We start from the raw sequence: 55638 nt of genomic DNA on the forward strand, positions 1-55638 counted from the left end.
TCGGCGACACCGCCGAACTCGGCCAACTCACCGACGACCAGATCGAAGAACTCACCCGCGCCCGCACCGCCGCCGCCATCACCGACTGGCTCACCGCCCAGCTCGGCAGCCCCACGCCCGCACCGGAACCGGTCGCCGGCACGGTGCCTGACGATGCGTCAGCCGTGGTGGGACACGAGCCGCTGCGCCTGGAGTTCGCGCTCACACCGCTGGCCGAGGTCACCGCGACCCCGGCGGCCCTGGCCGGCAAGCGCTTCGCGCTGCTCGGCGACGACGGCCACGGCCTGGCCGAGGCGCTGACCGCACGGCTGGCCGCGCACGACGCGCGGGTGCTGGCCGTGGACGCCGCGCACCGGCTGTCGGCGGCGGACGGGCCGGTGGACGGCGTCCTGCTGCTCGACCCGCTCGCCACGGACGGCGCGCCCGTGCTGCCGGGCTGCGTGCCCGCACTGCAGGCCGCGCTGGCCGGCGCGCCCCGCTGGCTACTCGCCGCACGCTCGGCGGCGCACCCGGACAGCGGCCGAACAGACAGTGGCGGAACGGACAGTGGCCGGGCGGACGGGCTGCGCGGGCTGTTCCGCACCCTGGCCCGCGAGTACCCCGACACCACGGTCCGGCTGGTCGAGCTGGATCCGGCGGACCCGGCGCGGGCGGCCGACGCGCTGCTCGGCGAGCTGCTGGCCGCCGACCACGAGCCGGTGGTGCTGCACGGTGCGGCCGGGCGCCAGGGCCTGACCCTGGCGGAGTCCGGCCTCGGGCTGCTGGGCAGCACGGGCGCCGGTCCGGCCGGCGACGGCGTGGCGGAGGCCGCGGCGCTGGGGCTGGACCAGGACGCCGTGGTCCTGCTGGTCGGCGGGGCTCGCGGGATCACCGCGCGGTTCGCGGCCGGCCTGGCCGCGGCCGGCCGGTGCCGCCTGGAACTGCTGGGCCGCACCGCGCCGCCCGAGGGCCCCGAGGACCCGCTGACGGCCGCGGCACGCGACCGTGGCGCACTGCGGGCCGTGCTCGCCCGCCAGGGCGTGCCGCTGCCCGAGGTCGACGCCGCCGCTTCCCGGCTGCTGGCCGCGCGCGAGGTCGCGGCGACGCTGGAGGAACTCTCGGCGCTCGGCTCACCGGCCCGCTACCGGGCGGTGGACGCCGCCGATCCGGCGGCGCTGCGCCAGGCGGTCAAGGAGGTGTACGCCGAGTACGGCCGGCTGGACGGGGTCGTCTACGCGGCGGGCGTGATCGAGGACAAGGTGCTGGCCGAGAAGGACCCGGAGTCCTTCCGCCGGGTCTTCGCCACCAAGGCCGACGGCGCCCGGGCCCTGCTGGACGCGCTGGCCGCACTGCCGGAGGGGCCGCGGTTCACGGTGCTGTTCGGCAGCATCGCCGCGGCGCTGGGCAACCGCGGCCAGGCCGACTACGCGGCGGCCAACGACGCGTTGGAGGAGCTGGGCGACCGCTGGGCGCGACGCACCGGGTGCCGGGCGCTCACCGTGCACTGGGGTCCGTGGGCACCCTCGGGCGCGCACGGCGGCATGGTCTCACCGGAGTTGGCGCACGACTACGTCCGCCGGGGCGTGCGGCTGATCGACCCGGGGGCGGGCACCCTGGCGCTGCTGCGCGAGCTCGCCTGGGGCGCGGAGCAGACCCGGTCCGTGGTCTACACCGCGTCGGGCTGGTGACGGCGCCGGTGACCGATCTGACGAACCGTCCGCCGGTGGCCGTGGTCGGCATGGCGGTGCTGCTGCCCGGCGCGCCGGACCTGGCGAGCTACTGGCGCAACCTGCTCGGCGGTGTCGACGCGATCACCGAGGTGCCCGAGGGGCGTTGGGACCCGGAGTACTACGACCCGGCGGCGGCCGCCGGGCCCGGGGACCCCGACCGGCTCTACTGCCGGCGCGGCGGCTTCCTGGACGGCTCGGTGGCGGTGCAGCCGACCCGGTTCGGCATCATGCCCAGCTCGGTGTCCGGCGCCGAGCCGGACCAGCTGATCGCGCTGCAGGTCGCCGCCGCCGCGATCGAGGACGCGGGCGGCCCGGACCGGCTCGCGGACCGCGAGCGGGTCGGGGTGATCCTGGGCCGGGGCGGGTACCTGACGCCGGGCCTGGTCCGGCTCGACCAGCGGGTCCGCAGCGCGCACCAGCTGGTGCGCACCCTCGGCGAGCTGCTGCCTGAACTGACGGACAATCAACTCATCCGGGTGCGACGGGCGGTCACCGATCAGCTGGGCCCGGACCGGCCGGAGGCGGCGATCGGCCTGGTGCCCAACCTGGCCGCCTCCCGGCTGGCCAACCGCCTCGACCTGCGCGGCCCCGCCTACACGGTGGACGCCGCCTGCGCCTCCTCACTGGTCGCCGTGGACCAGGCGGTGGGCGAACTGGCCACCGGGCGCTGCGATGTGGTGCTGGCCGGCGGGGTGCACCACTGCCACGACGTCACGCTGTGGAGCGTCTTCGCCCAGCTGCGGGCGCTCTCGCCCAGCCAGCGGATCCGCCCGTTCCACCGGGGCGCCGACGGCCTGCTGATCGGCGAGGGCACCGGCGTGGTGGTGCTCAAACGGCTCGCCGACGCCGAGCGCGACGGCGACCGGGTGTACGCGGTGATCCGCGGCACCGGGGTGGCCAGCGACGGGCGCACGGCGGGGCTGGCCAATCCGGACCCGGGTGGCCAGAGCCGGGCCGTGCGGGCGGCCTGGCGAGCCGCCGGACTGGACCCGGCCGCACCCGGGGCGCTGGGCCTGCTGGAGGCCCACGGCACCGCGACCCCCGCCGGGGACGCCGCCGAACTCGCCACCCTGGCCGAGGTGTTCGGCCCGGCCGGCGAGGGCGAGCGGGCGGTGCTCGGCTCGGTGAAGTCCATGATCGGCCACACCATGCCGGCCGCCGGCGTGGCCGGTCTGGTCAAGGCGGCACTCGCCGTGCACCACGGCGTGCTGCTCCCCACGCTGCACTGCGACGACCCGCACCCGGCGCTGGCCGGCACCCGCTTTCGCACCATCGACGCCGCCCGGCCCTGGGAGAGCGTCCCGGGCGGGCCACCGCGCCGGGCGGGGGTGAACGCGTTCGGCTTCGGCGGCATCAACGCCCATGTGGTACTGGAACAGGCGCCGGGCTCGCCGGTCGCCCTGCCGACCTCTCGGGCCACGGTGACCGAGCCCGAGCGAGTGCTGTACCTGGCCGCCGACGGGCCCGAGCAGCTGGCCGAACTGCTGGCGGCCGACGACGCGGCGCTGCTGGGCGCGGGCCACCCGGAGCCGGCCCGGGACGCGCCGCGCCGGCGGGTGGCGATCGCCGACCCGACGGCCAAGCGGCTGGCGCTGGCCCGCCGCGCGGTGGCCCGGGGCCGGTCCTGGCGCGGGCGCGGCGATGTCTGGTTCACGCCGCAGCCGCAGCTCGGACCCGGGGCCGCGGGCCGGATCGCGTTCCTCTTCCCAGGGCTGGAGGGCGAGTTCCAGCCCCGGGTCGACGACGTCGCCGACCACTTCGGCCTGGCCCGCCCGCCGGCCGCACAGCAGGCCGCGGTGGACGACATCGGGCGGCACGGTGTCGGTGTGGTCGCCGTCGGGCGGCTGCTCGACGCGGCGCTGCGCCGGGTCGGCGTCCGGCCGCACGGCGTGGCCGGGCACAGCGTGGGCGAGTGGACCGCCATGATCACCGGCGGGCTGTACTCGGGCGCGTCCGTGGACACGTTCCTGGCGGCCTTCGACCCGGACTCGCTGCGCGTGCCGGGGCTGGCCTTCGCCGCGCTCGGCGCCCCCGCCGAGCGGGTGCTGGACGCGCTGGCCAGCGTCGAGGGCATGTCCGAGGTGGTCCTGTCGCACGACAACGCCCCGCAGCAGTCGATCGTCTGCGGCCCCGAGCAGCCGGTCACCCGCCTGGTGCACTGGTTCCGCGACCGCGGCGTGCTGGGCCAGGTGCTGCCGTTCCAGTCCGGGTTCCACACCCCGATGCTGGCCCCCTATCTCGACCCGATCCGGCAGGCCGCCGACCGTTTCGAGCTGCACCGGGCGACCGTGCCCGTCTGGTCCGGCACCACCGCCTCGCCGTTCCCGGCGACCGAGGCCGAGGTGCGCGCGCTGTTCGTCCGGCACCTGCTGGAGCCGGTGCGGTTCCGGCCGCTGGTCGAGGCGATGTACGCGGCCGGTTTCCGGGCCTTCGTCCAGGTCGGCACCGGGCAGCTGGCCTCGCTGGTGGGCGACACGCTGGGCGAGCGCGAGCACCTGGCGATCGCGGCCAACTCCCCGCACCGCGACGGGCTGGCGCAGCTGCGCCGGGTGGCCGCGGCGCTCTGGGTGGAGGGCGCCGAGCCGGACACGGCGGCGCTGCTGCCCGGGCGCGACCGGGCGTCGGCGGCCGAACGCGCGCATCCGGCGGTGCCGCTGGACCTGGGCGGGGCGCTCATCTCGCTGGACCCGGCCGTCCGGACCGCACTGCGAGCCGAACTGACGCGGAGTCAGATACCACGGGCCACCGCCGCGCCCGCCCGCGATCCGGGGCTGGCCGCACTGGCCGACCGCTTCCCGTTGGCGGCCGAACTCGACGCGCTGCTGCGGGAGACCGAGCAGGCAGCCGCCGAACTGATCGGTGCGGGACGGCCGTCGGCCGAGCGCGCCACGCCGCCCGGCAGCGAGCCGGCAGCCCTCGCGGGGACGCCCGGCACCGTTCCGGTCGCCCCCGCGCCACCGCCGGCCGGCAGCACCCTACGCGTCTGTCTGGACACCATGCCCTACCTGCTCGACCACTGCTTCTTCCGCCAGCGCCCCGGCTGGCCCGACTTGGCGGACCGCTGGCCCGTGGTCCCCGCCACCACGATCGTGCAGCACCTGATGGACGCGGCCGAACGGGCCAGGCCAGGACAGCTGGCCGGTGCCGTCCATGACTTGCGGTTCGGCCAGTGGGTGCCGGCCGCCACCCCGATCGACATCGAGATCACCCTCCAGGACGCGGGCCCCGGCCGCCTCGCCGCCGCCTTCGGCAACTTTGCCGGCGGCACCGTCGAATTGACGGACCGTCATGCCGAGCCGCCGGCGCCCTGGCCGGTGGAACGGGACCCCGAGCGGGTGCCGGAGCTGACGGCGGCCGGCCTCTACGCCGAGCGCTGGATGTTCCACGGGCCGGCATTCCAGGGCCTGACCGAGCTGACCGCGCTCGGCGAGGCACACGTGCGCGGCGTGATCACGGCACCGGCCGCCCCCGGCGCGCTGCTGGACAACGTCGGCCAACTGCTCGGCTACTGGATCATGGCGACCCGCACCGAGCGGACCGTCGTCTTCCCGGTCGGGATGCGGGAGCTGCGCTTCTACGGGCCGGCGCCGCGACCGGGCACCGAGCTGCACTGCCACATCCGCGTCACCCGCCTGACCGACAGCGTCCTCGAGGCCGATGTGCAGCTGCGGGCGGGCGACACCCTCTGGGCGGAGGTGCGCGGCTGGCAGGACCGCCGGTTCGACAGTCACCCCGAGACCCGCCCGGTCGAGCGGTTCGTCGACCGCAACACGCTTTCCGCGCCGCAGCCCGGCGATTGGATGCTGCTGCACGAGCGCTGGCCGGACCTCGCCTCCCGCGACCTGATCATGCGCAACCACCTGGGCTCGGCCGAACGGACCCGCTACGAGCAACAGCCGCCGCGCGGGCGCCGGGCCTGGCTGCTGGGCCGGATCGCGGTCAAGGACGCGGTGCGCCGGTGGCTCTGGGCCCAGGGCGAGGGACCGGTCTTCCCCGCCGAGATCGAGGTGCTCAACGACCCCGCGGGGCGGCCCCGGGTGTCCGGGCTGCACGGCCACACCCTCCCGGAGCTGGACGTGTCGCTCGCGCACCGGGCCGAGGCGGCTGTGGCCCTGGTCCGCCCGGCCCGGCCAGGCGGCGGACCGGGCGCCGGCATCGACCTGGAGGAGGTCACCGAGCGCCCCGCCGGGACCCTGGAGGTTGCCCTCGGCCCGGCCGAGCTGGCTCTTCTGACGGACTGTCAGAAGACCTACGGCGGCACCGACTCGCTCTGGTTCGCCCGGTTCTGGGCGGCCAAGGAGGCCGCGGCCAAGGCGCAGGGCACCGGCCTGCGGGGCCGACCGCGCGACTTCGCCGTGATCGAGGCGGCGCCCACCACCCTGCTGGTGGCGGTCGACGGCCCGGACGGACCGTACCTGCACCGGCTGCGCTGCACCGACCTGAGCAGCCCACCCGACCTGCCGAAGCGCGGCTACGTCGTGGCCTGGACGACGGCCGACGACCTCGACACGGACGACCTTGACGAGAGGACAGCACCACAATGACCAGCAGCGAGCAGCGCGTGGACCTGCGCCCACCCACCGAGCCGGAGGTCCTCGCCGAGATCACCGCCATGCTGGCCGTCGTGCTGGCGGACTACGGCCTGAACGAGGCCGAGGTCACCATGGAGTCCCGGTTCACCGACGACCTCGAACTGGAGAGCATCGACCTGGTGACGCTGGCCGGGCAGCTCCAGGAGCGCTGGGGCGAGCGGATCAACTTCGCCGAGTTCATCGCCGGCATGGATCTGGAGGAGATCATCGGCCTCACCGTCGGCCGGCTGGTGAGCCACGTGGTGGACCGGCTGCAGACCGCCGAGCGGAGCTGACGTGGCCTTCGTCGACCTCAACGGGCTGCGCTGCCACGTGCAGCGACTCGCCCCGCCGGACGGCCGGCCGGTCACCGCGACCGCCGTCCTGGTGCACGGGCTGCTCACCGACAGCCTGGCGAGCTACTACTTCACGCTGGCCCCCGCGCTGTCGGCCGCCGGGGTGGAGGTGCTGATGTACGACCACCGGGGCCACGGCCGGTCCGGACGGCCGCCGGCCGGCTACCGGCTGGAGCAGTTCGTCGGCGATATGGAGGCGCTGCTGGACCGGCTGGCGCCGACCGGCCCCGTCCACCTGATCGGCAACTCCTTCGGCGGCACGGTCGCGTTCGGCCTCGCGGCCCGGCGCCCGGCACAGGTGGCGAGCATCCTGGCGATCGAGTCCGAGCCGGCCTCCGAGGCCTGGGCGGCCAAGCTGGACGGCATCCTGCGCAAGGCCGAGCAACACCTGGCCGAGGAGCGGACGCTGGCCTGGGTCGCCGAGCAACGCGGCGCGCACACCGCCAGGTTGGCCCGCGCGGCCGGCGCGCTGCTGGCCGGCACCTCGCTGGCCCGGGACATCCCGGCCAGCCGGCTGCCCACCGCCGCCGAACTGCGCGCGATCCGCTGCCCGGTGCTCGCCGTCTACGGTACGGAGTCCGACCTGGCCGACCAAGCCAGCTGGCTGGACGGGCTGTTGGCCGACTGCCGGAGCACCTTCGTGGCAGGTCAGGAGCACTCCGTGCTGGTCGAGGCCCCCGAGGTGATGCGCGAGCTCGCCTTCTCCTGGCTGCGGGAGCAGGGTGTGGCGCTGCACGGCGAGCCCGAACGGAGCCTGCGGTGACCAGGTTCCTCTTCGTCGTCCCGCCGCTGGTCGGCCACCTCAACCCGGCCGTCGGGGTGGCCGCCGAGCTGGCGGCCCGCGGGCACGCGATCGCCTGGGCGGGCGTGCCGGAGTTGGTCGGCCGGCTCGCGGGCCCCGACGCCGAGGTGTTCGCCTGCGCGGTGCCGCAGGTGGGCCCGGGCGGGGCGGCGCAGCGGCCGCCGGAGTTGCGCGGACCGGGGGCGCTGAAGTTCCTCTGGGAGGACTTCCTGGTCCCGCTCGCCGAGGCGATGGCCCCGGACGTGGCGGCGGCGGTGGACCGCTTCCGCCCGGACGTCCTGGTGGTGGACCAGCAGGCGGTCGCCGGCGCGCTGGTCGCCGAGCGGCTCGGGCTGCCGTGGGTCACCTCCGCGACGACCTCGGCGGAGTTCACCGGCGCGCTGGACGGGATGCCGCTGGTGGACGCCTGGATCCGCGGCCTGCTGGGCGCGTTGCGCGGGCGCCTCGGCGCACCGCTCAGCACCGTCGATCCGCGCTTCTCCCCGCACCTGATCCTCGCCTTCACCACCCCCGAGCTGGCCGGTCCGGTGGCCCCGGTGGGCCCGATCCGCTTCGTCGGCCCGGCGCTGGCGTCCCGCCCCGCCGAACCCGACTTCCCGTGGCAGTGGCTGGACCCGGGCCGGCGGACGGTGCTGGTCACCCTCGGCACGGCCAACACCGATGCGGGCACCGCGTTTCTGACGGTCTGCCAAGAGGCCTTGCGGGCCCGCTCCGAGCGGGTGCAGGGCGTCATCGTCGACCCCGGCAGGGTGCTCGGCGAGCCCGCGCCCGATCCCGACCTGCTGGTCCTGGCGTCCGTGCCGCAGCTGCGCCTGCTCGGGCGGACCGCCGCCGTGGTCTGCCACGCCGGGCACAACACGGTCTGCGAGGCGCTCTGGCACGGCGTGCCGCTGGTGGTCGCCCCGATCCGCGACGACCAGCCGGTGGTGGCCGGCCAGGTGGTGGCCGCCGGCGCGGGCCTGCGGGTGCGGTTCGGCCGGATCAGCGCGGTCCGGCTCGGCCAGGCGCTGGACGCCGTGCTCGACGATCCCGCGCACCGCACCGCCGCCCACCGCGTCGGCGCCTCCTTCCATGCCGCCGGCGGCGCGGCCGGCGCCGCCACCGAGCTGGAGTCGCTGGCCGCCACCGTGGCGAGAACCGCCGAGAGGAGCATCCGTTGACCACCACCGAGGCAGGCCCCACCCCCGGCAAGGCGGCGGTCCGCAGCCGCCAGGTCGCCGCCCTGCGGCCCGGCTACCAGGCCGAACTGGCCGACGGCACCGACCGGTTCTTCGCACCGCGGCGCACCGACTGCCCCTGGTGCGGCGCCACCCGGCTGCGCACCCGCCTGCGCACCCGCGACCTGCTGCAGCACAAGCCGGGGCGGTTCGTGCTGGACGAGTGCCAGGACTGCGCGCACGTCTTCCAGAATCCCCGACTGACCGATCAGGGGCTGGAGTTCTACTACCGCGACTTCTACGACGGCCTGGGCGAGCAGCGCCTGGGCGGCGTCTTCGGGACCCGCGCCGCGGTCTACCGCGGCCGCGCCAGGTCGGTGGCCCCGTACACGGCCGCGCCGAGCAGCTGGCTGGACGTCGGCACCGGGCACGGGCACTTCTGCGAGAGTGCCCGCGAGCTCTTCCCGGACACCGCCTTCGACGGCCTGGACCTCAGCGAGGGCGTCGAGTTGGCCGAGCGCCACGGCCGGCTGCGGCGCGGCCACCGCGGCTCGTTCCCCGCGCTGGCCCCCGAACTGGCCGGCCAGTACGACGTGCTGAGCATGTTCCACTACCTGGAGCACAGCACCGAACCGGCCCGGGAGCTGGCCGCCGCCCACGAGGTGCTGCGCCCCGGCGGCCTGCTGCTGATCGAGGTCCCGGACCCGCGCTCGCGCTTCGCCCGCCTGCTGGGGCGCTGGTGGCTGCCCTGGCTGCAGCCGCAGCACCTGCACCTGATGCCGGCGGCCAACCTGCGCCGGCGCCTTGGCGAGTTGGGCTTCAGCGTGCTGCTGGAGCAGCACCGCGAGCCGCACGACCCGGTGGACCTGCTGGCCGCCTGCTGGCTGCTGCTGGACGCCCTCGCGCCCCATGAGGACGCGCCCTGGCTACCGGGCCTGCCACCGGGGCGAGCGCGTCGCGCCCTGCGTGGCGCGCTCCTCCTCGCCGCCTCGCCCGTGCTGCTGCTCGCAGCCCTGCTCGACCGCCTGCTCGCCCCGCTGGCGGGCCGGACCGGCCTGTCCAACGCCTACCGGCTGCTGGCTCGCCGCGACTGAAGCCGCCCGCCCGCACCGCCGCCGACTGTCCACGAGCAGTCGGCGGCGCGGCGGCACCTTCGAGCGGCTTCAGTCCAGACCCGGGCTGGCACTATCCTCGGACACATGTCGAAACCCGATGGGCTGCTCGTCGACATCGCCGCGATGGTGGAGTCCGAGCACAGCAATCAGATGCCCCTCACCGTGGTCGTGCCGGGCGCGGTCATCACCGGCCGGCTGGCGCCGGAGAGCCTCTGGCGGGAACGCGTCGCCGAGGTACTCGAAGCGTCCGACCACCTGAAGCCGTTCTCCGCGCTGTTCGCGGCCGCCGAGGCCGGCGGGTACCCGGCGGAGCCCGCCGGCGCGCCCACCCACCTGCACCTGCACGTCGCGCGGATCCTGCAAGGCAGTTACGGCCTTCCGCACACCGGCGGGATGTACCGCGTCGCCATCGCCGACGTGAGCAGCTGGACCGTCGGAGATCTCAGCTACTCGGACCAGTGACCGCCTACCCGCACCGGTGACCGGGCCGCCCGGACTCCGCTGCTACGCGGCGAGCCCGACGCGTGCCCCTCCCGACCTGCGGCCACCGCCGGTGCCACCCGTGCCACCGGTGCCGCCGGTGCCGCGGCCGGAGTAGGGACGGCGGCTGCGGCCGCGCCCGGCGCCGGGGCTGCGACGGGGGCGCTCCACCACCGGGTCGGGCACCACGACCGCCACGCCGGTGGGCACCCGCGCGCCGGTGATGCGCGCGAGCTCCTCGTCCGTCGAGTGGACCTTCACGGAGTTGGGGGTCAACTGGGCGGTGGCCATCATCCGGGCCATCTCACGGCGCTGGTTGGGCAGCACCAGCGTGACGACCGTGCCGGACTCGCCGGCCCGGGCGGTGCGCCCACCGCGGTGCAGGTAGTCCTTGTGGTCGCTCGGCGGGTCCACGTTGACGACCAGGTCCAGGCCGTCGATGTGGATGCCGCGGGCGGCGACGTTGGTCGCGATCAGCGCGGTCACCTGCCCCTGCCGGAACTGCTCCAGGGTGCGGGTGCGCTGCGGCTGCGACTTGCCGCCGTGCAGCGCCGCCGCCTTGACGCCGTTCGCGAGCAGTTCGTCCACCAGGCGGTCGGCGCCGTGCCTGGTGTCGGTGAACATGATGACTCCACCGTCGCGCGAGGCGATGTGGGCGATCGTCGCGTGCTTGTCGTAGCTCTGCACGTGCAGCAGGTGGTGCTCCATCGTGCTGACCGTCGCGGCGGTCGGGTCCACCGAGTGCACCACCGGGTCGCTGAGGAAGCGGCGCACCAGCTTGTCGACGTTGCGGTCCAAGGTGGCGGAGAAGAGCATCGTCTGCCCGCCCTCGGCGACCTGCTCCAGCAGTTCGGTGACCTGCGGCATGAACCCCAGGTCCGCCATCTGGTCGGCCTCGTCCAGCACCGTCACATCGACCGCGTCCAGCCGGCAGTCACCCCGCTGGATCAGGTCCTTCAGCCGCCCGGGGGTCGCGACCACGACCTCCGCGCCGCGATTCAGCGCCGCCGTCTGACGGCCGATCGAAACCCCGCCCACCACGGTCGCCAGCCGCAGCCGCACCGCATGGGCGTAGGGGGTGAGCGCCTCGGTGACCTGCTGCGCCAACTCCCGGGTGGGAACCAGCACCAGGGCCAGCGGCCGGCGCGGCTCGGCGCGCTGGCCGGCGGTACGGGCCAGCAACGAGAGACCGAAGGCGAGGGTCTTGCCCGAGCCGGTGCGGCCTCGGCCGAGCACGTCACGGCCGGCCAGCGTGTTCGGCAGCGTCGCGGCCTGGATCGGGAACGGCGCGGTCACGCCCTGCCGGCTCAGCGTCGCCAGCAGGGCGCGCGGCAGGTCCAGCTCATCGAACGACTCGACGGCCGGCAGCGCCGGAGTCACGGTGACGGGAAGGGCGAACTCGCCCTGGACCGAAGAACGTTGACGACTCGTCGAGCCCGAGGAACGCTGCCCGCCGCCGGACCGCGCCCCGGAGCGGGACCCCGAGCCGGCGCCGTAGCCGGAGGCACCCGAGCCGCCCGAGCGGGAGCCGTAGCCGGAGGCACCCGAGCGGGAGCCCTTGCCGGAGCGGGAGTTGGCGCTCTGGGCGGACGAGCGAGTGGAACGGTTCATGCGGCGAAGCCTTCCTCGGGGCGGCACGTCACGAGGAGTCCTCCGCGGCGCGAGGCAGCGCGGAGATCGCATGAACGAGCCGGAAGTGTGTGCGGAGCCGGGCGGGCACGGCAGAACCGTGCGAGCCGATCCGGACGCGACGCGGTGCGTCTCGCGTGCGGGACTGGTCTCCGATGGCGGGACCCTGGGCCCCAGTGGGCCGGAGTCGATCCCGGCACAAATGCCGAGGGGCCCGCACCGAGCATGTACGCGGTGCGGGCCCCTGCTGCGTGGCAGCTGCCTGCGCAGGTGAAACTAGAGCGGACGAATGTTCTCGGCCTGCGGGCCCTTCTGGCCCTGCGTGACGTCGAACTCGACCTTCTGGCCCTCGAGCAGCTCGCGGAAGCCGTTGGCGTTGATGTTCGAGTAGTGGGCGAACACGTCAGGACCGCCACCCTCCTGCTCAATGAAGCCGAAGCCCTTTTCCGCGTTGAACCACTTCACAGTGCCATTAGCCATAAAAAAATCTCCTTCAGGAGGCTGACCGGTACCCGCCATGTGCGGGACCGCGTCGCCGCGATGATGACCCACCCGGGGAAGAGCCGGGAAACAAGAAAATGCGCCTGCGGTCAGAACCAGCAGGCGCACACAAAGTTCATGGGAACCACAACTGCAACTGCTCCGACTGTAGCAGGCCACCGGCCGAACCGGGGAACTTGTTCACAATCCTTTGCTGGAAGTGGAAGCGGTGACGGGTACCGAGGTGGCGGCGGGCACCGGGGTGGCGACGGGCACCGCGTTGAGTTCGGCGAGCATCGCCTTGGTGAACCCGAAGAAGTAGGTGGCCAGGAACCCCACCAGGTAGCCGACGAGCAGTCCCCCGACGTAGACCGCCACGGTCCGGCCCAGGCCGTGGTTGCCCTTGAGCAGCGGGAGCAGCGCCCAGCCCGAGGGGCCGATCGCCGTCGAGCCGACCTCGGTGCCCGCCATGTTGAACAGTCCGACGAACGCGCCACCGGCCGCCCCACCGGCGCACGCGGTGACGAACGGGCGGCCGAGCGGCAGCGAGACGCCGTAGATCAGTGGCTCCCCCACCCCGAGGAAGCCGGTCGGCAGGGCGGACCTGATGGTGGCCCGGATCGGCGCGTTGTTCGGCAGGCGCAGGTAGGCCGCGATCGCGCAACCGACCTGTCCGGCACCCGCCATGGCCAGGATCGGCAGCAGCACCGTGTAGCCCACGTGTTCGATGAGCGTGGTGTGGATCGGGATCAGCGCCTGATGCAGGCCCACCATCACCAGGGGCAGGAAGAGACCGCCCAGCAGCAGACCGGCGAAGGCGCCGCCCCGGGCCATCAGCCAGGTCGCCGAGGTGCCGATCGCGTCGGAGAGGTGCCCGGCGACGAACATCAGGCCGAACAGCGTCACCAGGCCGGTGATCAGCAGCGTCAGCGTCGGCGTGACCAGGGCGTCCAGTGCCTCGGGCACCCACCGGCGGCACCACCGCTCCACCCAGGTCGCGAGCGCCGCCGCGCCCAGGGCGCCCAGCACACCCCCCTGCCCGGCGGTGAGCCGCTGGCCGAAGACCGAGACGTGGGAGACCCCGGCGAAGACGATCACCCCGGCGGCGGCGCCGCCGAGGATCGGCGTGCCGCCGAACTCCTTGGCCGTCTGGTAGCCGACGAAGACCGCGATCAGCGAGAGGAAGCCGGAGGAGAGCGCCACCAGGGCGGGCACCAGCGCGGGCAACCAGTGCAGGCTGGTGAGCAGCCCGCCGATGCCCGCGATGACGCCCGACCCGATCAGCGCCGGGACCAGCGGCACGAAGACGTTGGCGACCCGACGCAGCAGCACCTTGGCGGGCGTGCCGTTCCGCTGCCGGGCCGCACGGCGGATGGCCTCCCCCCGCGCGGCCAGCCCCTCGACAGCCGACCCCTCGGCAGCCGACCCCTCCACGGCCGGCCCCTCGGCAGCCGGCTGCGCTGCGCCCGGAGCTCGCGGTGCTGAAGCGAGCTGCTGGTCCACCAGTTCCTCGAGTGCCTGCGCCACCAGGCCGACGCCGGGGCCGAGCACGATCTGGTACGTCTCGTCGTCGACCACGCCCAGCACCCCCGGCAGCGCGGCGAGCGCCGCCTCGTCGACCGTGGAGCGGTCGAGCAGGCCGAGCCGCAGGCGGGTCATGCAGTGGGCGACGCCGGTGATGTTGCCGGCCCCGCCGAGCAGGGGAAGCAAGGCGGCGGCGACGGTTGGACCCTTGTCGGCTGTTGAGGACACACCCCAATCAACGCACCCGCCACCGCCGGGACCCTGCGCAACACACCGGCCGACCCGCTCCTCGGGTGCCCGAACCTTGCCCGAACGGGTTCACCCCGCGCGAACGGTGGCCGGAGCGCCGTCCGCCCTTCCCGTCACTCCCCCATCACCCGGCCGAGGCGCATCAACCGGAGCGCGACCGGGTAGGGCTGAGCTCGGCGTGATGATCTCCCAGGAATTTCTCACCGATCTACCAGGTTTGACGGATCGTCAGGTCAGATGATGATGTCAGGTTACGGTCAACGCTCCGTCCGGCAGGAGGTTCCACCTTGTCCGCGACTGTCCTCGGTCATCCCCCGAACGCGGAGCTGACGCCCGGTCAGGGCTCCGGGAGCACCCGCAAACCCTGGCAGTTCTGGCGTTCCCCTGCCGACCAACCCGGCTGGGCCCGACCGGCGTTGCTGCTGACCGCAGCCGTCGCCGCCGCCCTCTACGCCTGGAACCTCAGCTCCGCCGACTACGCGCTCTTCTACTCCGACGCCGTGAAGAGCATGTCGGTGAGCTGGAAGGCGCTCTTCTTCGGCGCCCTCGACCCCGGGGCCACCGTCACGCCCGACAAGATCGCCGGCTCGTTCGTCCCGCAGGCCCTGTCCGCTCGCCTGTTCGGCTTCCACGCCTGGTCGGTGACGCTGCCCCAGTGCGTCGAGGGCGTGCTCTGCGTCCTGGTGACGTACCGCATGGTGCGCCGCTGGGCCGGCCCCAGGGCCGGGCTCGCCGCGGCCGGGGCGTTCACCTTCACCCCCGTGGTCGCCTCGATGTTCGGGCACTCGATGGAGGACGGCGGACTGGTCTTCTGCCTGGTGATGGCGGCCGACTGCTACCAGCGCGCGGTGCTCGACGCGCGGCTGCGGTCCCTGCTGTTCGCGGGGGCCTGGGTGGGTGTCGGGTTCCAGGCCAAGATGCTGCAGGCCTGGATGATCCTCCCGGCGCTGGCCCTCGGCTACCTGGTCGCGGCACCCGTCAGGCTGCGCCGGCGCGCGGGCCACCTGCTGCTGGCGGGCGTGGTCTGCCTGGCGGTGTCGCTCTCCTGGGTGCTGCTGATGACGGTGGTGCCGGCCGAGGACCGGCCCTACGTGGACGGCAGCACCGACAACAGCTCGATCGCGATGGTCTTCGGCTACAACGGCCTGGAGCGGTTCGGCATCCACGTGCCCGGCTCGGTGCCGACCATGAGCTTCGGCGGCGGAGCGCCCAGGCCCGGTGCCGGGGCCCCGACCGGCGGCCCGACCAGCGGCCCGACCGGTGGACCCGCCCACCCGACCGGCGCTCCGCCCGGCGGTGGCCTCCCGGGGCTGAACGGCGGCTGGCTGAAGCTGTTCCAGGGCAGGTTCGGCCCGCAGATCGGCTGGCTCTACCCCTTCGCCTTCCTCGGTCTGGCGTACGGCCTGTGGTCGCGCCGCGGCACGCCGCGCACCGACCGGCTGCGCGGCGGGTTCGTGATGTGGGGCAGCTGGCTGGCCGTGGTCGGCCTGGTGTTCAGCGAGATGAGCTCGATCCCGCACACCGCCTACATGTCGACCCTGGCACCCGCCCTGGCCGGGCTGGCCGGCGCCGGCGGCGTGCTGCTCTGGGACGCCTACCGCAAGGGCGGCCGCGCCGCCTGGCTGCTGCCGGTCGCCGTCGCGGCCGAGGCCGCCTGGGCCTGGTACCTGGGCGATTTCGCCCCCGAGTTCCTGCCCTGGTTGTCCTGGCTGGTGCCGGCCGCCGCGGCCCTCGGGATCGCCGCCCTGGTGTGGGGCCGACTCGCCCGCCGCGCACCCTCCCGCCTGCTGCTGATCGGCCTGACCGCCAGCCTGACGGGAGCCGTCCTCGCGCCGGTGGCCTGGTCGGCCTCGGTGCTCGACCCGAAGTACGCGGGCAGTTCCTTCGACGCCCTGGCCGGTCCCTCCTCCAGGGGGCTGGGCGCGATGCTCACGGAACTCATCAGCGAGGCCGGACAGCCAGGACAGCCGGCCGGCGCGGGCCACTCGCGGCCCGGCGGCTCCCCCGCCCCGGACGGCGCCCACCCGCCGGCCGGCTTCGGCGGGCCCGGTGGCGGCGTCAGCGCCGACCTCTCCGCCGACCAGCGCAGGCTGTACGACTACGTCAAGGCCCGGCAGGACGGCGCGAAGTACGTCCTCGCGGTCGACAACTGGACCTCGGCCTCGCCCTACATCCTGGGCACCGGCGACACCGTGATGCCGATGGGCGGGTTCAGCGGCTCGGTGCCCCAGCCGTCCCCGAGCGCCTTCGACTCCCTGGTGCACAGCGGCGCCGTGCGCTTCGTCCTGGTCCAGAGCGGCCCCGGCCTCGGCGCCTTCTTCGGCGGTGGCGGCACCACCTCGGTCAGCCGGATCGACGACTGGGTGAAGCAGCGCTGCACGCGGATCCCCGCCACGGCCTTCGGAGTGGCCCAGCCACCCGCCGCCGGCGGCGCCGACCCGCAGGCCCCGGCCGGCCCCTTCGGTGACCCGAACGGCACCGGCGGCACCCTCTACGGCTGTTCCCCGTCCAACTGACCCGAGCAGCTCACCCTCACCCGTTCACTCCTCGTCGGCTGCATCGCATCCACCACCATCTGACGTAGCGTCAGTTCCATGACGACCACCACCAACCGGCGCGCCCGCCGAGCCTGCTCAGCGCTCCTCGCCGTCCTCTCCGGCTCCCTGCTGGCAGCGGGAGCGGGCGCCGGGCCGGCCCGGGCCGCCGAGCACAGCCAGGTCCCGCTGTACTACCAGCAGCTGAACAACGACTGCGAAGCGAGCGCGCTGCGCATGATGCTGGCCGCCCACGGGATCCAGGCCGACGACCAGGCCATTCTGAAGCACATCGGCGTGGACCTGGTCCACAACCGGTTCGGCCGCTCCGGACCGAACTCCGGCGACCCGTACCGCGCGTTCGTCGGCGACCCGAACGGCTCCGAGAGCGACGGCACCGGCTACGGCGTCTACTACCCCCCGGTAGCCGACGCCGCCCGCGCCTACGGACTGCGGGTGGCCTACGCCGGCGAGAATCTGACGCCCGCCCAGCTGCGCGCCCACGTCCAGGCGGGCCGGCCCGCGATCGTCTGGGTCGACTACCTGTGGCGCAATCGGCCCAACCACCCCTACACCGCCTACGACGGACGCAGCGTCCGCTACGCGGGCACCGCCGAACACGTGGTCGTCGTCACCGGCTACACCGCTGACGCCGTCACCATCAACGACCCCGCCCGCGGCCACCTGACCGTCACCCCGAGCGACTTCGAAGCGGGCTACGCCACCTACGGGGACATGGCCGTCATCCTCGGCAATACCTGATCCCACGTCATAATCCCCTCCCTCGAACAGATTTCAGGGAGACCGGTGAAGCACCACGAGTGGCAGGTGGCCGAAGACCAGGGCGCGCACGCCGACGCCCAGACCGGCCACCCCATGGCGCGGTCCGTCGAGCCCGGCGAGGAGTGGGCCTGGTGCTACGCCGACGAGCTCTTCCTGGAGCCGGCCGGCTGACTGCCCTGAAGCCGGCGGTACTCGGTGACCTCGCCCCCGCGCACGGTGACCGTGCCCTCGCGGGTGTCGGCGGTGCGCCAGAGCGTGTAGTCGCCCTCCGGCAGCGGTGAGATGACGGCGCAGTGGACGACCCGTCCGGTGAGGTGCCGGGGGCGGACGGCGGCGTGGGTGCGGGTGGCGTCCTGGCCGGTGGGACTGACCTCGATCTCCAGGCCGTCCTCGGCGGGACCGGTGTGGATGATCAGGGCGCCGAGGGTGCCGCCGATCTCCAGGACGACGCTGCCTTCGCGGGAGGGGGCGGGCAGCGGCGGGTGCGGGTGGGTGTGCGTCATGCGTGGTGCCTCCTGCTCGGGGAACGGGCCGGTGCGGGCAGCCGCGCAGGCTGCCCGCACCATGTGGTGTGCCGACTGGTCGGATCGACGGTCAGCTGGACGGCGTGTGGTAGCCGTCGAAGGGAACACCGAGGTAGGGGAAGCTGTTCAGGTACGGCGTGCCGAGGCTGTCCGGGGTGAGGCCGTCGGTGATCTGGCCGGCGGCGGCGTCCGGGGTGAAGCTCGTGTCGACCAGGGGGAAGGTCAGACCGGCGATGGCCCGCAGCTCGACGGTGACCACGTCGTCGAAGACCCGGCGCCCGTTGGGGAACCCGGCCGGGTCACCGGCGACCAGGCCCAGGATGTTGGGGCTGGTGGCCGGCGGGACGGCGACGTTCAGGCGCAGCATGTCGGCCTGGGTGTCACCGGTGAAGTTCTGGAACCCGGCCACGATGCCGCTGGGGATGCCGGTCAGCAGGATGGCGAGCAGGTCCGCGCGCGCGGTGCCGGCCGCGTCCAGCGCCGCCAGGTTGGGGAAGACGCCCGGGTAGAGCACCGGCAGCAGCTTGGCCAGCTCGGGGTTGGCGACGTACTGCGCGAAGTTCTTGTCGTCCGCCGGGGGCTGGGAGTTCCACTCGTCCTTCCTCCCCATCGGGACGATGACCTCGTTGAACAGCGGGTTGCCCAGCCGGGAGACCTGCACGAAGGGGCCGGACTCGGTGGTGTGTCCGGAGTCGTCGATGACGCGGGCCTGGCGGCGGGCCGCGGTGGTCCACACGCCGATGGTGGCGTCCGGGTCCAGCACGTCGCCGGGCTTGCGGTGGTCGCGGGTCAGGTCGGTGATCGGGACCTGGAGCGCGATGCTGTGGACGTTGAGCAGCTTGGTGGCGTTGACGCCGGGGGCCGGATGGGTGAAGGCGGGCATCACGTGCAGCTGCTGGAAGGGCCGCAGGGTGCCGAGGTCGAAGATCGAGCCGAGGTCGACGTAGAAGCCCTCGGCGCGCTGCCCGGCGAACACCTTGCGCCCACCGTGAAGCGGGTGGACCGCCATGTTCGCCAGCGAGGTGTAGTCGGGGGTGGAGAGCGGGCCGATGTTGCAGGGCGGGCAGGCCAGGCCCTCGGCGATGACGCGGCGCCGCTCACCGGCCTCGACCCGGGTGATGCTGTAGGTCTGGCGCCGGTTCCAGTTGGGGTCGTCCAGCGAGTTGATCGGCCCGGTGTTGTAGAGGAAGGAGTCGGGGTTGCGGACCTCGACCCGGAACCGGAACTCGTAACTGACGTCCGGGCGCCCGTCGTTGTCGTTGTCGATGTGGATCGCGTAGAGGACGTCCTCGCCGAACTCGTAGAAGTTCGGACCGCCGGCCGGGCTCTGCAGCGGGATGTAGTTGGCGATCAGCGTGACGGTGTCGCACGCGTCGGGGCTGACGAAGGCGTAGACGTCGGTGCTGTCGGCGACCGGGTCCTTGGAGATCTCGGGGGCTTCGCGGTGGGACGACACGGGAACCTCACAGGGGGTTGTCAGTGGTGTGGGGGCAGGAGCGGGGTGGGCCGGCCGACCCGGGCGGATCGACGCCGAGGCCGGCCGACCGGAGAGTGCGGGGCTGGGTGGAGCGGGTCAGCCCAGCGCGCGGACCAGCGCGGCGGCCAGTGCCGGATCCTGGACGACGTGGTGCTTCTCGCCGCTGAACAGGTCGAGCCGGCCGGTCCGCGCGTCGCGGACGTGCACGATCATCGGCTCATCGTGCTCGGTGGCCGGCGCGGGCACCTGTTCACCGGCCGGCGACCTGTCGGCGTTGCCGGCGGCGGCCGCGCCGCTGCCGGCACCGGCGACCAGGCTCACCGCGAGCCCGGCAGCACCGACGGCAGCCGCCTGCCGCATCAGGTGCCGACGGGACGGGCCGTCGGACGGGGCGTCAGTCGCGGGATTTTCCAAGGACATGGGAATTCCTCCGGAGATGGAATGGACGGGCCTGCCGCCGACCCGGCCTGATCCGCCGCACGAGAAGGTGGCCGATCGCGGTGGGCGCACGCCAGGGTGCGAGTGACGACGGATCACGAATTGAGAAGTGACGGCCAGGACTTCAGGCACTGGGACTTCGGGTACTGGTAGGCGGTCACCGGAAGTGAAATGGCCATGAAATACCCGGGTCAAGCCGACACGCGCCCACCCGGTTCGGCATTCCGCCCGACCGGCTCAACTGAATGACCGGTCAAGGCCGCTCCATTGACCCGTCCGAGGAAGAGAGGGAAGTTGGGCTCCACACGGCCCGTCCGGGAGCCGCCGAGCAACGAATGATGACGGCTGACGACACGTCACCGACCGTAGACCGTAGGAGCTCAGGGCGACCCATGCCATCAGGCGGCGCGCCCGGAGTCGCCCATTTCAATCCCCGGTCATACCTGAGAGATTGTCATCATGCCTGCACGGGAACGTAGTTCGTCCACTCACGCTGCTCGGCGGTGTCCGGGACGGCGAGCCCGCGGGCTCGTTCGATCCGGCGCCAGGCGGTGTCGGCCGCCGTGCCGTTGAGGATGAGGAGCGCGGCGGCGAGCAGCGAGGAGCGTCCGATGCCGGCCCGGCAGTGGGTGACGACGTGCGCGCCGTCGGCCAGTTCGGCGGCGAGTTGCCGCAGAGCGGGCAGGATCGCGGGAAGGTCCGGCACGGTGCGGTCGGGGATGGGTATCTCGACGAACCGCAACCCGGCCGCCGCGGCCGACCGGGGTTCCTCGGCAAGCCCGAGCTCCTCGCGTTCGGGCTCGGTGAGGGCGCAGACCAGGATGGCGACGCCGGCCGCCTTCAGCGCCGCCATCTCGTCGTCCAGCCAGTCGTTGCCACGCGGCCTCGCCATGGTGCTCAGCCGGCCCGGGCCGGGGTGGTCGACGGTGAAGAGGGTGGGTCGCATATCAGCATGACTTTCGGTCAGTTGGTCAAATGATGATCGGACGGCGGGCGGCGGACGGTGTACCCGGCTCAGCGAGACGCTCGAGAAGGCAGTCGAGCGTAGTACTGCCGTCGTGCGCCGTCTGCCACCGCCCCCGGGGCGTCGACGCGGCCGCCGTCCCGGCCGAGCAGCAGCCGGCCGGCACGCGGCACCGGATGGGCCAGCACGGCTCGCGGCGGTTGTCCGGCCGGGTCACGGTGAGGGCAGGCGGCACGGGAGCGGTCCCGGCCATCAACCGTGGGCGGATCCGTGAGCAGAGGGTACGTGGGAATGGGCGCGACCGGCGGGGCCTGGCGCCGGCCGGTGGCGGCTTTGGTCGTGACGACAGGTTGCCTGGCCGGTCTGTCGGCGTGCAGCAGCTCCTCCGGACACCCGGCCACGGCGTCGTCCAGTACGCCGTCCTTCTCACCGGCGACGGCCTCGTTCTCGGGGTCCACTCCCTCCGGACTGGGATCGCTCGCCTCCTCCGCCCAGGCCTCCGTGTCGGCCGCGGTCTCCTCCGCTTCCTCCGCGGCCGCGTCCTTCGGGGCGTCGGTCTCCGCGGCGGCTGCCGGGGCCCAGGCCTCTGCCTCGGCCGCGCTGGCGACCACGGCCGGGAGCGGCAACGCCATCGGGGACATCACCCTCACCGGCGTGCCGACGAGCACGACCGGCGGGCTGACGGCGGTGGTGGTGAACATCACCAACAGCGGTTCCAGCGCCGCCTCCTACGCGGTGCGGATCGACTTCACCGACGCCTCCGGCACCCTGGTGGACAGCGACGTGGTGGGCGCCCAGAACCTCGGGCCGGGCCAGCGGGCAGCGCCCGTCGCGGTCAGCACCAAGTCCGCAGGGGCCGCACTGAACCCGAAGGTCGCGACCGCGCAGCGCTACTGAGGCACCAGTTGGGGGGACGGATCCGCGGTACCTGGGGGATCTCAGCGGACTGTTCGACCTGCTCGCCCACCCAGCACGGCCTGCCGCACCATCCCCGGTTCCTGGGGGGTGGTGCGGCAGGCCGTGCTGCGTCGAGGTCGAGGACCGCCGCGTGGCGCTCGCCGAGCCCCAGTGGACCATCAACCTGTGCGGAGGCCCGCTCGCGGGCATCCTGCGGGCCTCTGACGGCTCGCCCGGGCAGAGCGGGGCGCGTTCGGTGGGCAAGGCACGGGGGACGGGGGCTTCCTCCGGCTGCGTTTCGGGATCGGGCGACCGCCCAAAGGCCGGGCGATCGGCGCGTTCGTCCTCCAGGAGTTCACCCGGACCGACCAGTCGGCGCTGAGCGACCTGGTGACGCGCTGCGCGGGCGCCGCCGAGGCACCGGGGGTGGGGGGTCTGAGCAAGGCACAGAACGGGCTGCACGCCGCACAGACGCCGCCGAAGGACCTGCCGCAGACCGCGAACCGGCGGTGACCGCAGGCCCACGCCCCTTTTCGCCGCGCGGCTTCCCGAGTAGAGGCTTCCCTGTTCGTCCGTACGCTGGAAGCCAGGACTCAGACACCTCCCGCCGGTTCCGGAGGCGTCCAGGGGAAAGGCGTCGGCGCATGGCTGGACCTACCACCCGTGAGCGGGGCAAGTCATCCTCGCCGAAGGGGCGCGGCGTGCGCGGCCTGCTGGCGCGGATGTCGCTGTTCTACCGGCAGATCGTCGCCGAGCTGCGCAAGGTCGTCTGGCCGACGCGCTCCGAGCTGACGTCCTACACCGGCGTGGTACTGACCTTCGTGGTCGTGATGGTGATGCTCGTCTACGGCCTCGACGTGGCTTTCGCTCACCTCAGCTTCTCGATCTTCGGTTAGGGACCGCCGGGCCCCGCCCCCGCCTGCGTGCCCGAACGCCGCCGTCCGACGCCTCAGTCGGACGGCGGCTTTTCGGCGAGGGTGTGCGCCACGAGCGCGTTGGCGTGGCCGTGCCCCAGCCCGTGCTCGGTCTTGAGCCAGCCGACGAGCTCCATGTGCCGGGCCAGCGGCGAGGAGCGGATCAGGTCCTTCCACTCCGTGACCGGACGGCCGTACTTCTTCTCTATCGCAGGAAAGTAGCTGGCAGGGCCCTTCACCGGGTCGGCCATGTCCGTGCTCCCATCTGTCTGGCGTAACCGGCACGATATCCGGCGGAGAACTGGACTGCCCAGTACTCTCCCGCTCACCGACGCCTCCTCACCCGCCGACGGCGGGAGGCGTGAAAGTGAAGGCCAGCGAGCGGACGCGGTGGTCGAAGTTCGACGGGACGATCTCGGGGGCGGCGGTCGAGCGGATGTCGGGCAGGCGACTGAAGAGTTCGCGGTAGAGGGCCTTCATCTCCTGCCGGGCCAGGTGGGCACCGAGGCAGAAGTGCGGACCACCGCCGCCGAAGGCGAGCTGCGGGTTGGGATCCCGGGTGATGTCGAAGGCGTCGGGATCGGGGAAGACGGACTCGTCCCGGTTGGCGGCGGCGTAGCAGAGCAGGACCTGGTCGCCTCGGGCCAGCTGGGCGCCGCCCAGCTGGTGGTCGGCGGCCAGGGTGCGGCGGAACTGGATGATAGGGGTGGCGTGGCGGAGGATCTCGTCCACCGCGCCGTCCAGCCGGCGTTCGGGCTCGGCCAGCAGCAGGGCCCGCTGCTCGGGGTGGGTGCTCAGCAGGTGCAGGCCGTGGGCGAGCGCGTTGCGGGTGGTCTCGACGCCGGCCACCAGGAGCAGCGAGAAGAAGGCGCCGAGCTCGCGACCGGTCAGGCCACGCCCGTCGAGGTCGGCGCCGACCAGCGCCGAGATCAGGTCCTCGGTGGGGTGGCGGCGGCGCTCGCAGCCCAGCCGGGCGACCAGCCGCTGCAAGCGGGCCAGCGCCCGCAGGCCCTGCCCCGGCAGCCGGATCCGCTCGCGCAGCGGGCGGTGCACGCCGGTGTGCTCGGAGGCCTGGTCGATCTGGCGCAGGATCAGCGGGCGGTGCTCCTCGGGGATGCCCATCATCGCGCAGATGACCTGGAACGGGAGCTGCGCGGCGACGGCGGGAACGAAGTCCGCCGGGCGCTCGGCGATCACCCGGTCGACGATCCGGGCGGCGGTGGCCCGGATGTCCTCCTCGACCCGGGCGATCAGGCGCGGGGTGAAGGCGCGGGCGACGATCCGGCGCAGCTGGGCGTGACGCGGATCGTCCAGGTTGACCATGGAGTCGCCGAACAGCAGGCGGACCCAGCGGGCCGGCTCGGGCGTGGTGACACCGGGCGCGCTGCGGAAGACCTGTGGGTTGCGGCTGGCCGCGAGCACGTCGGCATGGCGGACCAAGGCGTGGAAGCCGCGCTCGCGGCGCAGCGGGCCGGCGGGGCGCTCGACGAAGTGGACCGGCGCGGGGAGGCTGCGCAAGTGGCGGAAGGCGGCGGCCCGTTGGGGGTCGGGGAGGCGCCAGAAGGCGGGGGCGGCCAGGTCGAGCCACGGCGGCAGCGCGGCCGGCGCGATCGCCGACGGGATCTCTGCTGGGGCGCTCGGCGGAGCAGGGCTCGGCACCGCGGGCGGGCGCGACACGCTTGCCTCGGTGTGCAGTTGGTCGGACACGTGGACCGCCTCCTCCCCGGCCCCGGATCGTGACGGGGCGTCAAATAGCGGACACCACAGAGTAGCAAGGGAAAGATTCGGCCGCATACGACCATTCGAGTGGTCCGGCCTCCGCCACGTCGCCGGACGCCTCCGGGGCGGCCGCATCGGGACCGGCCGGGACCGCCACGGACCTCAGCGCAACCTGGTCAGGCGCCGCTTGCGGGCCCGGCGCCAGGCGGGACCGGCCGCCGCCAGGGCGGCTGCCGCCGCAGGGCGTTGCGCGGCGTGCAGGACGCCGTAGCCGAAGGTGTTCTCCCCCTCGGCGTGCGCCTCGGCCGCGAGTTCGGGAAGCAGCTGCTCGGCCAGTACGGCGTCCTGGTAGCCGCCGAGGGCCTCCTGCAGGGCCCGCATCCGGCGGGCCAGCCGGGCGGCGGGGATCGGGCCGGCCAACTCGGCGGTGTAGCGGGCGCGTTTGGCCGCCTTGCGCGCCGCGTGCAGCGCTTCGTCACGGCCGGGGCCGACGGGGCGGGCGAGGGCCAGGCGCATCCGGCGGTCGACGCGGCGCTGTTCCCGGCGCAGTAGCCGCTCGAGTTCACCACGGCCGTGGCGGGCCCGGCGGCGCAGCGGGGGGCGGTCGGCGATCCACCGGACGGCATCCAGGAGCTGGAAGTAGCGCTCGCTGTCGAGGACTTCGCGCACCTGCCGATAGGCGGCCGCGTAGCGCCGACGGAACCGGGCGGCCAGCTCGGCGGCCAGCTGCTGCGGTGCGGCGGCCGACGGCAGCTGGGCGCAGGCCTCGGCGAGGCGTTCGCCGGTGGCCTCGGCATCCCGGGCCAGGCCCAGGACCTGTCCGAGCCAGCGGAGTTCGTCGGCGGTCCGGCCTGCCCGGCTGCCACGGAGCAGCTTCTGACCTGCCGTCAGGGCGCTGCGCAGCCGACGGCAGCAGACCCGCATCCGGTGGACGGCATCCGGTTCGTCGCGCCGCACCGCCGCGTCCAGGGCGAGCAGTTCGGCGCACTGGGTCCGCAAGTAGCCGGCGAGGGCCGCGCCTGCCGTGCCGGCGGCGGGCTTGCGGGCGGGTCCGGCGCCGGTCCTGCGGACGCCGGCGCGGGCGAGCAGGTCGGTCGGCGTGCCGCCGGGCGCGCTGGCGAGACCTTGGGCGCGCAGCTGCGCGTCGAGGACGGCCAACAGCCGGGGGCGGCCGTGGACCAGCCGGACCTCGGTGCCGGTCCAGCCGGCCAGCCGCCCCGGGCCCGGGTTGGCACTGAGGGGTTGGGCCAGCGTCTCGGTACGGTCGAGTTCGGCGAGCGTGCGCCCGGCTCGGTCGCGCAGCAGGGTGCGGCTGCGGCGGATGCGCAGCCGCAGGACTGGGCGCGGCGTGCGGCCACCGGCGTAGGCGCGCAGCTGGTCGGCGAGTTCGACCGGGACGGCCGCGCCCGGTGGGGCGTGCCGCTCGGTGCCGTCCGGCAGGGTCAGGCGCCAGTCGGGGTCCGGGCCGCTGAGGGTGCGACCGTGGGCGAGTAGGCGCAGGTCGGGCGTGTCGTGGCAGACCAGGACCGTCTCCTCCGCCTCGCCGTCGACGATCTCGGCCACCTTCGGCAGGGCGCCGCGACGCAGCGGTGCGGCCGGCACGCCCTGGTACGTCCGAGCACTCTCGGTACGCGGACCGCGGGACCCGTGCGAGCTGTGCGAACCGTGCGACTTGTGCGACCTTTGCGGATCGGCCATGGGACCAAGCTTCGCGCTTCCGCGCCCGACCTGCACCCTTCTCCCGGAGCGCCGGATCGGCCTGGCATGATGCGCTGGCACGGACGCCGCCGGCCGGGGTCCGCCCGGGCACGAGGACGGGGGACCGGAGATGGCCGAGCGCGAGTCCCGAGCCACGCGCCGCACGAAGGCACCCGAGGAGCGGGCCTGGGGCGCCGGTCCGGGCAGGCCGCCGAGCAGCTGGGCCGGAGCCCCCGGGTTCGGGCAGCGGGCGGCGCGGCCGCCCTGGACCCGGCGGATCCGGCGGGTGACGGGAACGGTCGGCGCGCTCTGCTGCGGGCTGCCGCCGGCCACCGGTGCGGTCACCTTGACCGCCATGGCCGTCGCGAACTGGCCGAGCGCGGGGGGCACGGCTCACGCCCTGCCCCCCGCGCTCGCGCCTGGTTGCGGTGCCGATCAGCCTGCCAGCGCCTGCAGGCGGCTGGCGTCACCGTTGAAGTAGTCCTGGTCGCCGGGGAAGGTCCCGGCGTCCGAGTACTGCCAGAAGGTCTGGTAGGACCAGCCGTTCGGCAGGGTGCCCGGCGAGCTCGCGTAGCGGGCGATCCAGAGCGGGTCGGTGGTGCCGAAGCCGCCGTTGTTGCCGGTGCAGGTGCTCCACCAGTCGGTGGTGGTGTAGATCGTCGGGTACCGGCCGGTGAGCCTGGCGACCGTGTTGCCGAAGTCGTGGATCCAGCTCACCATCGCGCTCTGGCTGAGGCCGTAGCAGGTGGCGCCGTAGGGGTTGTACTCGATGTCCAGGGCGGGCGGCAGGGTCTTGCCGTCGGCCGACCAGCCGCCGCCGTGGCCGACGAAGTAGCCGGCCTGGGTGGCGCCGCTGGAGGCGTTGGGCAGCGCGAAGTGGTAGGCGCCGCGGATCAGGCCGGCGTTGTAGCTGCCGTTGTACTGCTGGGCGAAGTACGGGTTGGTGTAGCCGGTGCCCTCGGTGGCCTTGACGTACGCGAACCGGGCGCCGTCGGCGGCGGCCGTGGACCAGTTGACGTTGCCCTGGTAGCTGGAGACGTCCAGGCCGGGGGTCTGGGTGACCAGCGGCTTCGGCGCTCCGGCGGGGCCTCTGCCCTCGTGGGCGACGACGGTGGACCCGGCGTAGTCGCGCTCGGGGTGGCTGGGCTGGAAGTCGCGCCCGGCGGTGTCGGCGTGGGCGGGGACGGCGACGGCCGTCGCCAGCAGCGCGGCGGCGACCGTGGCGGCGGCGCGGACCGCGTGGCCGGAGGCCCGGCCGGGGCGGGCGAGGCGTGCGGGGCGGGCGAGGTGCGTGGGGTGAGCCGTGCGGGCCGTGCGGGAGAAGCGGGCAGTACGGGACATGTTCGCTCCTTGTGGCCTGGCAGGGATGAGTACCACCGATGCGAAAACGCGGATGTCGATGCACACGTACCAATGATTGGCATCACCGCGCTGGGCGAGCGTAGCGGCCAACCCGCCGACCCCGCTAGAGAACTGACGTCTCGTCAGCGAGAGGAGGCCCACCAGGACCCGCGTAGACCCGATCGCGCCACCGGGCGTTCACCCACCGGCCCATCCGAGCCCCGTGAGCCCGCCCGGCCCGCCCGTCAGTCGCGCAGTCGGCGGGCCACCTCACCCAGCGCCTCGGCGACCACCGCGAGCTGCTCGCGGTCCAGCACGTCGATCAGCGCCGCCCGCACCGCCCCGACGTGCCCGGGCGCCGCAGCACGCAGCACCTCGCGCCCGCGCTCGGTGAGGCAGGCGAAGACCCCGCGCACATCGCTCGGACAGGACCGCCGCCCGACCAGCCCCGCCTTCTCCAACTGCGCGACCTGGTAGCTGAGTCCACTCTTCGAGGTGACCACCCGGTCGGCCAGCTCGGCCATCCGCAGCTCACCCTCGGGGACGGCGGAGAGGTGCACCAGGATCTCGTACTGGGTGTGCGAGAGCCCGGAGTCGTCCTTCAGCTGCTGCTCCAGCCGACGCGCCACCAGGCTGCTCGCCGCAATGAAGCCGCGCCAGGCCGCCATCTCCTGCTCGTCGAGCCACCGGGTCTCTGCCATGCGTCCAAGCGTATCCGTATTGTTCAAATTTGAAGCGTGCCGCCCGGGTGAGGTACCGTGGCATTGGGCTTCAAATTTGAACTACTTCTGCGGAGACCCTCCATGACCAGTCCCGCTCCATCCGTCCCGACCCTACCGCCGCCCGCCCGGGTGCGAACCAGGGTCCGGGTGCCACTGCGGTTCGGTGACGGCTTCCGCGTCGAGGCCGATGTGGTGACCTTCCACGACCTCGCCGACGGCGCCGAGCACCTCGCACTCGGCCTCGGCGACCCGCGGGCCACCGCCGCTCCCCTGGTGCGCGTGCACTCCGAGTGCCTGACCGGCGACGTGTTCGGCTCGGCGCGCTGCGACTGCGGCCCGCAGCTGCGCGAGTCGGTGGAACAGATCGCCGAGCACGGCGGCTACCTGCTCTACCTGCGCCAGGAGGGCCGTGGCATCGGCCTCTACAACAAGCTCGACGCCTACGCCTTGCAGGACGGCGGCCTCGACACCTACGCCGCCAACGCCGCCCTCGGCCTGCCCGAGGACGCCCGCGACTACACCGCGGCCGCCCAGATGCTGCACACTCTGGGGGCGCCCAGAGTCAACCTGTTGAGCAACAACCCCGCCAAGGCCGCCCAACTCGGCGCGCTCGGCATCACGATCACCCGCCGGGTGCCGACCGGGGTGCACGCCTCCCCCAGCAACCTGCACTACCTGCGCACCAAGGCCCGGGGCACGGCGCAGACCCTCGGCCACGGCCTGGTCCTGCAGCCCGAGCACGCCTGACGCAGCCCCGATCACGTAGCCCCGATCACGCAGCCCCGACCACTCGAACACCCCCGCAGCCCCACTGCGAAGGTTCACCCCGAAAGGCAGGGATCACCATGCCCGTCCGCCGCCTCAACCACGCGGTGCTCTACATCCGCGACGTGTCCCGCGCCGTCGCCTTCTACACCGAGGTCCTCGGCTTCCGGGTGGACGTCGAGATGCCGGGCCGGGCCGCCTTCCTCAGCTCGCCCGACAGCCTGAACGACCACGACCTCGGGCTCTTCGCGGTCGGCGCCCAGGCCCCGGGCCCGCAGCAGGGCCGGGTCGGGCTCTACCACCTGGCCTGGGAGGTCGGCACGCTGGGCGAGCTGGCCGAGATCGGCCAGAAGCTGACCGAGCGCGGCGCGCTGGTCGGCGCCACCGACCACGTGGTCTCCAAGTCGTTCTACGCCAAGGACCCCGACGGCAACGAGTTCGAGGTGATGTGGCGGGTTCCGCGCGAGGACTGGCCCACCGACGACGAGCAGCACGGCCTGCGCGGCCTCGACTTGGCGAGCGCGATCGAGCGCTGGGGCGCCGACCTGGTCACCGGCGCCGCGGCGGGCTCCGCGACCTGAGTCCCGGGTCAGGCTCTGGGTCAACCGTCGGCCGGGCTCGGACCGCGCTGGCAGCTCGGGCACCAGAACGCCACCCGCTGCTGCGGCTCGACCCCCTGCCGCGCCGTTCGGACCCGGGCACCGCAGCGCCGGCAGGGCCGCCCCGCCCGACCGTAGACCCAGTGGCTGCGGTCCGGGCGCGGCTCACCGGTGGTGACGTGCCCCGGGCGCAACCGGTTGGCGTACAGCAGCCGGTGCGCCAACGCCACCAGGCGCTCGGGGGCGGGCAGTTCACCGAACGGCGTCCACGGGGTCACCCCCGCCATGAAGCACAGCTCGTTGGCGTACACGTTGCCGATCCCGGCCAGGTTGCGCTGATCGAGCATCGCCTCGCCGGTCGGCCGCTCGGGTGCGGCGGACAGCCGCCGCACCGCCTCCCCCGCGCTGTCGGCCGTCCAGTCGGCGCCGAGCAGGTCGGGGCCCAGGTGGCCGACCGCCTCGGCCTCGTCTGCGGTGCGCAGCAGTTCCACCACCGGCAGCCGGTAGCCGACCGCGGTCTGCGTGGTGGTGCCGAGGACGGCGCGGATCTGGTGCGCGGGGCCGCCGGTCCACCGCTCGCCTGCGGGGTAGAGCTGCCAGCGGCCGTCCATCCGCAGGTGCGTGTGCAGGGTCAGCCCGCCCTCCAACCGGGTCAGCAGGTGCTTGCCGCGCGGTACCACCTCGTACACCTGACGACCCGTCAGGTCGGCGGTGGCGTGCGCCGGGACCCGCAGCTCGGCAGTGGTCAGCCGGTGTCCGGCCAGGGCCTGGTGCAGCTGGGCTGCGGTGCGGAAGACGGAGTCACCCTCGGGCATGCCCCCAGCATGCACCCGCGCGGTGCCGCCGGGGGCCCGGGCCGTGCGGCCCGCCTCAGTCCTCGTCGGTGGCGACGATCACCACGGCATGGCCGTTGCCGATGCCGACCACGGCCGCGTCGAAGGTGGCTTCGGTGACCGGCGTCCAGGAGCGCTTGCCACCATTGCCTTCCCAGTAGGCCGCGAAGCCGTTGGCGCGCCAGTCGGCATCCGGACCGAGCAGTGTCACCAGCGCCCCGGCGACGGCGTCGGCCAGCGGGCGCAGCGGGCCGTCCACGCTGCCGTGGGTGTAGGCGAGGGAGCGGAGCAGCGTAGCGGCGATCCACGGCGGCGCCTCCGGCGGCGGGATGCGCCTGCTCAGCGCGGACCCCACCTGCTCGGGGCTGCTCGGGCCACCGTGCCCGTGCTCGCAGTCCCCGCAGTGCGGCGCGAGCAGACCGGTGGGGGCCAACACGTCCCAACAGAGCTGCCCGTGGCCCCGACCGTCGTCCGGCCCGAGGTGGACGACCCGGTCCCCGTACTCGGCCAGCTCTCGCAGCCGGCCGCCGAGGTCCGGGTCCGGCCCCAGGTCGTACGGCGGCGGCGTCTCGAACGACAGGTTCATGTCGGCCTCTTCCTCCATCGGGTCGGGTCCATCCTGTCCGATGGGCGCGCACGGCCGTACCCCCGGGGTCCGCGCGCTGATCCGACCGGATCCGCACGAGAAGGCCCAGGGCCTGTCCGCCCCGCGGCGTCAGCCGCTGGTGTCGCAGCCGACAAGATCGGCCGGACAGGCCCTAGGCTCGACGCGAGCGGGCCGGGCCCGATGCCCGCGCCCCCGCACCCAGGAGGCGACCGATGGCGATCGCGACCGTGAACCCGGCGACCGGAAAGACCCTGCGGACCTTCGAACCCTACCCGGCCACCGCCGTCGAGCAACGACTGGCCCGGGCCGAACAGACCTTCCAGCAGTACCGGTTGACCGACTTCGCCCACCGGGCGCAGCTGATGCGCCGGGCCGCCGAGTTGCTGGACGCCGACCGGGAGACGATCGCCCGGCTGATGACCACCGAGATGGGCAAGCCGCTGACCGCCGCTCGTGCGGAGGCCGCCAAGTGCGCGAAGGCGATGCGCTGGTACGCCGAGCGCACCCCCGCCCTGCTGGCCGACGAGCACCCCGCGGCCGAGGACGTGGCGGACGCCGGGGCCGCCCGGGCCTGGGTGCGCTACCGGCCGCTGGGGGTGGTGCTGGCCGTCATGCCGTGGAACTTCCCACTCTGGCAGGTGATCCGGTTCGCGGCACCGGCCCTGATGGCGGGCAACGTGGGGCTGCTCAAGCACGCCTCCAACGTCCCGCAGACCGCGCTCTACCTGGAGGATCTGTTCCGCGGCGCCGGATTCCCGGACGGCTGCTTCCAGACCCTGCTGATCGAGTCCGGCGCGGTGGCCGAGGTGCTGCGCGACCACCGGGTGGCGGCGGCCACGCTGACCGGCAGCGAGGGCGCGGGACGGGCAGTGGCCGCGGTGGCCGGCGACGAGGTGAAGAAGACGGTGCTGGAGCTGGGCGGCAGCGACCCCTTCGTGGTGCTGCCCTCGGCCGACATCGCGGCCGCCGCCCGCACGGCGGTCACCGCACGGGTGCAGAACAACGGGCAGTCCTGCATCGCCGCCAAGCGGTTCATCGTGCACACCGCGGTGTACGAGGAGTTCAGGATCGCCTTCACCGCGCGGATGGTGGCGCTGCGGATCGGCGACCCGATGGACGAGGCCACCGAGGTCGGGCCGCTGGCCACCCGGCAGGGGCGCGACGAGCTGAGCGAGCTGGTCGCGGACGCGCTGGCGCTGGGGGCCGAGATGGAGTGCGAGGTGGAGGTGCCCGACCGACTGGGCGAGGGCTGGTACTACCCGCCGACCGTGCTCAGCGGGATCACCGAGCAGATGCGGATCCACCACGAGGAGGCCTTCGGCCCGGTCGCAACGCTCTACCGGGCCGACGACCTGGAGCACGCCGTGCGGCTGGCCAATGACACGCCGTTCGGCCTGAGTTCCAACGTCTGGACCACCGATGCGGCCGAGCAGGAGCGCTTCGTCCGCGACATCCAGGCGGGCGGCGTCTTCTTCAACGGGATGACCGCCTCGCACCCGGCGCTGCCGTTCGGCGGAGTCCGCCGCTCCGGCTACGGGCGGGAGCTGTCCGGGCACGGGATCCGCGAGTTCTGCAACGCGACCACGGTGTGGGTGGCACAGGGGTGAGATCGAGCCGACGGTCCGTCAGGCAAGAGCCTGGCGGGCCGTCAGTCCTCGCCCAGGATCGCGTACTGCTCGGTGTCGTCTACGGGTTCCACCTCCTCGACGGCGATCTGCTTCCGCACCTGCTCGTTGCGGTGGCCCGGCTCGCCCGGGGTGGTGACATCGCGTTCCATCCTGCCTCCTCGGCTCGTTGATCTTGAAGGATCGTGAGCCGAGCGGTACCCGGGCCGGCCACTGGCAAACGGGTCCAGCCCAGGGTTCGCCCGAACGGCGGCACCCCGAACCACGGCTCCCCGAACCACGGCACTCCGAACCGCGTCGCCCCGAACCGCGTCGCCCCGAAGCGCGGTCCGTGGCCGACAGGTCAGCTCGCCGCCGGGCGGCTGATCAGCGAGAACCGCCCGCCCTGCGGGTCACGCAGGTGTGCCACCCGCCCGTACGGGGTGTCCAGCACCTCGCCCAGCACGTCGGCGCCGAGCCGGTCGGCCAGCTCCACCGCCCGGTCCGCGTCGGCGGCCGAGAAGTAGACGTTCCAGGTCGGCCGGGCCTCGGGGTCGGTGGCCACGGCGAGCGCCGCCACGCTGCGCCCGCCGGTGCGCAGCACCACCCGGTCGTGCTCCCAGCGGACCTCCAGGTCCTTCGGGTCGCGGTTGTCCCAGGCGAAGACCTCGCCGTAGAAGAGCGCGGCGGCGAACGCGTCCGTGGTGCGCAACTCGATCCAGACCGGCGCGCCGGGGATCGTGCTGTGCACCGGGCCGGAGTCCCTCGGGCCCTCCCAGATGCCGAACGGCGCGCCCGCCGGGTCGGACGCGATCGCCAGCCGACCGGCGTCGAAGCCCAGCGGGCCCACCGCCACCGTGCCGCCGCGGGCACGGACCCGTTCGGCGATCGCGTCGGCGTCCTCGGTGCCGAAGTAGCTGGTCCAGGCGACCGGCAGCTGGAGGTCGACCGAGGAGCCCAGCCCGGCCACCGCCACACCGTCGACCATCGCGCGCTTGTAGGGGCCCCAGCGATGCGGGCCCGGGCTGAAGGACCAGCCGAGCAGCGCTCCGTAGAACTCGGTGGCGGCGTCCAGGTCGGCGGTCATCAGGCTGACCCAACTCGGCAGCGCCGGCACGCAGCGCACCGCCGCGCCCTTCGCCACGCCGCTCGCGTCCGCCCCGCCGGCCGCTGCCTCGGTCATCGCTGCGCCTCCTCGCTGCCCGGCCGTGCTGGCCCGGCCGGTCTGGATCCGACCGTACCCGTACCACGGCCCCGTCGCACGGACCCCGTCCGCGCGGGCGCGGCCGTGCGGACGGGCGCCGCCGGGCACCGGCCCTCTCTTACGGGTGGGTCATCCGCAGCACGTCCAGGGCCTCGTCGAGCTGGGCCTCGGTCAGCAGTCCGCGCTGCAGATAGCCGCGTTCGAGGACGACCTGACGGATCGTCTTGGACTCGGCCAGTGCCTGCTTGGCGACCTTCGCGGCCTCCTCGTAGCCGATGTAGCGGTTGAGCGGGGTGACCACGGAGGGCGAGGACTCGGCGTACTCGCGGGCCCGCTCGACGTTGGCGGTGATGCCGGCCACCGTGCGGTCGGCCAGCAGGCGGGCCGCGTTCGCCAGCAACCGGATGGACTCGAGCAGGTTGCGGGCGATCACCGGGAGCATCACGTTCAGCTCGAAGTTGCCGCTGGCGCCGGCCATCGCCACGGTGGCGTCGTTGCCCACGACTTGGGCGGCGACCATCGCGACCACCTCGGGGATCACCGGATTGACCTTGCCCGGCATGATCGAGGAACCCGGCTGCAGGTCGGGCAGGTTGATCTCGCCAAGGCCCGTGCGCGGCCCCGAGGCCATCCAGCGCAGGTCGTTGACGATCTTGGTGAGGCCGACCGCGACGGTCCGCAGCTGGCCGCTCAGCTCGACCAGCGAATCCCGGGCGCCCTGGGCCTCGAAGTGGTTGCGGGCCTCGGTCAGCGGCAGCCCGGTGGACCGGGCCAGCTCGGCGATCACGGCGGCGGAGAAGCCGGGCGGGGTGTTGATGCCGGTGCCCACGGCGGTGCCGCCCAGCGGCAGTTCGGCGACCCGGGGCAGGGTGGCCCGCAGCCGCTCCTGGCCGTAGCGGACCTGCGCCGCGTAGCCGCCGAACTCCTGACCGAGGGTGACGGGCGTGGCGTCCATCAGGTGGGTGCGGCCGGCCTTGACCACCGTGGCGAAGCCGGCCGCCTTGGCCTCCAGCTCGGCGGCCAGCTGGTCGAGAGCGGGCAGCAGGTCCTCGGTCACGGCGGCGGTGGCGGCGATGTGGATCGAGGAGGGGAAGACGTCGTTGGAGGACTGGCTGGCGTTCACCTGGTCGTTGGGGTGGACCGGCCGGCCCAGCCGCTCACCCGCAAGGGTGGCGAGCACCTCGTTGGTGTTCATGTTGGAGGAGGTGCCCGAGCCGGTCTGGAAGACGTCCACCGGGAACTCCGCGTCCCAGCGGCCCTCGACCACCTCGGCGGCGGCCTGCCGGATCGCCTCGGCCACCGGGGCCTCGACGATGCCCAACTCGGCGTTGACCTTGGCGGCGGCGGCCTTGATCCGGGCCAGCGCGGCGATGTGGGCCCGGCCCAGGCGCTGGCCGGAGACCGGGAAGTTCTCCACCGCGCGCTGCGTCTGCGCCTGCCACTTCGCGGCGGCGGGGACCTTCACCTCGCCCATCGAGTCGTGCTCGATCCGGTACTCGCCGCTCTGCTGTGCGCTCATCGCACTGCCACCTCCATCAGGCACCACCCGTCAGGTCGACCACCTTCGGGTTCCACGGTGCACAGCTCCCCCGGGCGCCCCGCTATTTCCGCTCAGCCGTGCGATTCACTCCTTCGGGGAACGCGGCTCGCCGCGGTAGGTGCCGAAGTACCAGTGGTTGCCCTCGGGGTCCCGGGCCGAGAAGTCCCGCGAGCCGTAGTCGGTGGTGTGCGGCGGGCTGACGATCTCGGCGCCGGCGGCCTTGGCCCGCTGGTGCAGCGCGTCCGGCCGGTCGGTCACCACGTAGCAGGCGAACGAGCCCGGCTGCGGCTGCCACGCACCGCCGGGGTTCTGCCGGGCCGAGCCGAGCATCAGGCCGCCGCCGAGCGGCCAGGCGAGCTGGGCGTGCTCGACGAAGTCGCCCTCGCCGTAGACCACCACCTCCTCGAAGCCGAACGCCTCGGCCAGGAAGCGGATCAGCCCGCGGGCGTCGTTGGCCCGCAGCGAGGGCCAGACCTGCGGCGCGGGGGCGCCGGGGGCGGGCGGTGCGACCCCGGCGTGCTGTTCGGGAGCGTTCTCGGCCGTGTTCGAAATGGCGCTCGAAGCGGCGTTCGCAGTGGTGCTCATGACGGTGTCCTCGGGAGTGCTCTGGAAGGTGTCCGCGCGGCCGGCGGTGGGATCGGTGATGGTGCCGCGATCGCCGCGGACGACGACCACCGGGCAGGCCGCGTGCTGGACGCAGTGCTGCCCGACCGAGCCGAGCAGCGCCCCGGTGAAGCCGCCGGCCCCGCGGTGACCGACCACCAGCAGCGACACGTCCTCGTCGGCGGCGGCGCGCAGCAGGACCTGCGCCGCGGTCCCCTCCTCGGCCCGGCGGCGGATCTCGACCGCGGGCCGCTCCCCGGCCACCTTCGCCACGTTCTCGGCCAGGGCCTGGACGGCGAGTTCGCCGAGCTTCGCCTGCTCCGCCGCCGGGACCGTGCCACCCTGCCCGGAGAACGGCGGCTGCCAGGCCAGCACCGCCTCCACGATCGCGTCGGCCTGCCCGGCGTAGCGCAGCGCCCAGCGCAGCGCGCGTCTGGACTGCTCGGAGCCGTCGACGCCGACCACGACCCTGGCTCCGGCCACCTGTCGTCGCGCCATCGTCTTCCCCTTCCAGGTGTACGTCAGCCCGTCAGGTCCGGATGGAGCGGCCGCTGATCCGCTCGGGGTCCACCCGGATCCACACGTCGCGCTTGCCGCCGGGCCAGGGCGTGGGGCCCGCGCCCGCCGTCGAGCCGCCGGGCCGCTCGGCGTCGAAGATCTGCTCCGCCGAGCCGATCACCAGCACGCTCCAGCCCCGGCTCAGCGTCTCGTCCAGATGGTCGACCTCGAAGGCGATCCGCCGCCCCGCCGCGCGCGAGGGCGCGCTGCCTGCTGCTGTCCGGTAGAGGACGGCACCGTCCCGGACCCGGTAGTTCACCGGCAGCACGACCGGGCCCACCGGGGTGGAGTACGCGATCCGGCCGATGCCGTGGTCCGAGAGGTGGGCCCAGCAGTCGGCCGGGTCGAGCTCCTCCAGGTGTGGCCGGTCGGCGGGCTCGGCGCGCCCCGGCGGCAGCTCCAGGCCGCCGCTGCCGAGCAGTTCGGACTCGGAGGTTTCCAGCGCACCGGCGAGCCGCAGCAGGGTGCCGGGGTCGAGTTCGGCGGGTCGGGTCTCCAGGTACTCCAGGTAGCTGGGGGCCATGCCCGCGCGTTCGGCGGCCTCCGCACGGCTGAGCCCGAGCTCCTCGCGCCGCTGCGTCAGCCGGCGGCCCACGTCGCCCGGGCCCGACTCGGCCGCCACCGGCGGTGCCTCGGGAAGCCACGCCGGGTGCCCGGGGGGTGGTGCGGCCGACGCCCGGTCGGGGTCGGGGGTCGGGAGTTCGGCGTCCACCCACAGGTCGATCGAGCGGGCGGTGTGCTCGGCGCCGTGCGGCACCGCGCGCCGGGCCGCCTCGATCGCGTCCGGCCTGGACATCCCCTCCCGCTCCATGAGCCCGACGGCGCACTTGGCCAGTTCCGCCAGTTCCTCGCCCATGACCCGCTCGGTGCCGGTGGTTCGACCCGGCGTGTTCTGCGACATGGTCCCTCCTGCTGCCTGGCGCCACTGTCCGGGCGGTGGGATCAGGCCCACCTCTGTCAGCATCCCTCACCCGGCGCCGCCGGGCGCGGGATGCCACGGGCCCCGTGCGAACCGCGCGGCGCGCGTGGATTCTGGTACGGAGGCGTCGGTATCCGCGCCGACCGCTCTGGTTGGGAGAGCCATCGTGCATCGATCGATCGTCGCCGGACTCGACGGGTCCGCCGAGAGCCTTGCGGCGGCGCACTGGGCCGCCCGCGAGGCTCGACGCAGCGGGCGTCCCCTGACGCTCGTCCAGGTGTGGCCGCCACGGATCCTCGGCAAACCGGCCGACCAGGACGCCAAGGACCAGGGGCAGCGGCTGCTGGACGACGTGGCGGCGGAGCTCCGCGCCGGGCATCCCGAGGCGGAGATCACCGCGACCCAGGTCCTCGACGACCGGCCCTCCGCGGTGCTGACCGCGGCGTCCGGGCAGGCCGGCCTGCTGGTCCTCGGCTCGCGCGGCCTCAGCGGTCTGCGCGGCTTCCTGCTCGGCTCGGTGAGCCAGAGCGTGCTCGGCCAGGCCGGCTGTCCCGTGGTGCTGGTCCGTGCGGGTGGCGAAGGGCCCGACGGTCGGCCGGCGGGCCCGGACGACGAGCGGCCGGTGGCCCTCGGCGTGGACTTCGGCCGCCCGTGCGACGCCGCCGTCCGGTTCGCCTTCGAGGCCGCCGCCGAGCGCTCGGTGGGCCTGCACGCGGTGCACGCGTGGAGCCCGGTGGCCAGCTACGGGCCCTCGGCGTTCCCGGTGGCCATGGACCTCAACACGCAGCTGACGGAGGCCGAGACGCAGGCCCTGGCGGACCTGATGCGGCCCTGGCGGGAGAAGTACCCGCAGGTCGAGGTCGTGGAGCAGGTCCTGCTCGGCAGCGCCGGGTGGGCGCTGCTGGAGGCGGTGCCGCACGCCGGCCTGGTGGTCATCGGCCGGCATCCCCGGCAGCTGCCGGTCGGCGAGCACCTGGGACCGGTCGCCCACGCCGTGGTCCACCACGCGCCCTGCCCCGTCGCGGTGGTGCCCTGCGGCTGACCCGGCCCGCGAGCGCCGGCCGGGACAGCGCGACGGCCGCGCACGAAGCCGGCGTCAGCTTTCGCTCCGGCCGCCGGCCTGCGGCGGCTCAGCGGCCGGCGGGGGCTCAGCGGCCGGCTGGGGCTCAGCGGCCGGCGGCCGTTCCTGGCGCAGGATCTCCAGCACCAGCCTGCCGTCCACCGTCTCCTCGGCGACCAGCAGCTCGGCCAGCCGGTCCAGCGCCGGGCGGTGGGCGCGCAGCAGGGCACTGCTGCGGTCGGCGGCCTCCCGCAGCAGCCGGGCGACCTCCTCGTCCACCCGCCGCTGGGTCTGCTCGGCGTACGGCCGGCCGAGCAGGTCCTCCGGGCCCTCACCGAGGTGGTGCGGCACCTGGGAGGCGTAGCCGACCGGTCCCAGCACGGCGGAGAGGCCGAACTCGCGCACCATCCGGGTGGCGATCTGGGTGGCGCCGGCCAGGTCGTCGGCCGCGCCGGTCGAGCCCTCGCCGAAGACGACGAGTTCGGCGGCCCGGCCGGCGAGCCGCACCGTGAGCAGGTCGGTGAGGTAGCTCTCGCTGTACAGGTGCCGTTCGGCCTCGGGGAGTTGCTCGGTGACGCCGAGGGTCATGCCGGAGGGCAGGATGGTGACCTTGGCCACCGGGTCCGCGTGCTCGCAGAGCGCGGCGGCCAGGGCGTGCCCGGACTCGTGCACGGCGACCGCGCGGCGCTCGTCGGGGAGCAGCGCGTTGGAGGACTCCCGGCGCCCGAGCAGCACCCGGTCCCGGGCGGTGTCCAGGTCCCCGGCGGTGATGGTGATGCGGTCGGCGCGCACGGCGTTGATCGCGGCCTCGTTGACCAGGTTGGCGAGGTCGGCCCCGGAGAAGCCGGGCGTGCCACGGGCGACGACGTCCAGGTCGACGTCCGGCGCCAGGTTCTTGCCGCGCACGTGGACGGCCAGGATCGCCGCCCGCTCGGCCTGGTTGGGCAGCGGCACGGTGACCTGGCGGTCGAAGCGGCCGGGGCGCAACAGGGCCGGGTCGAGCGACTCGGGCCGGTTGGTGGCGGCCAGTACGACGATTCCGGTGCTCTGGTCGAAGCCGTCCATCTCGGCGAGCAGTTGGTTGAGGGTCTGCTCGCGTTCGTCGTTGCCGCCGAGCCTGGTGGTGCCGCCGCGCCGGGCGCCGACGGCGTCGATCTCGTCGATGAAGATGATCGACGGCGCCCGCTTGCGCGCCTCGTCGAACAGATCGCGGACCCGGGAGGCGCCGACGCCGACGAACATCTCGACGAACCCCGAGCCGGTCACCGAGAGGAACGGCACGGCGGCCTCGCCGGCGACCGCGCGGGCCAGCAGGGTCTTGCCGGTGCCGGGCGGCCCGACCATGATCACGCCGCGTGGTCCCTTGGCGCCGACCACGAGGTAGCGCCCGGGGTTGCGCAGGTAGTCGACGATCTCGCTGACCTCCTGCTTGACGCCCTGGTAGCCCGCGACGTCGTCGAATCCGGTGCTGGGCCGCTCCGCCTCGATGATCTTCGCGCGCGAGCGGCCGATCGTGCTCAGCCCGCCGGTCAGCGACTTCGCCGCCCGGCGGCCGGACCACAGGAGGAAGCCCACGATCAGGATCAGCGGGAGGAAGAGGAAGAGCACGGAGAGGACGGAACTTCCGCTGCTGCTCTGGGTGCCGGTGATCTGCACGTGCTCGGACTGGAGTTGCTGGGTGACCTGGGTGGTGTCGAGCGCGGTCGGCAGCTGGCTGGTGAACTTCTTGCCGTCCTTGAGGTTCCCGCTCACCGCACCCTTGTCGTTGATGCTGACCGACTGCACCTGGCCCGAGGTCACCTGGCCGACGAAGTCGGTGTAGGAGTACGAGGTGGTGGCGGGGCCGGTCGTGGTGCGGGAGAAGACGATCAGCAGCACCGTGATGGCCGCGGCCAGCGGCAGCAGCCACCGGGTCCAGCTGGGCCTCGGCGGCGGTGTGGAGGTCGGCGGCTGGCGCGTCGGACCCGGATCGGGGTTGCCCGCCCGGTGCCGGTGGGGCAGGCGCACTCGCGTGATCACCGCAGCCGACCTCCTTCCGCCAGCTCTGGAACCTGGATGGCTCACCTCACCTGGCTCGTCGCAGCCGGCTCCTCGCTCACGGACGGCGAAAACCTGCCGCTTCTCACGCTACGACCGTGACGTCCCGGACGGCGGATGAGCGGGACGCCGAGGCCGACCGCCACCCGTGCGCCCCCGTGCGGCGGTCACTGCAGGATGTTGACCGCCCGGGCGACCACCAGCACCACGGTGAGCAGTGAGACCGCGCTCTGCAGCATCATCAACAGCTTGGCCCAGAGCGAGAGCGGCATGGTGTCGGTCGGGCTGAAGGCGGTGGCGTTGGTGTAGGCCACGTAGAGGTAGTCGAGGAAACCGGGCTCCCAGTCGGCCGGGGCCACACCCTGCTGCTGCATCTGCGGGAAGAGGAAGTCGGGGTAGTCGGCGGTGGCACGAGCTCGGGCGCCCGGGCCGCCGCGGTCCCACTCCCAGTACCAGAGGGCGAAGGCGATCACGTTGGTCGCCCAGACCGCGCCGCCGGTGCCGAGCAGCGCGAGCGCGCCGGTGCCACCGCCGCCGTGCACCAGGTCGTGGACCAGTTTCACCGCCGACCAGCCGTTGGTCAGGCTGATCGCCGCCGCCAGCGCGAGGCTGAGCGCGCGCAGCAGGCGCGAGCTGCGGTCGATGCGGCGGTGCGGGTTCATCGCGGCCAACGCGACCAGCAGGCTGACCTCGAGGGCCGGCATCATCCAGCGCGGGTGGATGCTGAGCCGAGCGGGCAGGAAGAGTTGCAGGGCGACCGCGATCAGGATCACCACGGTCACCGCCCACCGCTGCTCGGTCTCGGTCTCGGTGTTCCAGACCGGCTTCGGCCGGGTCGGCGGCGCCGCGGCTGCGCCGGTGTCGCTCTGGTCGGGACCGGCACCGCCGACCAGCAGGGCCTCGATCCGATCGAGGCGGCTGTGCAGCAGTTCGGTCAGGTCGTGCGGGGTACTGCCGGGGGGATGCTCGGTACTCATGGCGGACATTGTGCTCGGTCCCCGCCGGCGGTCCGCAGGTGGCAGGCCTGCAGCGGCAGGCGGGTGAGCCGCCGAAGGTCAGCGCAGCAGCTGGTCCAGGAACGCGTTGCCGAACACCCGGGCCGGGTCGTACCGGTCGAGGGTGGCGACGGCGGTGTCCCAGCCCGGCCCGCCGCCGGCGCGGTAGCTGTCGGGGATGACCCGGCCGAGCACGTCGGGGTCGGCCCAGGTGGCGTCGGCGGTGTAGGCCCAGCCCTTGGACCACTCCATGCGCAGGGCCGCGCGGGTGCCGTCGAAGGTGCTGAGCAGCAGCTGTTCGAGGTCGCGGCCGAACTGGTGCAGGCCGGGGGTGCCGGGCAGGGTGAGGACGTCGAACCAGACGGCGCAGTCCCACTCGGGGTGGTCCGGGCGGGCCCGGATGGCGGAGAGCAGCGGCGCCTGGGCGCCGGGGACACCGCAGGTGGACGGGTCCTCCAGGCCGGTGACGCGGATCTCGACGGCGCCGTTGATCGGGAACTGGCCGCGCGCCTGGTACTGCGTCAGCAGCGTCTGGTAGCCGGTGGTGACCTGGTTGACCACCCACTGGACGTCCGCCCGGCGGGCCAGCACGGCGTAGCCGTTGGCGGTCATCCGCAGCGTGGTGGGCCGGACGTAGTGCAGCAGGGTGCGGGACGGCCCCCAGAGGTCGGAGTGCAGGCCGCCGGCCAGCAGGTGGGTGACCACGTCGAGGCTGAGCAGGTCCTGCAGCAGGGTGCCGGAGAGCAGCACGTCGGTGACGTCGCCGGTCAGGCCCAGTGCGGCGATCAGGTACTGGAGTCGGCCGAAGGTGGGGGCCAACGCCCAGGAACCGCTGACCAGTTCGCCGGCCAGGGTGGCGACCGGGGTCGGCAGGCTGTCCGAGAAGGGGTAGTTGTAGGGCTGGGTGACGGCGCGGGAGGAGAGCGGCTGTTCGGGGGTGACGGACCAGGACTTGAGCCAGGGGAACTCGGTGAAGGCGAACCAGATGGCCTCCACCCGCCCGCTCTGCTCCATGAAGTCGGCCAGACCCTGGCCTCCGGTGGCGCCGGGCGCGGCGAACAGCCGGCTGGCCGGGACGTCGATCCGGCTGAGGCAGCGCAGGTTGTGGTCGACGCCGACCCGCAGCACCGCCTCGGTGACGAACGAGCGGCCGAGGTGGACCAGGAAGGCGGCGGCGTCGGGGTCGCTGCGGTCGAAGGTGCGCAGCGCGTACCGGCCGGCGCTCTCGTCCCAGACCACGGCGGTGAGTTCGGTGACCAGGTTGCTGACCGAGCCGTAGCCGTGGCCGGCCGGTGTGTTCTCACCGACGACGGGGACGGCGGTGCCGTGGCCGCCGATGGCGAGCACGCCGCCGAGCGTCACGTCGCCCGGGGCCGGGCAGTGCGTGACGCCGAGGCCGCGCCCTTCCAGTTCGGTCAGCAGGCTCTCCAGGTCGGCACCGGCCTGGGCACGCACGGCCGGCGCGTCGGCGGTGCCGGCGGGGCTGATCGCGGTCAGGTGGGCGGTGGTGTCGACCAGCAGCACGGCGGTGCTCGCCGGGGTGCCGTCGGCGACGGTGAGCGGGGCCCAGGTGTGCCGGTAGCCCTGGGCGCGCAGCCGCCAGCCCTGCGCGTGCGCCCAGTTGGCGAGGGTGACCACGTCGTCGGGGGTGTGCGGGGTGCAGGTCCACAGCTGGTCGGCGTGGATCTCGCCGGCCCAGTTCTCGTACGCCTGCCGGTAGAGCTCGATCCCGGCGGGGAAGGCGGGCGGGGTCGCGAGTGCGGCAACGGCGGCCGCGCCCGTGGGTCCGTCGGCCCCGGCGGCCTCGGCACCGTCCGGGGTGAGGACCGCGCGCAGCAGCCAGGCGGCGCCGCCGAGCGCGGCGGAGCCGGCCAGCAGCCGGCGGCGGGTCAGGCCGCGTTCTGCTCGGCCCGGTAACTCGGCTGACGTGGCGTCATGGTCCGGCGAGTTCAGCGGGTCAAGCGAGTTCAGCGGATCGGTGGCCATCGGGCCCTCCCTGTCGGTCCTGTCGGTGTGCGAGGCAGGCTGACGCTAGGGGAAGCGGCGGGCGCCGGTCGGCGATCGGCGCTCAACCACCAGTTCGAGTGAACCCATCGGCAACCGGGAACTTTTCGGCCACCGGACCGGACGGCTTACGGGAGTCTGACGGTGCGCGCCCGAAGGCCCGGCGGCGCCGGTGCGGCCGCTAGCGTCGAGGCCATGGAGATTCTGCTGACCGGCGGTGCCGGATTCATCGGCTCGGCGGTGGCCGACCGCCTGGTGCGGGCCGGACACCGGGTGCGGGTGCTGGACGCGCTGCTGCCCGCCGTCCACCCGGACGGCCTGGCCGGCGTCACGCTGCCGGCCGAGGTGGAGTTCGTCCACGGCGACGTCCGCGACCCGGCGACGGTGGAGCAGGCGCTACGCGGCGTGGACGCGGTCTGCCACCAGGCGGCGATGGTCGGCCTCGGGCTCGACCTGGACGACGCGCCCGACTACGTGAGTTGCAACGAGCTGGGCACGGCCGTGCTGCTGGCGGCGATGGCCCGTGGCGGGGTGCGCCGGCTGGTGCTGGCCGGATCGATGGTGGTCTACGGCGAGGGGCGCTACGAATGCGCCGAGCACGGCCCGGTGTTGCCCGGGCCGCGGGCCGAACGCGAGCTGCGGGCAGGCCGGTTCGAGCCGCCCTGCCCGCACTGCGGCGCCGCGCTGCGCCCGGGACTGGCCGGCGAGCAGGCACCACCCGACCCGCGCAACGTCTACGCGGTGACCAAGCTGGCCCAGGAGCAGCTGGCCGCCGCCTGGGCCCGTGCCTGCGGCGGCCGGGTGATCTCGCTGCGCTACCACAACGTGTACGGCCCCGGGATGCCGCGCGACACGCCGTACGCGGGGGTGGCCTCGATCTTCCGCTCCGCGCTCGCCGCGGGCCGGCCGCCGCGGGTCTTCGAGGACGGCGGGCAGCGGCGCGACTTCGTCCACGTCCGCGATGTGGCCGCCGCCAACGAACTGGCCCTGCGGGCGGTCGGGGAGCGCCCGGCGGGCAGCTCGCGGGTCTACAACACCGGCAGCGGCACGGTGCACACGGTCGGCGACCTGGCCGTCGCGCTGGCCGCCGCCTGCGGCGGCCCGGCACCGGTGGTGACCGGCGAGTACCGGCTGGGCGACGTGCGGCACATCACCGCGGACTCCGGCCTGCTGCGCGCCGAGCTGGGGTGGCGGCCGGCGGTGTGCTTCGAGGACGGGGTGGCGCAGTTCGCGGCAGCGGCGCTGCGTGGCGCCGCGCGCCTGCCGTGATCTGACGGATCATCGGGTCTGTCGCACCGTCAACTCCCGTGCGCGGCAGGGTGGTCGATCCAGCCCTGCCGCCGCACCGGTGTGCCGGACCGGCTCAGGAGGCGACCGGGGTCCGCGCCGCCGGCAGCGCGATCTCGAAGCAGCAGCCGCCGTTCACGTTGTAGACCGAGGCCCGCCCCTCGTGCGCCTCCACGATGCCGCGCACGATCGCCAGGCCCAGCCCGGCCCCGGTGTCCCCGTGGTGCTGGACCGCCCCGCCGCCGGCCGCCGGGTCGCGCACCGGCCTGGGGGTGCGGGCTTTGCCGCCGCGCCAGCCGGTCTCGAAGACCCGGGCCAGGTCCGCCTCCGGGATCCCGCCGCAGCCGTCGGTGACCGAGAGCACCACATGGCCGTCGCGCTGCCGGGCGGCCACCGCCACCACGCCGTCGGCGGGCGTCGAGCGGATCGCGTTGATCAGCAGGTTGCCGAGCACCCGGGTGATCTCCCGGCCGTCCACCTCGACCGGGGCGGGCTCGACCCGGTCCCCGCTCAGGCGCACCCCGCGCTCGCGGGCCAGCGGGTAGGCGCCCGCTATCGCGTCGCCCACCAGGTCGTAGACCGAGACCCGGGCGAGGCTGAGGGTCAGCGCGCCGGCCTGGATCCGGGAGAGCTCGAACAGGTCGTCGACCATCCCGGTGAGCCGGTCCACCTCGGTCCGGATCTGGCGGTGGTAGCGGGCCGGCTCGTCAGCGACGCCGTCCTCCAGCGCCTCGGCCATCGCGCGCAGGCCCGCCAGCGGGGTGCGCAGGTCGTGCGAGATCCAGGCGATCAGCTCGCGCCGGGACGACTCCAGCGCCTGTTCGCGCTGCCGGGACTCGGCCAACCTGGCGCTGGTGGCGGCCAGTTCGGCAGTCAGCTCGGCGAGCTCGGTGCCCAGCGGGCCGACCGGCGCGGCGAAGCCGTCCGCGCTGCCGACGGTCCGCGCGGCGCGCGTCACCGCCCGGCTGCCGGCCACCACCTGCCGGCCCAGCAGGGCGGCCATCACCAGCGAGACCACCGCGGCCATGCAGGTCACGGTGATCACCACGCCGAGGTCGTGGTGGGAGAGGAACATCGCCTGGGCGACCGCGAGCGTGCCGGCGGTCATCGCGAGCACGGTGACCACGGTCACCGCGAAGAGCGAGAGCGCCACCGAGCGGCGGCGCAGCAGCCGCACGGCGGGCCAGCCGAGCATTCCGGCCACGCCCGCGCCCAGGGCGGCGAAGAGGGCGATCAGCAGCAGGTCCTTCATGCCGCCCCGTCCTTCGCGATCGCGCCGTCGGCAGCGTTGTCGGTCACAGCTGCCGGGGTGCTGTCCGCGGCCGCCGGATCGAACCGGTAGCCGACTCCCCAGACCGTGCTGATCAGCACCGGCGCCGCAGGATCGTCCTCGACCTTCTCGCGCAGCCGCCGCACGTGCACGGTGACGGTGGACAGGTCGCCGAAGTCCCACCCCCACACCTTCTGCATCAGCTCCTCCCGGCCGAAGGCCTGCCCCGGGTGCTTGGCGAAGAAGGTCAGAAGGTCGAACTCCCGCTGGGTCAGCGCGAGTTCACGGTCGTCTCGGAAGGCCCGGCGGGCCTGCTGATCCAGCGTCAGATCGCCCGCCCGGACCGGTCCGCGACCGGCGCCCTGGCTGGGCGCGCCGTGCCGGCGCAGCACCGCCTGGATCCGCAGCACCAGCTCGCGCGGGCTGAACGGCTTGGTGACGTAGTCGTCGGCCCCCAGCTCCAGGCCCAGGATCCGCTCCGACTCCTCGCCCTTCGCGGTGAGCATCACCACCGCGGGGCCGCCGCCGTCCACCCGGAGCCGGCGGCAGACCTCCAGGCCGTCCAGCTCGGGCAGCATCAGGTCGAGCACCACCAGATCGGGGCGCCCCTGCGCGGCCTGCACCAGCGCGGCGCGGCCGTCGGCGGCCCGGTCGACGCGGTAGCCGGCCCGCTGCAGGTAGCCGACGACCACCTCGGCGACGGTCGGGTCGTCGTCGACCACCAGGATCCGGGCGGGTGGGGAAGTCTCTGTCACGCCTCCGAGGATAGGGACCCGCCGCACCATCCCGAGCCCGGGGTGTGCGGCCGTAGGACTTCCGTAAGGCCGCGCCACCTGCTGCGGCGGCCCCGCGCTGCCTAGCGTGGGAGCGTGAACCTCCCCCCTTCTTCTGTCGATGTGGTGCTGCCCTGCCTGGACGAGGCGGCGGCGCTGCCCTGGGTGCTGAGCCGGATCCCGACCGGCTGGCGGGCGCTGGTCGTGGACAACGGCTCCAGCGACGGCTCGGCCGAGCTGGCCCGCGAGCTGGGCGCCCAGGTGGTCAGCGAGCCGCGCCGCGGTTTCGGCGCCGCCTGCCACGCCGGACTGCTGGCGGCCACCGCCGAGCTGGTCTGCTTCCTGGACTGCGACGGCTCGCTCGACCCGGCCCAGCTGCACCGGGTGGTCGATCCGGTGCTGGCCGGCCGGGCGGACCTGGTGCTCGGCCGCCGCCGACCGACCGCGCGCGGCGCCTGGCCGCCGCACGCCCGGCTCGCCAACACGCTGCTCAGCGCCCGGCTGCGAGCCCGCACCGGCGCGCCGCTGCACGACCTCGGCCCGATGCGCGCGGCCCGCCGCACCCGCCTGCTGGCGCTGGGCCTGGGCGACCGCCGCTCGGGCTACCCGCTGGAGATGGTGCTGACGGCGGGCGCGGCCGGGCTGCGGATCGCCGAGGTGGACGTGGACTACCACCCGCGCGCCGGGCGCTCCAAGGTGACCGGCACGGTGCGCGGCACCCGGCAGGCCATCGCCGACATGCGCGCGGTGCTGGCCGCGCCGCCGCCCACCCTGCTGGTGATCGCCAAGGCGCCGCTGCCCGGCCGGGTGAAGACCCGGCTCTGCCCGCCGTGCACCCCGCAGCAGGCGGCCGAGCTGGCCCGGGCCGCGCTCGCGGACACCCTGCGCACGCTGGACACGGTGCCGGCCGGACGCCGGCTGCTGGTGCTGGACGGGCCCACCGAGGCCGTCGCCGATCTGCTGCCGCCCGGCTGGCAGGTCCTGCCGCAGTGCGGCGGCGGGCTGGACGAGCGGCTGGTGGCCGCCTTCGGACACGCCCCGCCCGGGGCGCCCGCGCTGCTGGTCGGCATGGACACCCCGCAACTGCGCGCCGAGACCCTCGCGCAGCCGCTGTCGGCGGCTGCGCGCAGCGGGGCGGACGCCTGGTTCGGCCCGGCGGCCGACGGCGGGTTCTGGGCGCTCGGGCTGGCGCGGCCGAGCCAGGCGCTGGCCCGGCAGCTGCTGCTCGGCGTGCCGATGTCGACCGAACGGACCGGGGCGGCGCTGCTGGCGCGACTGGCCGAGGCGGAGCTGATGGTACGTCAACTACCGGAGCTGAACGACGTGGACACCGCCGCCGATGCCGCGGCGGTGTCGGCACTGGACCCGCACGGAGCCTTCGCCGCGAGCTGGCGCAGCGTCAGCAGGACGGCAGAGGTCGCCTGATGACGGACCTTCAGGTCAGGCAGCGCCCCTGGTGCGACGATCCGTTCGCCGAGGCGATGCGGACCGGGCGCGGCCCGCTCTGGCTGCGCCGCGCGGACGGCGGTCGGCACCCGCTGGAGGTGGAGCGCTGGTGCGCGCCGCCGGACGCCGCCGACCGGGGGCTGCTGCTGCGCTGCCTGGCGGCGGGCCGCCCGGTGCTGGACATCGGCTGCGGCCCGGGGCGCCTGGTCACCGAACTGCTGGCGGCCGGCCTGCCCGCGCTCGGCGTCGACCTGACCGGCGCGGCGGTGGCCCGCACCCGGGACCTGGGCGGCGCCGCGCTCTGCCGCTCGGTCTTCGACCGGCTGCCCGCCGAGGGCCGCTGGGGCACCGCGCTGCTGGCCGACGGCAACCTCGGCATCGGCGGCGACCCGGCCGCGCTGCTGACCCGGGTCGGCGAACTGCTCGCCCCGGACGGCCTGCTGCTCGCCGAGGTGGAACCCGGCGCGGTGGACGAGCGGGTGATGGTCCGGGTGGAGGACGCGGCGGGCGGCAGCGGGCCGCCGTTCCACTGGGCCCGGCTGGGCACCGCCGCCACGCTGCGGTACGCCGCGGGCGCGGGGCTGGTCGAGGAGGAGCGGTGGAGCTCGGCGGGGCGCTGCTTCGTCGCGCTACGACGCGCGGAGTGACGCAGACGGGCGGGCGCCCGGAGTGAGGTGCGCGGCGGGCCCCCGGGACGGGCGGCCCGCCGCGCGAGGCGGTGCGCGATGCGTCACGGTGGAGGAGAAGGACAGCTGCGCCCGCGCCGCTGCACCCAGCCCACCGCAGCCCACGGAGGCCACCATGACCAACCACACCTACCGGGTGACCGAGATCGTCGGTTCCTCTCCCGAGGGGACCGACGCCGCGATCCGCAACGCCCTGGCCCGCGCGGCGCAGACCCTGCGCAACATCGACTGGTTCGAGGTCGAGCAGGTGCGCGGGCACGTGGAGGACGGTCGGATCGGGCACTTCCAGGTGACCGTCAAGGTCGGCTTCCGACTGGAGGACGCGCCGTCCTGACGTACCGTCGCAGCACCGCCCCGGCCGGCGGAAGCGCCGTCCCGACGTACCGTCGCAGCACCGCCCCGGCCAGCACCAGGCCCAGCGCCGCCCCGTAGGCGGGCAGCTGGGCCTGACCGCCGTAGAGGTAGGGCAGCTGTCCGGCGGCCGGCACGGCCAGCCACTCCCACCGGCCGTCCAGCCCGACCAGCGCCACCACCAGCAGCCCGTACCACGGGTAGTCGGGCGTCAGCGCGAGCAGCGCCGTCCCGCTGACCAGCAGCGCGCCGCGCCACGGCCGCGCCGGGTCGCCCCAGCGCAGCACGGCCAGCGCCGCGACCAGGATCGCGAGCAGTGCGCCGAGGGCCGCCAGCGAGTCCGGCAGCAGCACCCGCAGCAGCCCGTAGCGGTTCACCGAGCCCTGGTCGTAGCCCTCCTCGTGCAGGTAGCCGGGCAGGAAGCCGAGCACCTTGCGGCCGGAGAGCAGCAGGTAGGGCAGGTAGCCGAGGACGAAGACGCCGGCGGCGGCCAGCGGCAGCAGCGCGTCGCGCCGGCTCGGGCGACGGCTCAGCAGCCCGGCCATCGCCCCGGGCAGCACCAGCGCCGGGATCAGCTTGACCGCCGCCGCCCCGCCCAGCGCCGCTCCCCCGGCCACCGCCCGGCCCCGGACCGCGAGCGCCAGACCGGCGACCGTCAGCAGCGCGCCGAGCGCGTCCACGTGCGCGTCGTTCACCGCCCACACCGCCACCCCGGGGAACCAGCCCCAGAGCGCCGCCTGCCGTCGCCGCTCGGGCGGCAGGACGAACAGCAGCAGCGCGGTGGTGGCGACCGCCAGCAGCGCTCCGCCGGCCTGGGCCGCGCGCACCCCGTGCCCGTGCTCCACCAGGTGCAGGCCGAGGAACCAGAACTCGGCGACCGGCGGGTAGATGGTGGGCACGCCAGGGCGGTTGACGTGGCTGCAGAAGCCGCCCGGGGCGCGGCGCAGGTCCCAGCCGACGCAGTCGCCGGACGGCGGGAAGAGCGCGGGCGCCTGGACGCGCAGCCCGGCCAACTGCGGCGCGTCGGGCGGATAGTCGTACGGGGAGTGGCCGGCCGCCTGCACCTGGCCGTCCCACAGGTAGCGGTAGGCGTCGTCGCTGGTGCGCGGCGCCGCGAGCAGGCCGCTGGCGGCTACGGCCACCGCTCCCGCCAGCACCACGGCGGGCAGCAGCCGGGCCGGCACCAGCCGCAGCGCGAGGATCGCCACGGCGAAGAGCGCGAGGTCGATCGGGTACCAGAGGGTGAGCGGCGCGCGGTGGCCGAGGGTACCGCCGGTGGTGAAGGTGAGCGCGAGGGCGACGGTCAGCGCGGCCACGGCGGCGAGCGCGGGGAGCGTGAGCCAGGGGGAACGGGGAGCGGGCACAGCGTCACCCTGCCACCCGTGATCGGCGGGCGGGGTGTTCGCCCGGGAACCGTAGGACTTCCGTAAGAGGGTCCTACGGGTCACCGGGCCGCGCTCCGGGCCGGTGTGTGTGCGGCCGCCGCCGTAGCCTGGACTCATGAGGAGCTACCACGGCCCGGCCGTCGTGAGGCAGGGCGGCGTGGAGATCGCGGTCGACGCGCACCTGTACGCCATGCATCCCGAGAACGACCTGTGGAGTTGGCGCGGCACCATCCGCCCCAGCACCGAGCACCCCGAGGAGGATGCCCGGCTCTGGGCGCTGTCACGCAACCAGCCCGGCGTCCTGCGACCGCACGGCGGCCGGGACGGACACTTCCTCACCACCGGGCATCCGGTCGGCGAGCTGCGGCTGGAGATCAAGGGCGGCGGCGTCGAGCCGTTCTGAGCGCCCTCGCCCCTCCGGGTCTCCCCCGGCGCGGAGCCGAGTTGAGCCGCAGGGCAAGGTGGCGGCGCACCGTGATCAGCTGACCGACGGATCTCCGGTGGCGGACCATGGCACCGGCTTGAAGAATCGGGGTCATGGCAAGCCTCGAGGCGAACCCCGGCATAGTCCATCTGGTCCACCGGCCGGAGTACGCGAGCCCTGGTCTGCTGCTCGGCGAGCCGGTCGAGGGCAGCATCCGTGTCGACGGCGTCGGGTGGGTGCATGTCGCCCGGGAGGACGGGTCCCGGGTGTCGTTCCCGCCGCATGCCGTTGCGCGCATCGACTGGGTCAAGCCCGCCGACTAGGTCCTGTCGTAGGACTTCCGTAAGCACGTCGCACCGACCACGGGAGCCCGATCGGCGATTGCATGTGGGCATGGATCTGCTCCGACGCCCGCCACTACCGACCTTCCGGTCCGCCCTGCACGAGCCCCGCACCGCCGTGGTGATCGGCCGTTGGCTCGGGGCCGCGCTGCTCACCTGCTTCCTCACCGGCCTGCTCAGCCACCTGCTCCAGCAGCCGCCCGGCTGGCTGCGCGACCACCTGCCCAGCCGCCCCGTCGACGGCTACCGGGTCACCCAGGGCCTACACGTGATCAGCGGCATCGCCGCGATCCCGCTGCTCGGCGCCAAGCTCTGGACGGTGTACCCCAAGCTCTTCGAGTGGCCGCCGGTGCGCAGCGTGCCGCACGCGCTGGAGCGGCTGAGCATCGCCGTGCTGGTCGGCTCGATGCTGCTGGAGCTGTTCACGGGTCTGCTCAACACGCTCCAGTGGTACCCGTGGCCGTTCCCGTTCCGACAGACGCACTTCTGGCTGGCCTGGCTCGCGGTCGGCGGGCTGCTGCTGCACATCGCGGCCAAGGCCCCGCTGATCGCCGCGCACTGGCGGCGCGTCAGGCCCGGCCTGGCCCAGCGCCGGAGCTTCCTCACCGCGGTCACCGTCTCGGTCGGCGTGGTCACCCTCACCACCGCCGGGCAGAGCGTCCCGTGGCTGCGCACCCTGGACCTGTTCGCCCCGCGCCGCCCCGACATCGGCCCGCAGGGCCTGCCGGTCAACCGCACCGCCGCGCAGGCCGGCACCACCACCGCCCCCGCCGACTGGCAGTTGCGGGTGGACGGCCCGCGCCCGCTCCGCTTCTCGCTCGCCGAGCTGTCGCAACTCCCGCAGTTCTCGGCCGACTTGCCGATTGCCTGCGTGGAGGGGTGGAGTGCCGGTGCCCGCTGGACCGGCGTCCGGGTCCGCGACCTGCTGGACCTGGCGGGCGCCCCCGCCGGCGCCGGGCTCCGGGTCACCTCGCTGGAGGCCGACGGCCCGTACCGGGTGATGGAGATGCCCTCCAGCTACGCCCACGACCCGCTGACCCTGCTCGCCCTGCGGGTCAACGGCGAGGTGCTGGACCCCGACCACGGCTACCCGGCGCGGATCATCGCGCCCAACCGCCCCGGCGTCCTGCAGACCAAGTGGGTCACCCGGATCGAGGTCATCTGATGCGTACCTTCCGCGCCCTGCTCATCGTGGCCGGCCTGGCCCTGACCGGCTTCGGCCTCTACGGGGTGCTCACCGACCACTACATCGACTTCGCCGACCACCCGTTCGACGTGCTGCGCTGGGCGGTCGGCGGGCTGCTGCTGCACGACGGCCTGTGGCTCCCGCTGGTCTGCCTGGCCGGCCTCGCGGTCGCCCGCAGCACCCCGGTCCGCACCGGCCTGATCGTGGCCGCGGCCGTCACGGCGGTCGCCCTGCCGGCCGTCCTGCGCGCCGGCCAGCACAACGGCAACCCGACCGTGCTGCCACTGCCCTACCTGCGCAACTGGCTGCTCGTCCTGGCCGCCATCGCCGTCCTCACCACCATCTGGACGGTCCTCGCCCGCCGGCGCCGGCGCGCGGGCGAGCATCCCTGACACCGATCCGCGGGGGCCGGCGCCGGCCCCCGCTGGTTTCAGGCACCGACTCCCGGCAGCCCGGTGGCCATGCCGTCCAGGGCGTGCGAGCAGACGCAGTCCCGGGTCGTCGGCAACCCCGCCACGGCCTCGAAGAGCACCTCGCGCAGCCGGTCGACGTTGCGCGCGAAGACCTCCAGGACCTCGGCGTGGGTGACGCCCTCGCCGGACTCGACGCCCGCGTCCAGGTCGGTGACCAGCGCCAACGAGGTGTAGCAGAGGCCCAGTTCGCGGGCCAGCACGGCCTCGGGGTGGCCGGTCATGCCGACCACCGACCAGCCGTTGGCGCTGAACCAGCGCGATTCCGCGCGGGTGGAGAAGCGCGGGCCCTCGATCACCACCAGGGTGCCGCCGTCCACCGGTTCCCAGGCCAGCGTCCGGGCGGCGGCCAGCGCGGCGGCCCGGCCCGGCGGGCAGTAGGGGTCGGCGACCGAGACGTGCACCACCTCGGGCACCGTGCCGTCCGGCAGCGGCAGGCCGTCGTAGTAGGTCTGCACCCGGCCCGAGGTGCGGTCGACGAACTGGTCGGGGACCAGCAGCGTGCCTGGCCCGTACGCCTGGCGCAGGCCGCCGACCGCGCAGGGCGCCACCACCTGGCGCACGCCGAGCGCGTGCAGCGCCCACAGGTTGGCGCGGTAGTTGATCCGGTGCGGCGGCAGCCGGTGGCCGCGCCCGTGCCGGGGCAGGAAGGCGACCCGGCGCCCGGCGATCGCGCCGAGGAAGAGCGAGTCGCTGGGCGCTCCGTACGGCGTTTCCACGGTGACCTCGGTGACCTCGTCCAGCAACGCGTAGAGACCCGACCCGCCGATCACCCCGATCTCGGCCGACGCCTCGACCACGTTCCCCATCGCGCTGCTCGTCATGACGAAAGCCCCTCCGCTCGGTGCCGGCGACGCGCTCGACGCGCCCACCGGCACCTTACGAGGGGCCCGGCCCCGTTGCGGCTCACTGCTCCTTACCGAATGCGAACGGTCTCAGTGGTGCACCGTCGGTCGCAGCACCTGCTTGAAGGCGGGCACGTGCCAGCGGCCCGCGATCTCCTCCTCGGGCTGCTGCTCGCCGCTGTGGCGCTGCTGCCAGTACGGGTTGTCGTGCGGCAGGTGGCCGCTGACTCTGCCGTACATGCCGAAGGTGGCGATCACCAGCCCGAACGCGAAGCTGAAGATCACGTTGGCCAGCCGGAAGGCCAGGTGGTTCCAGGAACTGTCGAGCGCGATCAGCCCGACGAATCCGGCCAGGAAGAAGATCGTGCCGACCGTCATGTTGAGCCAGGAGGCGAAGTTGCCGCCGATCACGGCGCCGATCACCAGCACGCCGCCGAAGACGATGGACAGCACGCCGAGCGCGCCGTTGCTCGACAGTCCGGCGAGGTTCTTGCCGTGGGTGGAGAGGTAGCCGGCGTTGCCGGCCGCGCCGAAGCAGCCCCAGATCAGCAGCAGCAGTCCACCGAGGCCGGCGCCGTAGCGGTAGACCTGGGCAAGCCGGTGGTCGGTGGGAAGCTCGTCCTTGAGTCTCATGACAACCTCCACGGGTCAGCGGAGCCGACGCGAATGCCCGTTCGGCACTCCCGATCCACGCTACGCCCGCCCCTGCGTGGTACGCCCGCCCAGCAACTCCCGCCTCGCACAGCCACACTGCTCATCCCGATCTCGGCCAATTCCGGTCTGCTCATGGCGCGTGCACGCCATCCGGGCGTAGCGTCACGAACCGCTCACTGAACGAAGCGGCACGATCAGCGAGGAGGCACTGCGCATGTGCGGGATAGCCGGTTGGGTGGCGTTCGACCAGGATCTGACCGCTCGGCAGGAGGTGCTGGCCGCGATGACCGAGACGATGGCCTGCCGCGGCCCGGACGCGGGCGGCGTCTGGGTGACGACGCACGCGGGTCTCGGGCACCGCCGGCTGGCCGTGATCGACATCGAGGGCGACACCCAGCCGATGACGGTCGAGCAGGACGGCCGGCCGCTGGTCACCCTGACCTACAGCGGCGAGGTCTACAACCACCTGGAGCTGCGCACCGAGTTGGCGGCGTACGGCCACCGGTTCCGCACCCACAGCGACACCGAGGTGGTGCTGCACGCCTACCTGCGCTGGGGCGTCGACTTCGCCACCCACCTCAACGGGATGTTCGCCTTCGCCCTCTGGGACGCCCGCAGCGAGGAGTTGCTACTGGTCCGCGACCGGATGGGCGTCAAACCGCTGTACTACCACCGGACCGCGGACGGCGTGCTCTTCGGCTCCGAGCCGAAGGCGATCCTGGCGCACCCGTCGGTGGACCCGGTGGTCGACCTGGACGGCCTGCGCGAGCTGCTGACGCTGGTCCGGACACCCGGCCACGCGGTCTACCGGGGCATGGCCGAGGTGCGCCCCGGACACCTGCTGCGGATCCGCCGCGAGGGCCTGACGGACCATCAGTACTGGGCGCTGGAGGCCCGCGAGCACACCGACGACCTGGCCACCACCATCGGCACCGTCCGCGAGCTGCTGGACGACATCGTGCGCCGGCAGCTGATCTCCGACGTGCCGCTCTGCTCGCTGCTCTCCGGCGGCCTGGACTCCTCCGCGGTCACCGCGCTGGCGGCGCGCGGGCTGGCGGCCGCCGGCAAGGGTCCGGTGCGCTCGTTCTCGGTGGACTTCGTCGGGCAGA

53 protein-coding genes and 2 pseudogenes (1 of these 55 only partly in view) are annotated in these 55638 nt (G+C 74.1%); 27 read left to right on the forward strand and 28 right to left on the reverse strand.

The genetic code is table 11. The features are described from left to right. From ABH937_RS09265 to ABH937_RS09295, 7 genes are all read left to right on the forward strand, one after another. Nucleotides 1-1667, forward strand: a 1667-nt coding sequence (locus ABH937_RS09265) for an SDR family NAD(P)-dependent oxidoreductase (RefSeq protein WP_370217863.1), incomplete at its 5' end; no start/stop codon positions are given. An 8-nt stretch (nt 1668-1675) separates the two neighbouring features. Beyond that, nucleotides 1676-6253 carry a beta-ketoacyl synthase N-terminal-like domain-containing protein gene (locus tag ABH937_RS09270; protein ID WP_370217864.1) on the forward strand — a complete coding sequence of 1526 codons (4578 nt, stop codon included), beginning with the start codon at nt 1676-1678 and terminating at the stop codon, nt 6251-6253. Then, nucleotides 6250-6576 (forward strand): acyl carrier protein, encoded by a 327-nt coding sequence (locus ABH937_RS09275; protein ID WP_370217865.1) that lies wholly within the window; start codon nt 6250-6252, stop codon nt 6574-6576. The genes ABH937_RS09270 and ABH937_RS09275 overlap by 4 nt, the downstream gene beginning before the upstream one ends. A 1-nt stretch (nt 6577) precedes the next feature. Beyond that, a complete protein-coding gene (locus ABH937_RS09280; RefSeq protein ID WP_280689416.1) occupies nt 6578-7399 on the forward strand; it encodes an alpha/beta fold hydrolase in 822 nt (273 codons plus the stop codon). Beyond that, nucleotides 7396-8598 (forward strand): glycosyltransferase, encoded by a 1203-nt coding sequence (locus ABH937_RS09285; RefSeq protein ID WP_280689415.1) that lies wholly within the window; start codon nt 7396-7398, stop codon nt 8596-8598. Before ABH937_RS09280 ends, ABH937_RS09285 begins: the two co-directional genes overlap by 4 nt. Further along, complete coding sequence (locus tag ABH937_RS09290; RefSeq protein WP_280689414.1) at nt 8595-9689, forward strand: class I SAM-dependent methyltransferase; 1095 nt, start codon at nt 8595-8597, stop codon at nt 9687-9689. The genes ABH937_RS09285 and ABH937_RS09290 overlap by 4 nt, the downstream gene beginning before the upstream one ends. 105 nt (nt 9690-9794) lie before the next feature. After that, nucleotides 9795-10172, forward strand: coding sequence for a hypothetical protein (locus ABH937_RS09295; RefSeq protein WP_280689413.1), 378 nt, complete (start codon nt 9795-9797; stop codon nt 10170-10172). 42 nt (nt 10173-10214) lie between these two features. On the opposite strand, the gene ABH937_RS09300 is transcribed toward ABH937_RS09295, so the two are convergent. From ABH937_RS09300 to ABH937_RS09310, 3 genes are all read right to left on the reverse strand, one after another. Further along, a complete protein-coding gene (locus ABH937_RS09300) occupies nt 10215-11801 on the reverse strand; it encodes a DEAD/DEAH box helicase (RefSeq protein ID WP_370217867.1) in 1587 nt (528 codons plus the stop codon). 294 nt (nt 11802-12095) lie between these two features. Beyond that, nucleotides 12096-12299: a cold-shock protein gene (locus ABH937_RS09305; RefSeq protein WP_030918248.1), complete on the reverse strand. Its 204-nt coding sequence runs from the start codon at nt 12297-12299 to the stop codon at nt 12096-12098. A 201-nt stretch (nt 12300-12500) separates the two neighbouring features. Then, nucleotides 12501-14051: a PTS transporter subunit EIIC gene (locus ABH937_RS09310; RefSeq protein ID WP_280689411.1), complete on the reverse strand. Its 1551-nt coding sequence runs from the start codon at nt 14049-14051 to the stop codon at nt 12501-12503. 308 nt (nt 14052-14359) lie between these two features. Here ABH937_RS09310 and ABH937_RS09315 point away from each other — a divergent pair, with 308 nt between their 5' ends. The 3 genes from ABH937_RS09315 to ABH937_RS09325 all read left to right on the forward strand — a co-directional run bounded on the left by ABH937_RS09315 (nt 14360) and on the right by ABH937_RS09325 (nt 17560). After that, complete coding sequence (locus ABH937_RS09315; protein WP_280689410.1) at nt 14360-16588, forward strand: glycosyltransferase family 39 protein; 2229 nt, start codon at nt 14360-14362, stop codon at nt 16586-16588. A 78-nt stretch (nt 16589-16666) separates the two neighbouring features. After that, entirely contained in the window at nt 16667-17368 is a 702-nt protein-coding gene (locus tag ABH937_RS09320) for a C39 family peptidase (protein WP_280689409.1), read from the forward strand. Between the two features lie 45 nt (nt 17369-17413). After that, nucleotides 17414-17560, forward strand: a complete 147-nt coding sequence (locus tag ABH937_RS09325; RefSeq protein WP_280689408.1) for a hypothetical protein — start codon at nt 17414-17416, stop codon at nt 17558-17560. Here ABH937_RS09325 and ABH937_RS09330 read toward each other — a convergent pair. The 5 genes from ABH937_RS09330 to ABH937_RS09350 all read right to left on the reverse strand — a co-directional run bounded on the left by ABH937_RS09330 (nt 17524) and on the right by ABH937_RS09350 (nt 21424). After that, entirely contained in the window at nt 17524-17892 is a 369-nt protein-coding gene (locus ABH937_RS09330; protein ID WP_280689407.1) for a hypothetical protein, read from the reverse strand. The two genes, ABH937_RS09325 and ABH937_RS09330, sit on opposite strands and share 37 nt — an antisense overlap. 91 nt (nt 17893-17983) lie before the next feature. After that, nucleotides 17984-19369, reverse strand: coding sequence for a DUF4331 domain-containing protein (locus ABH937_RS09335; RefSeq protein ID WP_280689406.1), 1386 nt, complete (start codon nt 19367-19369; stop codon nt 17984-17986). A gap of 117 nt (nt 19370-19486) precedes the next feature. Then, complete coding sequence (locus ABH937_RS09340) at nt 19487-19810, reverse strand: hypothetical protein (RefSeq protein ID WP_280689405.1); 324 nt, start codon at nt 19808-19810, stop codon at nt 19487-19489. A 475-nt stretch (nt 19811-20285) separates the two neighbouring features. Further along, complete coding sequence (locus ABH937_RS09345) at nt 20286-20774, reverse strand: tyrosine protein phosphatase (RefSeq protein ID WP_280689404.1); 489 nt, start codon at nt 20772-20774, stop codon at nt 20286-20288. Nucleotides 20775-20842: 68 nt separating this feature from the next. Then, on the reverse strand, nt 20843-21424 hold the full coding sequence (locus ABH937_RS09350) for a hypothetical protein (protein WP_280689403.1): 582 nt from the start codon (nt 21422-21424) through the stop codon (nt 20843-20845). Between the two features lie 22 nt (nt 21425-21446). Here ABH937_RS09350 and ABH937_RS09355 point away from each other — a divergent pair, with 22 nt between their 5' ends. From ABH937_RS09355 to secE, 3 genes and pseudogenes are all read left to right on the forward strand, one after another. After that, nucleotides 21447-21689 carry a hypothetical protein gene (locus ABH937_RS09355; RefSeq protein WP_280689402.1) on the forward strand — a complete coding sequence of 81 codons (243 nt, stop codon included), beginning with the start codon at nt 21447-21449 and terminating at the stop codon, nt 21687-21689. A 282-nt stretch (nt 21690-21971) separates the two neighbouring features. Then, nucleotides 21972-22202 (forward strand): annotated as a pseudogene (locus ABH937_RS09360) (hypothetical protein); the annotation flags it as partial. A 131-nt stretch (nt 22203-22333) separates the two neighbouring features. Further along, nucleotides 22334-22585, forward strand: coding sequence for a preprotein translocase subunit SecE (gene secE / locus ABH937_RS09365; protein WP_280689401.1), 252 nt, complete (start codon nt 22334-22336; stop codon nt 22583-22585). A 53-nt stretch (nt 22586-22638) separates the two neighbouring features. Here the strand turns inward: secE and ABH937_RS09370 are convergent, their stop codons facing one another. The 5 genes from ABH937_RS09370 to ABH937_RS09390 all read right to left on the reverse strand — a co-directional run bounded on the left by ABH937_RS09370 (nt 22639) and on the right by ABH937_RS09390 (nt 28062). After that, on the reverse strand, nt 22639-22854 hold the full coding sequence (locus tag ABH937_RS09370; protein WP_280689400.1) for a DUF4287 domain-containing protein: 216 nt from the start codon (nt 22852-22854) through the stop codon (nt 22639-22641). Nucleotides 22855-22942: 88 nt separating this feature from the next. Then, on the reverse strand, nt 22943-24226 hold the full coding sequence (locus ABH937_RS09375; protein ID WP_280689548.1) for a cytochrome P450: 1284 nt from the start codon (nt 24224-24226) through the stop codon (nt 22943-22945). A gap of 258 nt (nt 24227-24484) precedes the next feature. Beyond that, nucleotides 24485-26020, reverse strand: a complete 1536-nt coding sequence (locus tag ABH937_RS09380) for a CHAD domain-containing protein (protein WP_280689399.1) — start codon at nt 26018-26020, stop codon at nt 24485-24487. A gap of 435 nt (nt 26021-26455) precedes the next feature. Next, nucleotides 26456-27361: a lysozyme gene (locus ABH937_RS09385; protein WP_280689398.1), complete on the reverse strand. Its 906-nt coding sequence runs from the start codon at nt 27359-27361 to the stop codon at nt 26456-26458. Between the two features lie 245 nt (nt 27362-27606). Beyond that, nucleotides 27607-28062: a MarR family winged helix-turn-helix transcriptional regulator gene (locus tag ABH937_RS09390; RefSeq protein WP_280689397.1), complete on the reverse strand. Its 456-nt coding sequence runs from the start codon at nt 28060-28062 to the stop codon at nt 27607-27609. A 102-nt stretch (nt 28063-28164) separates the two neighbouring features. On the opposite strand from ABH937_RS09390, the gene ribA reads away from it, so the two are divergent. Together ribA and ABH937_RS09400 are read left to right on the forward strand one after the other, a co-directional pair. Beyond that, on the forward strand, nt 28165-28830 hold the full coding sequence (gene ribA, locus ABH937_RS09395; protein ID WP_280689396.1) for a GTP cyclohydrolase II: 666 nt from the start codon (nt 28165-28167) through the stop codon (nt 28828-28830). Between the two features lie 98 nt (nt 28831-28928). Further along, the gene (locus ABH937_RS09400; protein ID WP_280689395.1) at nt 28929-29429 is read left to right on the forward strand and encodes a VOC family protein; all 501 of its coding nucleotides are present in this window, start codon (nt 28929-28931) and stop codon (nt 29427-29429) included. 20 nt (nt 29430-29449) lie between these two features. On the opposite strand, the gene ABH937_RS09405 is transcribed toward ABH937_RS09400, so the two are convergent. Further along, nucleotides 29450-30262 carry a DNA-formamidopyrimidine glycosylase family protein gene (locus ABH937_RS09405; protein ID WP_280689394.1) on the reverse strand — a complete coding sequence of 271 codons (813 nt, stop codon included), beginning with the start codon at nt 30260-30262 and terminating at the stop codon, nt 29450-29452. 55 nt (nt 30263-30317) lie between these two features. Further along, a complete protein-coding gene (locus ABH937_RS09410) occupies nt 30318-30866 on the reverse strand; it encodes a hypothetical protein (protein WP_280689393.1) in 549 nt (182 codons plus the stop codon). Between the two features lie 233 nt (nt 30867-31099). Between ABH937_RS09410 and ABH937_RS09415 the strand changes: the two genes are divergently transcribed. Next, nucleotides 31100-32494: an NADP-dependent succinic semialdehyde dehydrogenase gene (locus tag ABH937_RS09415; protein WP_280689392.1), complete on the forward strand. Its 1395-nt coding sequence runs from the start codon at nt 31100-31102 to the stop codon at nt 32492-32494. 41 nt (nt 32495-32535) lie between these two features. Here the strand turns inward: ABH937_RS09415 and ABH937_RS09420 are convergent, their stop codons facing one another. The 5 genes from ABH937_RS09420 to ABH937_RS09440 all read right to left on the reverse strand — a co-directional run bounded on the left by ABH937_RS09420 (nt 32536) and on the right by ABH937_RS09440 (nt 37297). Further along, nucleotides 32536-32664, reverse strand: a complete 129-nt coding sequence (locus ABH937_RS09420; RefSeq protein ID WP_280689391.1) for a hypothetical protein — start codon at nt 32662-32664, stop codon at nt 32536-32538. A 191-nt stretch (nt 32665-32855) separates the two neighbouring features. After that, on the reverse strand, nt 32856-33674 hold the full coding sequence (locus tag ABH937_RS09425; protein WP_280689390.1) for a VOC family protein: 819 nt from the start codon (nt 33672-33674) through the stop codon (nt 32856-32858). Nucleotides 33675-33813: 139 nt separating this feature from the next. Continuing rightward, nucleotides 33814-35214, reverse strand: a complete 1401-nt coding sequence (locus tag ABH937_RS09430) for a class II fumarate hydratase (RefSeq protein ID WP_280689389.1) — start codon at nt 35212-35214, stop codon at nt 33814-33816. Between the two features lie 105 nt (nt 35215-35319). Beyond that, nucleotides 35320-36336, reverse strand: coding sequence for a universal stress protein (locus ABH937_RS09435; protein ID WP_348533640.1), 1017 nt, complete (start codon nt 36334-36336; stop codon nt 35320-35322). Between the two features lie 31 nt (nt 36337-36367). Further along, nucleotides 36368-37297, reverse strand: coding sequence for a pyridoxamine 5'-phosphate oxidase family protein (locus ABH937_RS09440; RefSeq protein WP_280689388.1), 930 nt, complete (start codon nt 37295-37297; stop codon nt 36368-36370). A 184-nt stretch (nt 37298-37481) separates the two neighbouring features. Here ABH937_RS09440 and ABH937_RS09445 point away from each other — a divergent pair, with 184 nt between their 5' ends. Further along, nucleotides 37482-38357 (forward strand): universal stress protein, encoded by an 876-nt coding sequence (locus ABH937_RS09445; RefSeq protein WP_280689387.1) that lies wholly within the window; start codon nt 37482-37484, stop codon nt 38355-38357. A 54-nt stretch (nt 38358-38411) separates the two neighbouring features. Here ABH937_RS09445 and ftsH read toward each other — a convergent pair whose 3' ends face one another. The 3 genes from ftsH to ABH937_RS09460 form a co-directional block, all read right to left on the reverse strand. Next, entirely contained in the window at nt 38412-40394 is a 1983-nt protein-coding gene (ftsH, locus tag ABH937_RS09450; protein ID WP_370217870.1) for an ATP-dependent zinc metalloprotease FtsH, read from the reverse strand. Between the two features lie 185 nt (nt 40395-40579). Next, on the reverse strand, nt 40580-41389 hold the full coding sequence (locus ABH937_RS09455; protein ID WP_370217871.1) for a hypothetical protein: 810 nt from the start codon (nt 41387-41389) through the stop codon (nt 40580-40582). Nucleotides 41390-41467: 78 nt separating this feature from the next. Next, the gene (locus ABH937_RS09460; RefSeq protein ID WP_370217872.1) at nt 41468-43393 is read right to left on the reverse strand and encodes a cholesterol oxidase substrate-binding domain-containing protein; all 1926 of its coding nucleotides are present in this window, start codon (nt 43391-43393) and stop codon (nt 41468-41470) included. Between the two features lie 213 nt (nt 43394-43606). Here ABH937_RS09460 and ABH937_RS09465 point away from each other — a divergent pair, with 213 nt between their 5' ends. After that, the gene (locus tag ABH937_RS09465) at nt 43607-44680 is read left to right on the forward strand and encodes an NAD-dependent epimerase/dehydratase family protein (RefSeq protein WP_370217873.1); all 1074 of its coding nucleotides are present in this window, start codon (nt 43607-43609) and stop codon (nt 44678-44680) included. A 94-nt stretch (nt 44681-44774) separates the two neighbouring features. Here ABH937_RS09465 and ABH937_RS09470 read toward each other — a convergent pair whose 3' ends face one another. Both ABH937_RS09470 and ABH937_RS09475 read right to left on the reverse strand, forming a co-directional pair. Continuing rightward, nucleotides 44775-45950 carry a HAMP domain-containing sensor histidine kinase gene (locus tag ABH937_RS09470; RefSeq protein ID WP_280689381.1) on the reverse strand — a complete coding sequence of 392 codons (1176 nt, stop codon included), beginning with the start codon at nt 45948-45950 and terminating at the stop codon, nt 44775-44777. Next, nucleotides 45947-46753: a response regulator transcription factor gene (locus ABH937_RS09475; protein WP_370217874.1), complete on the reverse strand. Its 807-nt coding sequence runs from the start codon at nt 46751-46753 to the stop codon at nt 45947-45949. Before ABH937_RS09475 ends, ABH937_RS09470 begins: the two co-directional genes overlap by 4 nt. 84 nt (nt 46754-46837) lie before the next feature. On the opposite strand from ABH937_RS09475, the pseudogene ABH937_RS09480 reads away from it, so the two are divergent. The 4 genes and pseudogenes from ABH937_RS09480 to ABH937_RS09495 form a co-directional block, all read left to right on the forward strand. After that, nucleotides 46838-47506: pseudogene (locus tag ABH937_RS09480) on the forward strand (glycosyltransferase family 2 protein); the annotation flags it as partial. Further along, nucleotides 47480-48166: a DUF2064 domain-containing protein gene (locus tag ABH937_RS09485; RefSeq protein WP_370218014.1), complete on the forward strand. Its 687-nt coding sequence runs from the start codon at nt 47480-47482 to the stop codon at nt 48164-48166. The pseudogene ABH937_RS09480 and the gene ABH937_RS09485, both read left to right, overlap by 27 nt. After that, nucleotides 48166-48834 (forward strand): methyltransferase domain-containing protein, encoded by a 669-nt coding sequence (locus tag ABH937_RS09490; protein WP_280689379.1) that lies wholly within the window; start codon nt 48166-48168, stop codon nt 48832-48834. The genes ABH937_RS09485 and ABH937_RS09490 overlap by 1 nt, the downstream gene beginning before the upstream one ends. A gap of 154 nt (nt 48835-48988) precedes the next feature. Further along, nucleotides 48989-49207, forward strand: coding sequence for a dodecin (locus tag ABH937_RS09495; RefSeq protein ID WP_280689378.1), 219 nt, complete (start codon nt 48989-48991; stop codon nt 49205-49207). Here the strand turns inward: ABH937_RS09495 and ABH937_RS09500 are convergent. Beyond that, nucleotides 49170-50588, reverse strand: a complete 1419-nt coding sequence (locus tag ABH937_RS09500; protein WP_370217875.1) for a glycosyltransferase 87 family protein — start codon at nt 50586-50588, stop codon at nt 49170-49172. The genes ABH937_RS09495 and ABH937_RS09500 overlap by 38 nt on opposite strands. 136 nt (nt 50589-50724) lie before the next feature. Between ABH937_RS09500 and ABH937_RS09505 the strand changes: the two genes are divergently transcribed. From ABH937_RS09505 to ABH937_RS09520, 4 genes are all read left to right on the forward strand, one after another. Next, complete coding sequence (locus tag ABH937_RS09505) at nt 50725-51012, forward strand: hypothetical protein (protein WP_280689376.1); 288 nt, start codon at nt 50725-50727, stop codon at nt 51010-51012. A 134-nt stretch (nt 51013-51146) separates the two neighbouring features. Then, on the forward strand, nt 51147-51356 hold the full coding sequence (locus tag ABH937_RS09510; RefSeq protein WP_280689375.1) for a hypothetical protein: 210 nt from the start codon (nt 51147-51149) through the stop codon (nt 51354-51356). Between the two features lie 70 nt (nt 51357-51426). After that, nucleotides 51427-52539, forward strand: a complete 1113-nt coding sequence (locus tag ABH937_RS09515; RefSeq protein WP_280689374.1) for a molybdopterin-dependent oxidoreductase — start codon at nt 51427-51429, stop codon at nt 52537-52539. Then, nucleotides 52539-52952 carry a hypothetical protein gene (locus ABH937_RS09520; protein WP_280689373.1) on the forward strand — a complete coding sequence of 138 codons (414 nt, stop codon included), beginning with the start codon at nt 52539-52541 and terminating at the stop codon, nt 52950-52952. Before ABH937_RS09515 ends, ABH937_RS09520 begins: the two co-directional genes overlap by 1 nt. Nucleotides 52953-52990: 38 nt before the next feature. On the opposite strand, the gene ABH937_RS09525 is transcribed toward ABH937_RS09520, so the two are convergent. Together ABH937_RS09525 and ABH937_RS09530 are read right to left on the reverse strand one after the other, a co-directional pair. Next, nucleotides 52991-53854: an S-methyl-5'-thioadenosine phosphorylase gene (locus tag ABH937_RS09525; RefSeq protein WP_280689372.1), complete on the reverse strand. Its 864-nt coding sequence runs from the start codon at nt 53852-53854 to the stop codon at nt 52991-52993. 111 nt (nt 53855-53965) lie between these two features. After that, a complete protein-coding gene (locus ABH937_RS09530; protein ID WP_280689371.1) occupies nt 53966-54508 on the reverse strand; it encodes a DUF4383 domain-containing protein in 543 nt (180 codons plus the stop codon). Nucleotides 54509-54743: 235 nt separating this feature from the next. On the opposite strand from ABH937_RS09530, the gene asnB reads away from it, so the two are divergent. Then, nucleotides 54744-55638, forward strand: partial view of an asparagine synthase (glutamine-hydrolyzing) gene (asnB, locus tag ABH937_RS09535; RefSeq protein WP_280689370.1) — the 5' end (the start) only. Its footprint extends 962 nt past the window's final position; 895 of the gene's 1857 nt are visible here — the first part of the coding sequence; the start codon lies at nt 54744-54746; its stop codon lies off the right edge, out of view.

Origin of the sequence: Kitasatospora sp. GAS1066B, assembly GCF_041262605.1 — a bacterium.
Lineage (GTDB): Bacteria > Actinomycetota > Actinomycetes > Streptomycetales > Streptomycetaceae > Kitasatospora.

Excerpts from the sequence above, each read along its gene's own strand:
- ABH937_RS09275 (WP_370217865.1), top strand. The coding sequence starts at position 6,250 with ATGACCAGCAGCGAGCAGCGCGTGGACCTGCGCCCACCCACCGAGCCG.
- ABH937_RS09295 (WP_280689413.1), top strand. The coding sequence starts at position 9,795 with ATGTCGAAACCCGATGGGCTGCTCGTCGACATCGCCGCGATGGTGGAG.
- ABH937_RS09300 (WP_370217867.1), bottom strand. The coding sequence starts at position 11,801 with ATGAACCGTTCCACTCGCTCGTCCGCCCAGAGCGCCAACTCCCGCTCC.
- ABH937_RS09305 (WP_030918248.1), bottom strand. The coding sequence starts at position 12,299 with ATGGCTAATGGCACTGTGAAGTGGTTCAACGCGGAAAAGGGCTTCGGC.
- ABH937_RS09320 (WP_280689409.1), top strand. The coding sequence starts at position 16,667 with ATGACGACCACCACCAACCGGCGCGCCCGCCGAGCCTGCTCAGCGCTC.
- ABH937_RS09330 (WP_280689407.1), bottom strand. The coding sequence starts at position 17,892 with ATGACGCACACCCACCCGCACCCGCCGCTGCCCGCCCCCTCCCGCGAA.
- ABH937_RS09340 (WP_280689405.1), bottom strand. The coding sequence starts at position 19,810 with ATGTCCTTGGAAAATCCCGCGACTGACGCCCCGTCCGACGGCCCGTCC.
- ABH937_RS09345 (WP_280689404.1), bottom strand. The coding sequence starts at position 20,774 with ATGCGACCCACCCTCTTCACCGTCGACCACCCCGGCCCGGGCCGGCTG.
- ABH937_RS09350 (WP_280689403.1), bottom strand. The coding sequence starts at position 21,424 with ATGGCGTTGCCGCTCCCGGCCGTGGTCGCCAGCGCGGCCGAGGCAGAG.
- secE (WP_280689401.1), top strand. The coding sequence starts at position 22,334 with ATGGCTGGACCTACCACCCGTGAGCGGGGCAAGTCATCCTCGCCGAAG.
- ABH937_RS09370 (WP_280689400.1), bottom strand. The coding sequence starts at position 22,854 with ATGGCCGACCCGGTGAAGGGCCCTGCCAGCTACTTTCCTGCGATAGAG.
- ABH937_RS09380 (WP_280689399.1), bottom strand. The coding sequence starts at position 26,020 with ATGGCCGATCCGCAAAGGTCGCACAAGTCGCACGGTTCGCACAGCTCG.
- ABH937_RS09385 (WP_280689398.1), bottom strand. The coding sequence starts at position 27,361 with ATGTCCCGTACTGCCCGCTTCTCCCGCACGGCCCGCACGGCTCACCCC.
- ABH937_RS09390 (WP_280689397.1), bottom strand. The coding sequence starts at position 28,062 with ATGGCAGAGACCCGGTGGCTCGACGAGCAGGAGATGGCGGCCTGGCGC.
- ribA (WP_280689396.1), top strand. The coding sequence starts at position 28,165 with ATGACCAGTCCCGCTCCATCCGTCCCGACCCTACCGCCGCCCGCCCGG.
- ABH937_RS09400 (WP_280689395.1), top strand. The coding sequence starts at position 28,929 with ATGCCCGTCCGCCGCCTCAACCACGCGGTGCTCTACATCCGCGACGTG.
- ABH937_RS09405 (WP_280689394.1), bottom strand. The coding sequence starts at position 30,262 with ATGCCCGAGGGTGACTCCGTCTTCCGCACCGCAGCCCAGCTGCACCAG.
- ABH937_RS09410 (WP_280689393.1), bottom strand. The coding sequence starts at position 30,866 with ATGAACCTGTCGTTCGAGACGCCGCCGCCGTACGACCTGGGGCCGGAC.
- ABH937_RS09415 (WP_280689392.1), top strand. The coding sequence starts at position 31,100 with ATGGCGATCGCGACCGTGAACCCGGCGACCGGAAAGACCCTGCGGACC.
- ABH937_RS09420 (WP_280689391.1), bottom strand. The coding sequence starts at position 32,664 with ATGGAACGCGATGTCACCACCCCGGGCGAGCCGGGCCACCGCAACGAG.
- ABH937_RS09425 (WP_280689390.1), bottom strand. The coding sequence starts at position 33,674 with ATGACCGAGGCAGCGGCCGGCGGGGCGGACGCGAGCGGCGTGGCGAAG.
- ABH937_RS09430 (WP_280689389.1), bottom strand. The coding sequence starts at position 35,214 with ATGAGCGCACAGCAGAGCGGCGAGTACCGGATCGAGCACGACTCGATG.
- ABH937_RS09435 (WP_348533640.1), bottom strand. The coding sequence starts at position 36,336 with ATGGCGCGACGACAGGTGGCCGGAGCCAGGGTCGTGGTCGGCGTCGAC.
- ABH937_RS09440 (WP_280689388.1), bottom strand. The coding sequence starts at position 37,297 with ATGTCGCAGAACACGCCGGGTCGAACCACCGGCACCGAGCGGGTCATG.
- ABH937_RS09455 (WP_370217871.1), bottom strand. The coding sequence starts at position 41,389 with ATGAGTACCGAGCATCCCCCCGGCAGTACCCCGCACGACCTGACCGAA.
- ABH937_RS09460 (WP_370217872.1), bottom strand. The coding sequence starts at position 43,393 with ATGGCCACCGATCCGCTGAACTCGCTTGACCCGCTGAACTCGCCGGAC.
- ABH937_RS09465 (WP_370217873.1), top strand. The coding sequence starts at position 43,607 with ATGGAGATTCTGCTGACCGGCGGTGCCGGATTCATCGGCTCGGCGGTG.
- ABH937_RS09470 (WP_280689381.1), bottom strand. The coding sequence starts at position 45,950 with ATGAAGGACCTGCTGCTGATCGCCCTCTTCGCCGCCCTGGGCGCGGGC.
- ABH937_RS09475 (WP_370217874.1), bottom strand. The coding sequence starts at position 46,753 with ATGGTGCGGCGGGTCCCTATCCTCGGAGGCGTGACAGAGACTTCCCCA.
- ABH937_RS09485 (WP_370218014.1), top strand. The coding sequence starts at position 47,480 with ATGCGCGCGGTGCTGGCCGCGCCGCCGCCCACCCTGCTGGTGATCGCC.
- ABH937_RS09490 (WP_280689379.1), top strand. The coding sequence starts at position 48,166 with ATGACGGACCTTCAGGTCAGGCAGCGCCCCTGGTGCGACGATCCGTTC.
- ABH937_RS09495 (WP_280689378.1), top strand. The coding sequence starts at position 48,989 with ATGACCAACCACACCTACCGGGTGACCGAGATCGTCGGTTCCTCTCCC.
- ABH937_RS09505 (WP_280689376.1), top strand. The coding sequence starts at position 50,725 with ATGAGGAGCTACCACGGCCCGGCCGTCGTGAGGCAGGGCGGCGTGGAG.
- ABH937_RS09510 (WP_280689375.1), top strand. The coding sequence starts at position 51,147 with ATGGCAAGCCTCGAGGCGAACCCCGGCATAGTCCATCTGGTCCACCGG.
- ABH937_RS09515 (WP_280689374.1), top strand. The coding sequence starts at position 51,427 with ATGGATCTGCTCCGACGCCCGCCACTACCGACCTTCCGGTCCGCCCTG.
- ABH937_RS09520 (WP_280689373.1), top strand. The coding sequence starts at position 52,539 with ATGCGTACCTTCCGCGCCCTGCTCATCGTGGCCGGCCTGGCCCTGACC.
- ABH937_RS09525 (WP_280689372.1), bottom strand. The coding sequence starts at position 53,854 with ATGACGAGCAGCGCGATGGGGAACGTGGTCGAGGCGTCGGCCGAGATC.
- ABH937_RS09530 (WP_280689371.1), bottom strand. The coding sequence starts at position 54,508 with ATGAGACTCAAGGACGAGCTTCCCACCGACCACCGGCTTGCCCAGGTC.